At 47.2% G+C, this 55355-nt stretch carries 63 protein-coding genes, 2 tRNA genes, 1 other RNA gene and 1 other annotated feature; of the genes, 17 read left to right on the top strand and 49 right to left on the bottom strand.

Features of this window, described 5'->3' with window-relative positions; translation table 11 throughout:
• Window positions 1-25 precede the first annotated feature (25 nt).
• A complete protein-coding gene (locus tag ACM6JA_RS04740; protein ID WP_414851408.1) occupies window positions 26-1015 on the bottom strand; it encodes a hypothetical protein in 990 nt (329 codons plus the stop codon).
• A gap of 209 nt (window positions 1016-1224) precedes the next feature.
• Between ACM6JA_RS04740 and ACM6JA_RS04735 the strand changes: the two genes are divergently transcribed.
• Entirely contained in the window at window positions 1225-1752 is a 528-nt protein-coding gene (locus tag ACM6JA_RS04735; protein ID WP_414851407.1) for a hypothetical protein, read from the top strand.
• 16 nt (window positions 1753-1768) lie between these two features.
• Here the strand turns inward: ACM6JA_RS04735 and ACM6JA_RS04730 are convergent, their stop codons facing one another.
• The 10 genes from ACM6JA_RS04730 to ACM6JA_RS04685 all read right to left on the bottom strand — a co-directional run bounded on the left by ACM6JA_RS04730 (window position 1769) and on the right by ACM6JA_RS04685 (window position 10538).
• On the bottom strand, window positions 1769-2035 hold the full coding sequence (locus tag ACM6JA_RS04730) for a pro-sigmaK processing inhibitor BofA family protein (RefSeq protein ID WP_007719887.1): 267 nt from the start codon (window positions 2033-2035) through the stop codon (window positions 1769-1771).
• 12 nt (window positions 2036-2047) lie between these two features.
• Window positions 2048-2278, bottom strand: coding sequence for a DUF2508 family protein (locus tag ACM6JA_RS04725; RefSeq protein ID WP_376899361.1), 231 nt, complete (start codon window positions 2276-2278; stop codon window positions 2048-2050).
• Window positions 2279-2293: 15 nt separating this feature from the next.
• A complete protein-coding gene (locus ACM6JA_RS04720; RefSeq protein ID WP_414851406.1) occupies window positions 2294-3271 on the bottom strand; it encodes a lysostaphin resistance A-like protein in 978 nt (325 codons plus the stop codon).
• A 59-nt stretch (window positions 3272-3330) separates the two neighbouring features.
• Complete coding sequence (locus tag ACM6JA_RS04715; protein WP_414851405.1) at window positions 3331-3804, bottom strand: SRPBCC family protein; 474 nt, start codon at window positions 3802-3804, stop codon at window positions 3331-3333.
• A gap of 169 nt (window positions 3805-3973) precedes the next feature.
• Window positions 3974-4570, bottom strand: coding sequence for a recombination mediator RecR (gene recR, locus ACM6JA_RS04710; protein WP_007719874.1), 597 nt, complete (start codon window positions 4568-4570; stop codon window positions 3974-3976).
• 28 nt (window positions 4571-4598) lie between these two features.
• Window positions 4599-4910, bottom strand: a complete 312-nt coding sequence (locus ACM6JA_RS04705; RefSeq protein WP_041749751.1) for a YbaB/EbfC family nucleoid-associated protein — start codon at window positions 4908-4910, stop codon at window positions 4599-4601.
• Between the two features lie 45 nt (window positions 4911-4955).
• On the bottom strand, window positions 4956-6653 hold the full coding sequence (dnaX, locus tag ACM6JA_RS04700; protein WP_414851404.1) for a DNA polymerase III subunit gamma/tau: 1698 nt from the start codon (window positions 6651-6653) through the stop codon (window positions 4956-4958).
• Between the two features lie 140 nt (window positions 6654-6793).
• Window positions 6794-8227 (bottom strand): ATP-binding protein, encoded by a 1434-nt coding sequence (locus ACM6JA_RS04695; protein WP_414851403.1) that lies wholly within the window; start codon window positions 8225-8227, stop codon window positions 6794-6796.
• 230 nt (window positions 8228-8457) lie between these two features.
• Window positions 8458-8722: signal recognition particle sRNA large type (gene ffs / locus ACM6JA_RS04690), an RNA gene on the bottom strand.
• Window positions 8723-8777: 55 nt separating this feature from the next.
• Window positions 8778-10538, bottom strand: coding sequence for an HD domain-containing phosphohydrolase (locus ACM6JA_RS04685; protein WP_414851402.1), 1761 nt, complete (start codon window positions 10536-10538; stop codon window positions 8778-8780).
• Window positions 10539-10752: 214 nt separating this feature from the next.
• On the opposite strand from ACM6JA_RS04685, the gene ACM6JA_RS04680 reads away from it, so the two are divergent.
• Window positions 10753-11643, top strand: coding sequence for an EamA family transporter (locus ACM6JA_RS04680; RefSeq protein ID WP_414851401.1), 891 nt, complete (start codon window positions 10753-10755; stop codon window positions 11641-11643).
• Between the two features lie 123 nt (window positions 11644-11766).
• Here the strand turns inward: ACM6JA_RS04680 and ACM6JA_RS04675 are convergent, their stop codons facing one another.
• Both ACM6JA_RS04675 and ACM6JA_RS04670 read right to left on the bottom strand, forming a co-directional pair.
• Window positions 11767-12426, bottom strand: coding sequence for a DedA family protein (locus tag ACM6JA_RS04675; protein ID WP_414851400.1), 660 nt, complete (start codon window positions 12424-12426; stop codon window positions 11767-11769).
• 12 nt (window positions 12427-12438) lie between these two features.
• Window positions 12439-13038, bottom strand: a complete 600-nt coding sequence (locus ACM6JA_RS04670) for a class I SAM-dependent methyltransferase (RefSeq protein WP_414851399.1) — start codon at window positions 13036-13038, stop codon at window positions 12439-12441.
• 238 nt (window positions 13039-13276) lie between these two features.
• Here ACM6JA_RS04670 and ACM6JA_RS04665 point away from each other — a divergent pair, with 238 nt between their 5' ends.
• The gene (locus ACM6JA_RS04665) at window positions 13277-13585 is read left to right on the top strand and encodes a DUF4870 domain-containing protein (protein WP_069852527.1); all 309 of its coding nucleotides are present in this window, start codon (window positions 13277-13279) and stop codon (window positions 13583-13585) included.
• A 79-nt stretch (window positions 13586-13664) separates the two neighbouring features.
• On the opposite strand, the gene ACM6JA_RS04660 is transcribed toward ACM6JA_RS04665, so the two are convergent.
• From ACM6JA_RS04660 to ACM6JA_RS04625, 8 genes are all read right to left on the bottom strand, one after another.
• Complete coding sequence (locus tag ACM6JA_RS04660) at window positions 13665-14297, bottom strand: NAD(P)-dependent oxidoreductase (protein ID WP_414851398.1); 633 nt, start codon at window positions 14295-14297, stop codon at window positions 13665-13667.
• Window positions 14298-14486: 189 nt separating this feature from the next.
• Window positions 14487-14876 carry a rhodanese-like domain-containing protein gene (locus ACM6JA_RS04655; protein ID WP_414851397.1) on the bottom strand — a complete coding sequence of 130 codons (390 nt, stop codon included), beginning with the start codon at window positions 14874-14876 and terminating at the stop codon, window positions 14487-14489.
• Window positions 14877-14900: 24 nt separating this feature from the next.
• On the bottom strand, window positions 14901-15167 hold the full coding sequence (locus ACM6JA_RS04650; RefSeq protein ID WP_414851396.1) for a metal-sensitive transcriptional regulator: 267 nt from the start codon (window positions 15165-15167) through the stop codon (window positions 14901-14903).
• Between the two features lie 115 nt (window positions 15168-15282).
• Window positions 15283-15765, bottom strand: coding sequence for a DsrE/DsrF/DrsH-like family protein (locus ACM6JA_RS04645; RefSeq protein ID WP_414851395.1), 483 nt, complete (start codon window positions 15763-15765; stop codon window positions 15283-15285).
• A gap of 84 nt (window positions 15766-15849) precedes the next feature.
• Complete coding sequence (locus ACM6JA_RS04640; RefSeq protein ID WP_414851394.1) at window positions 15850-16638, bottom strand: sulfite exporter TauE/SafE family protein; 789 nt, start codon at window positions 16636-16638, stop codon at window positions 15850-15852.
• 340 nt (window positions 16639-16978) lie between these two features.
• Window positions 16979-17203, bottom strand: coding sequence for a sulfurtransferase TusA family protein (locus ACM6JA_RS04635; RefSeq protein ID WP_007719853.1), 225 nt, complete (start codon window positions 17201-17203; stop codon window positions 16979-16981).
• A gap of 28 nt (window positions 17204-17231) precedes the next feature.
• Window positions 17232-18383: an MBL fold metallo-hydrolase gene (locus ACM6JA_RS04630; protein WP_414851393.1), complete on the bottom strand. Its 1152-nt coding sequence runs from the start codon at window positions 18381-18383 to the stop codon at window positions 17232-17234.
• Between the two features lie 13 nt (window positions 18384-18396).
• On the bottom strand, window positions 18397-18978 hold the full coding sequence (locus ACM6JA_RS04625; RefSeq protein WP_414851392.1) for a sulfurtransferase TusA family protein: 582 nt from the start codon (window positions 18976-18978) through the stop codon (window positions 18397-18399).
• Between the two features lie 175 nt (window positions 18979-19153).
• Here ACM6JA_RS04625 and ACM6JA_RS04620 point away from each other — a divergent pair, with 175 nt between their 5' ends.
• On the top strand, window positions 19154-19582 hold the full coding sequence (locus ACM6JA_RS04620) for a DUF4275 family protein (protein WP_414851391.1): 429 nt from the start codon (window positions 19154-19156) through the stop codon (window positions 19580-19582).
• Window positions 19583-19663: 81 nt separating this feature from the next.
• Here the strand turns inward: ACM6JA_RS04620 and ACM6JA_RS04615 are convergent, their stop codons facing one another.
• From ACM6JA_RS04615 to ACM6JA_RS04605, 3 genes are all read right to left on the bottom strand, one after another.
• On the bottom strand, window positions 19664-20971 hold the full coding sequence (locus ACM6JA_RS04615) for a penicillin-binding transpeptidase domain-containing protein (protein WP_414851390.1): 1308 nt from the start codon (window positions 20969-20971) through the stop codon (window positions 19664-19666).
• Window positions 20955-21485, bottom strand: a complete 531-nt coding sequence (locus ACM6JA_RS04610; protein WP_414851389.1) for an RNA polymerase sigma factor — start codon at window positions 21483-21485, stop codon at window positions 20955-20957. Before ACM6JA_RS04610 ends, ACM6JA_RS04615 begins: the two co-directional genes overlap by 17 nt.
• 143 nt (window positions 21486-21628) lie before the next feature.
• A tRNA-Ser gene (locus tag ACM6JA_RS04605) sits at window positions 21629-21717 on the bottom strand.
• Window positions 21718-21876: 159 nt separating this feature from the next.
• Here ACM6JA_RS04605 and ACM6JA_RS04600 point away from each other — a divergent pair.
• Window positions 21877-22596, top strand: coding sequence for a pseudouridine synthase (locus tag ACM6JA_RS04600; protein ID WP_414851388.1), 720 nt, complete (start codon window positions 21877-21879; stop codon window positions 22594-22596).
• A gap of 39 nt (window positions 22597-22635) precedes the next feature.
• Here ACM6JA_RS04600 and tadA read toward each other — a convergent pair whose 3' ends face one another.
• Window positions 22636-23118: a tRNA adenosine(34) deaminase TadA gene (gene tadA, locus ACM6JA_RS04595; RefSeq protein WP_390240123.1), complete on the bottom strand. Its 483-nt coding sequence runs from the start codon at window positions 23116-23118 to the stop codon at window positions 22636-22638.
• Between the two features lie 184 nt (window positions 23119-23302).
• Here tadA and ACM6JA_RS04590 point away from each other — a divergent pair, with 184 nt between their 5' ends.
• From ACM6JA_RS04590 to nagE, 6 genes are all read left to right on the top strand, one after another.
• Entirely contained in the window at window positions 23303-23800 is a 498-nt protein-coding gene (locus ACM6JA_RS04590) for a ribonuclease H-like YkuK family protein (RefSeq protein ID WP_007719824.1), read from the top strand.
• Between the two features lie 367 nt (window positions 23801-24167).
• A complete protein-coding gene (glcT, locus tag ACM6JA_RS04585) occupies window positions 24168-25025 on the top strand; it encodes a glucose PTS transporter transcription antiterminator GlcT (RefSeq protein WP_414851387.1) in 858 nt (285 codons plus the stop codon).
• 129 nt (window positions 25026-25154) lie between these two features.
• Window positions 25155-25652 (top strand): PTS glucose transporter subunit IIA, encoded by a 498-nt coding sequence (locus ACM6JA_RS04580; RefSeq protein ID WP_409176508.1) that lies wholly within the window; start codon window positions 25155-25157, stop codon window positions 25650-25652.
• Window positions 25653-25681: 29 nt separating this feature from the next.
• The gene (locus tag ACM6JA_RS04575) at window positions 25682-25948 is read left to right on the top strand and encodes an HPr family phosphocarrier protein (RefSeq protein ID WP_012683821.1); all 267 of its coding nucleotides are present in this window, start codon (window positions 25682-25684) and stop codon (window positions 25946-25948) included.
• Window positions 25949-25979: 31 nt separating this feature from the next.
• Window positions 25980-27692 carry a phosphoenolpyruvate--protein phosphotransferase gene (gene ptsP / locus ACM6JA_RS04570; protein ID WP_414851386.1) on the top strand — a complete coding sequence of 571 codons (1713 nt, stop codon included), beginning with the start codon at window positions 25980-25982 and terminating at the stop codon, window positions 27690-27692.
• A 149-nt stretch (window positions 27693-27841) separates the two neighbouring features.
• A complete protein-coding gene (gene nagE, locus ACM6JA_RS04565; protein ID WP_414851385.1) occupies window positions 27842-29281 on the top strand; it encodes an N-acetylglucosamine-specific PTS transporter subunit IIBC in 1440 nt (479 codons plus the stop codon).
• 18 nt (window positions 29282-29299) lie between these two features.
• Here nagE and ACM6JA_RS04560 read toward each other — a convergent pair whose 3' ends face one another.
• Window positions 29300-29560 (bottom strand): hypothetical protein, encoded by a 261-nt coding sequence (locus tag ACM6JA_RS04560; RefSeq protein ID WP_414851384.1) that lies wholly within the window; start codon window positions 29558-29560, stop codon window positions 29300-29302.
• 13 nt (window positions 29561-29573) lie between these two features.
• Window positions 29574-29786, bottom strand: coding sequence for a helix-turn-helix domain-containing protein (locus ACM6JA_RS04555; RefSeq protein WP_414851383.1), 213 nt, complete (start codon window positions 29784-29786; stop codon window positions 29574-29576).
• Window positions 29787-29952: 166 nt separating this feature from the next.
• On the opposite strand from ACM6JA_RS04555, the gene ACM6JA_RS04550 reads away from it, so the two are divergent.
• Window positions 29953-30309 carry a helix-turn-helix domain-containing protein gene (locus tag ACM6JA_RS04550; RefSeq protein ID WP_414851382.1) on the top strand — a complete coding sequence of 119 codons (357 nt, stop codon included), beginning with the start codon at window positions 29953-29955 and terminating at the stop codon, window positions 30307-30309.
• A gap of 103 nt (window positions 30310-30412) precedes the next feature.
• Here ACM6JA_RS04550 and ACM6JA_RS04545 read toward each other — a convergent pair whose 3' ends face one another.
• Window positions 30413-30760 carry a winged helix-turn-helix transcriptional regulator gene (locus tag ACM6JA_RS04545; protein WP_039960453.1) on the bottom strand — a complete coding sequence of 116 codons (348 nt, stop codon included), beginning with the start codon at window positions 30758-30760 and terminating at the stop codon, window positions 30413-30415.
• 197 nt (window positions 30761-30957) lie between these two features.
• On the opposite strand from ACM6JA_RS04545, the gene ACM6JA_RS04540 reads away from it, so the two are divergent.
• Window positions 30958-31368: a DoxX family protein gene (locus tag ACM6JA_RS04540; protein WP_007719798.1), complete on the top strand. Its 411-nt coding sequence runs from the start codon at window positions 30958-30960 to the stop codon at window positions 31366-31368.
• Between the two features lie 67 nt (window positions 31369-31435).
• Here ACM6JA_RS04540 and ACM6JA_RS04535 read toward each other — a convergent pair whose 3' ends face one another.
• A complete protein-coding gene (locus ACM6JA_RS04535) occupies window positions 31436-32044 on the bottom strand; it encodes a hypothetical protein (RefSeq protein ID WP_414851381.1) in 609 nt (202 codons plus the stop codon).
• Between the two features lie 85 nt (window positions 32045-32129).
• Between ACM6JA_RS04535 and ACM6JA_RS04530 the strand changes: the two genes are divergently transcribed.
• Entirely contained in the window at window positions 32130-32306 is a 177-nt protein-coding gene (locus tag ACM6JA_RS04530; RefSeq protein WP_007719793.1) for a hypothetical protein, read from the top strand.
• 70 nt (window positions 32307-32376) lie between these two features.
• On the opposite strand, the gene ACM6JA_RS04525 is transcribed toward ACM6JA_RS04530, so the two are convergent.
• Window positions 32377-33558, bottom strand: coding sequence for a NupC/NupG family nucleoside CNT transporter (locus ACM6JA_RS04525; protein WP_414851380.1), 1182 nt, complete (start codon window positions 33556-33558; stop codon window positions 32377-32379).
• A gap of 140 nt (window positions 33559-33698) precedes the next feature.
• Window positions 33699-34106, bottom strand: a complete 408-nt coding sequence (locus ACM6JA_RS04520; RefSeq protein ID WP_414851379.1) for a RidA family protein — start codon at window positions 34104-34106, stop codon at window positions 33699-33701.
• 103 nt (window positions 34107-34209) lie between these two features.
• Between ACM6JA_RS04520 and ACM6JA_RS04515 the strand changes: the two genes are divergently transcribed.
• Window positions 34210-34788 (top strand): hypothetical protein, encoded by a 579-nt coding sequence (locus tag ACM6JA_RS04515; protein ID WP_414851378.1) that lies wholly within the window; start codon window positions 34210-34212, stop codon window positions 34786-34788.
• Window positions 34789-34838: 50 nt separating this feature from the next.
• Here ACM6JA_RS04515 and ACM6JA_RS04510 read toward each other — a convergent pair whose 3' ends face one another.
• Window positions 34839-36455, bottom strand: coding sequence for a hypothetical protein (locus ACM6JA_RS04510; RefSeq protein ID WP_414851377.1), 1617 nt, complete (start codon window positions 36453-36455; stop codon window positions 34839-34841).
• Window positions 36456-36642: 187 nt separating this feature from the next.
• Between ACM6JA_RS04510 and ACM6JA_RS04505 the strand changes: the two genes are divergently transcribed.
• The gene (locus ACM6JA_RS04505) at window positions 36643-37068 is read left to right on the top strand and encodes a hypothetical protein (RefSeq protein WP_414851376.1); all 426 of its coding nucleotides are present in this window, start codon (window positions 36643-36645) and stop codon (window positions 37066-37068) included.
• A 40-nt stretch (window positions 37069-37108) separates the two neighbouring features.
• Here the strand turns inward: ACM6JA_RS04505 and ACM6JA_RS04500 are convergent, their stop codons facing one another.
• The 17 genes from ACM6JA_RS04500 to guaB form a co-directional block, all read right to left on the bottom strand.
• The gene (locus ACM6JA_RS04500) at window positions 37109-37648 is read right to left on the bottom strand and encodes a hypothetical protein (protein WP_414851374.1); all 540 of its coding nucleotides are present in this window, start codon (window positions 37646-37648) and stop codon (window positions 37109-37111) included.
• A gap of 136 nt (window positions 37649-37784) precedes the next feature.
• Window positions 37785-37861 (bottom strand) — tRNA-Arg (locus ACM6JA_RS04495).
• Window positions 37862-37934: 73 nt separating this feature from the next.
• Window positions 37935-38963: a histidinol phosphate phosphatase domain-containing protein gene (locus ACM6JA_RS04490; RefSeq protein ID WP_414851373.1), complete on the bottom strand. Its 1029-nt coding sequence runs from the start codon at window positions 38961-38963 to the stop codon at window positions 37935-37937.
• Window positions 38957-39757: a DeoR/GlpR family DNA-binding transcription regulator gene (locus ACM6JA_RS04485; RefSeq protein ID WP_414851372.1), complete on the bottom strand. Its 801-nt coding sequence runs from the start codon at window positions 39755-39757 to the stop codon at window positions 38957-38959. Before ACM6JA_RS04485 ends, ACM6JA_RS04490 begins: the two co-directional genes overlap by 7 nt.
• The gene (locus tag ACM6JA_RS04480) at window positions 39741-40760 is read right to left on the bottom strand and encodes an ABC transporter ATP-binding protein (protein ID WP_414851371.1); all 1020 of its coding nucleotides are present in this window, start codon (window positions 40758-40760) and stop codon (window positions 39741-39743) included. Before ACM6JA_RS04480 ends, ACM6JA_RS04485 begins: the two co-directional genes overlap by 17 nt.
• Window positions 40760-41548 (bottom strand): ABC transporter permease, encoded by a 789-nt coding sequence (locus ACM6JA_RS04475; RefSeq protein ID WP_414851370.1) that lies wholly within the window; start codon window positions 41546-41548, stop codon window positions 40760-40762. Before ACM6JA_RS04475 ends, ACM6JA_RS04480 begins: the two co-directional genes overlap by 1 nt.
• Entirely contained in the window at window positions 41545-42390 is an 846-nt protein-coding gene (locus tag ACM6JA_RS04470; protein WP_007727405.1) for an ABC transporter permease, read from the bottom strand. Before ACM6JA_RS04470 ends, ACM6JA_RS04475 begins: the two co-directional genes overlap by 4 nt.
• Before the next feature lie 59 nt (window positions 42391-42449).
• Entirely contained in the window at window positions 42450-43259 is an 810-nt protein-coding gene (locus ACM6JA_RS04465; protein ID WP_414851369.1) for an alkaline phosphatase family protein, read from the bottom strand.
• A complete protein-coding gene (locus ACM6JA_RS04460) occupies window positions 43249-44346 on the bottom strand; it encodes an ABC transporter substrate-binding protein (RefSeq protein ID WP_414851368.1) in 1098 nt (365 codons plus the stop codon). Before ACM6JA_RS04460 ends, ACM6JA_RS04465 begins: the two co-directional genes overlap by 11 nt.
• A 190-nt stretch (window positions 44347-44536) precedes the next feature.
• The gene (gene aceA / locus ACM6JA_RS04455) at window positions 44537-45826 is read right to left on the bottom strand and encodes an isocitrate lyase (RefSeq protein WP_414851367.1); all 1290 of its coding nucleotides are present in this window, start codon (window positions 45824-45826) and stop codon (window positions 44537-44539) included.
• 26 nt (window positions 45827-45852) lie between these two features.
• Window positions 45853-47460 (bottom strand): malate synthase A, encoded by a 1608-nt coding sequence (gene aceB, locus ACM6JA_RS04450; RefSeq protein ID WP_414851366.1) that lies wholly within the window; start codon window positions 47458-47460, stop codon window positions 45853-45855.
• Between the two features lie 60 nt (window positions 47461-47520).
• Entirely contained in the window at window positions 47521-47688 is a 168-nt protein-coding gene (locus tag ACM6JA_RS04445) for a hypothetical protein (protein WP_414851365.1), read from the bottom strand.
• 192 nt (window positions 47689-47880) lie between these two features.
• Window positions 47881-49161 carry a serine--tRNA ligase gene (serS, locus tag ACM6JA_RS04440; RefSeq protein WP_414851364.1) on the bottom strand — a complete coding sequence of 427 codons (1281 nt, stop codon included), beginning with the start codon at window positions 49159-49161 and terminating at the stop codon, window positions 47881-47883.
• Between the two features lie 53 nt (window positions 49162-49214).
• Window positions 49215-49440: a binding site (T-box leader), on the bottom strand.
• A gap of 132 nt (window positions 49441-49572) precedes the next feature.
• Window positions 49573-50148, bottom strand: coding sequence for a pyridoxal 5'-phosphate synthase glutaminase subunit PdxT (pdxT, locus tag ACM6JA_RS04435; RefSeq protein ID WP_414851363.1), 576 nt, complete (start codon window positions 50146-50148; stop codon window positions 49573-49575).
• A 10-nt stretch (window positions 50149-50158) separates the two neighbouring features.
• The gene (gene pdxS, locus ACM6JA_RS04430; RefSeq protein WP_007727388.1) at window positions 50159-51043 is read right to left on the bottom strand and encodes a pyridoxal 5'-phosphate synthase lyase subunit PdxS; all 885 of its coding nucleotides are present in this window, start codon (window positions 51041-51043) and stop codon (window positions 50159-50161) included.
• A gap of 106 nt (window positions 51044-51149) precedes the next feature.
• The gene (locus tag ACM6JA_RS04425; RefSeq protein ID WP_414851362.1) at window positions 51150-52466 is read right to left on the bottom strand and encodes a D-alanyl-D-alanine carboxypeptidase family protein; all 1317 of its coding nucleotides are present in this window, start codon (window positions 52464-52466) and stop codon (window positions 51150-51152) included.
• Window positions 52467-52654: 188 nt separating this feature from the next.
• Window positions 52655-54115 carry an IMP dehydrogenase gene (gene guaB, locus ACM6JA_RS04420; protein ID WP_414851361.1) on the bottom strand — a complete coding sequence of 487 codons (1461 nt, stop codon included), beginning with the start codon at window positions 54113-54115 and terminating at the stop codon, window positions 52655-52657.
• A 166-nt stretch (window positions 54116-54281) separates the two neighbouring features.
• Between guaB and ACM6JA_RS04415 the strand changes: the two genes are divergently transcribed.
• Window positions 54282-55295: a YaaC family protein gene (locus ACM6JA_RS04415; protein ID WP_414851360.1), complete on the top strand. Its 1014-nt coding sequence runs from the start codon at window positions 54282-54284 to the stop codon at window positions 55293-55295.
• Window positions 55296-55355 lie beyond the last annotated feature (60 nt).

The following is a 55355-nucleotide window of genomic DNA, read 5'->3' as shown; positions in this document are numbered from 1 at the left end:
CCATTATACCCTATTATAGTCAGCATCATTCCCAAACGTTCGTGTTTTCGCCGATAGCTCGGTAGGCTTGGAAGTAGGACTGGGCTTCCTGCACAGGGAAACATGCTGCCGCATCAATGACGTAGGACTGCCTCATCGCGTTAACCAGCTCGGGTAACGGTAGTTCAGCAATGGTCGTACCCACGGCATTTCCGATCACGAGCAAATCCGCATCCTTTACAGCATCCTGCCACGAATCGTATAGCGTCCAACCCGTCATCCTTTTGTTCGGAATTGGCTTGTCCTCCCCCATGTACACCGCAACGTCTTTTTCAGCGAACCAGTCAGAAGACATATGCTCCCATAGCGAACCCTCTCCCCAAAGTATGATCCGCTGTATATTCGCTTTTTGTAGAACGAGCCTGCATTCTTTTTCGAGCCATCGAACTATGAAGGAAGAGTCTTGGCGGGAAGGGTAGAGCCAGCCCTGACCGACTCGTTTATCCAGACCAAGCGCGCGGCTAACTTGCAGCAAAGAAATTCCCCTCTCATCGCAGCTGGCACCAAGTTCGAGGTAAAACTGCTCCTTCCACGCCAAATAGCGCGGTAATTGCCGAAGCGCTTCATCCACTTCGCGCATCCCGCATACCATTGTCACGAGTGAGCAGCGAGCGAGCTGTTTACAGAGGAACCGCATCCATCTCCCATTGGGTTCCCCTCCTAGCAAAGCACGCTCGTGGGTAAATAACGCCATGCGAATGACCTCATGCTCTCCGTTGTGCTTGTATTGGGTATGTAAAGTATTCGCCCAGTCGTATGGCACGTCGCTTCCGTAAACGAGTGTGAGCCATGGCCCCGCTCCCAGCTGTTGCATCCTTTCCTGCAAAAGCTTTCCATCACTCTCTTTTGTCAGCAGAAATCCATCAGCGACTTCATCTGAGAAGTCTGTTTGGTAAACAGTCAGCTCAATCCCACACGCTCCAAGCTCATTGCCGCATCTGGCTACGACCTCCTCTGAAATGACCCATAGCCTCACGCTTTTCTTCCCTCCTCATCACGCCCTACCGAATCGCTTTCCACATCATTCCTTTTATCCTACCCATAACAAAAAGCCGTCAGTCCAGTCATGCTAGACAAACGGCTTGTATCATTCGTTGTATAAGCTTTCTCAAGATTTGCGACTGTGCGATAATGGAAACGCAGACTTTCATTCATCCAGACCGCTGTAAAAGGAAGTGACTTCTCATGAAGGAAACCGCCGCCCATACGATCTATAGCTACAAGCTGCTCTATCGTTTTCGCTGGCGATTTGTCGGCTACCTTTTTCAACTGTTGTTAATAGGCTTGTCCCTTATTTCGCACTCATTCATGCTACAAGTTCCCGCTTATACGCTGATTGTAACGTTAGCGATTCTACCCGTGATACCGATCTGTCATTTGGTCTTATTTCGACTGTATGCCCTTCTACGCAGCCATAAGCCAAAGACAACTGCTGATATGCTCGTCTCTCCGTGGTGGGGTGCAGGCTATCCACTTCCCATCCCGCTATCTGTTTATCGGGGCGGTGAGCTCACGGTAATCGTGGGAAGTATGGCGATAGCAGCCGGGGCTTATGTGTGGCTTTCGGAAGGATACGCGCTAACCTTGATCACCGGAACGCTGATCGTTGCGCTGCCACGCCTCCTCGCCTTCCTTGCTTCCTTTCGTCAGCCAAGTCGTAGCCGGGTGAAATACGAAGATCGCGGCGTTGCTTTTTTGCTTACCGATGGATGACCGAATCGATACACCTTTACATAACCCATAGCTTGATGACAATCAACGCTGCCAATCCAGGCAAACGGAGAAGTCCGACGAGCAGAGCCGTCACCGGGTTGATCGGGATGTGGAAGTTAGCCAACTCTCCAACCAGATTGGTGAAAAACAGCAATAGTGCGCCAATCACGACTTGCATGATCCCAAATCCAATCCACCTGATCGGGCCCGTGACAGATTTGCTGGCGGCAATCACCAGCAAAATTCCAACTACAATCAGTGCTATAACCCACCCTGTAGTCATCGGCTTTTCCTCCTATGCCTGTTGGCGATTCCTCTCGCGCTTTGCTTGCGCGAGTAAATACATATACCGCTTTTCGGTCACATGCAAATAATAAATGACATCATCCAAGCCGCCATCCGGTTCACTGATCTCCGCAAGATGGCGGGCATGCTGCCAGTCCATTCGGGCCTGATTGACTGCTACATCCAAGCTCGCTTCATTCCATTCCACCACGAACCGCGCTTTTTTTCTCCACCTACTCACCTGCAAGCTTCCCCCTCAGTGAAAGTAGTAAAGTACTCCTGTCATGTTGTTCACTGCATGCAACAAAACTGCTCCCCAGATCGATTGGTACCGATGTCGAACGAATCCGAGTAAAAGTCCAATGACAAAAAGCGGAGCGAACAGAGCGAGATCCATATGCAGGAGCCCAAACCAGAGACTGCTCAGGAAGATACCCATAATGGGCCCGATTCTTTGAACCAGATAAGTCTGAATCACGCCGCGAAACAAAATCTCCTCCGCAATCGGAACCAATATGCCAATGACCAGAAGCGAGGTGAGCGCCGCCAAAATATCCGTTTCTTTCGCCTGTACAATCTCTTTTTCGATCTGTTGCTCTCGCTCTGATGACAGAGACAGTCCAAACCAGTCCGCAATCGGGTTAGTCACCACCGCATCCAGTACCAGTGCAATCAAAAGAAACAGAGCAGCGAGCATCAACAGCATCCGGCCTAGTCGTACAGGTCGGCGAACGCCGATTTCCCCCAGTCTTCCACGAAACCACAACGGAATCAAAAACAGCAGGAACAGTTGGAAAATAGCTGATTCCAATATCCCTCCGATCGTACCGGTGGAAAAGAAGGTACCTTCCAGTAAAAACCCATACAACAGCAGTACGCCCGTTTGAAACACATGCAGCCAAGCTACAATATGCAGTACATCATTCCCTGAAAGCTCGTCATATTGCCATAGCCATGACGTCTTCTGCTGTCTTTCTCTTAGCAAGCTCACAATGAAACCAACGGTCGCAATGAAGCTAAATACCGCCACTGCAAATGCAAGTAATCCTAGCCATACCTCCGGTTGCCCGACAGTGGTAGCGACCCACTTCCCGTCTTCACCCTTGTGAAAACGAATCATGGATAACTCCGCAGCAAACATGAGCCAATACCCAATAAACAGCATGATCGCCCATGGAGTGGACTTTTGTCGCCGTATCCCACTCGCAAGCGACAGTCCTGGTCCTGTCAGCATCTCCTCACGCTCCTATTTCACTGTATGTCTCGTCCATTCAAAAAAGTCCGGCATTTCTATCAGGATTGCAAAGCTTTTATTTGTGCTTCTGCTATTTGCTTGAGATATTCATTGCGCGTCCGCAAAAAACGCGTCATATACGCCTCCAAGAACAACCAATCCGCGAGCTTCCCCAAAATACCCAGCGGAGATGTGTAGTCAAAAATATCGATCATCCTCGTCTGATTGTCCGTTATCGGAATGAACTCATGCGTGTGATGAAACCGTTTGAATGCGCCAGAAACCATCTCATCTACGAAATAGCGCGGCTCCTCCATCTCAGTGATTTTCACCGTCAAATTCTGCTTGATACCGAAGTGAATGGCTTCCCAGGTAACAGTCTCCCCCAGGTTTATCAGTCCGCTCGTTACTCCTCCAATCGCTCTCTCCTTCGTGCTGGCGGTCGATTCCATATGCAAATCAATGCTTCTGGCAGCATCGAAGCAGACCTGTCGCGGAGCATCTATCAAAAACTCCATACGAATAACCGACATACTGCATCCTCCTCTCGAAACGAAAAAAAGACAGGCAGACCCCGTCTTCTTTTTTTAACCTATATCGTTCGTACGTATCGAATTCCCAAGGATGATATTTAAAAAGTCGTCCTTTCAGCACCGAGAAAGTGCCGAGAACCTGAAGAAGGAGGAGCGAAGTGTAGGGGACCTACAGGTCGCGTCTGCCTTCCAATGCTTTGGTCAGCGTCACTTCATCGGCGTACTCCAAATCTCCACCGACTGGCAAGCCGTGCGCGATACGCGTCACGCGAATACCAAAAGGTTTAATCAGCCGGGAAATGTACATCGCTGTTGCTTCCCCTTCGATATTCGGATTGGTCGCCAAAATGACTTCCTTCACCTGCTCGTCACCGAGGCGCTTCAACAGGTCAGGAATGCGAATATCCTCTGGACCGATCCCATCCATAGGAGAAATCGCCCCGTGCAAAACATGATAATACCCTTCAAACTCTCTCGTCTTCTCCATCGCTACCACGTCTCGCGGCTCTTGCACCACACAGATGATCGAGCCGTCGCGACGTTTGTCTCGACAAATATGACATGGATCGAGATCGGTAATATTGTTGCAGACCGAGCAGTAATGAAGCTGACGCTTGGCATTGACCAATGCTTTTGCCAGATCAAGCACGTCGTCCTCTTTCATATTGATCACAAAAAAGGCAAGCCTCCCAGCGGTTTTGGGACCGATGCCGGGCAATTTCATAAAACCATCAATGAGCTTTGAGACCGGTTCTGGATAAAACATCGCCTACTCCTCTTTTCCTGCCCAATTTTTAGAACAGGCCTGGGATGTTCATGCCTCCAGTAAATTTGCCCATTTCCTTGCCTACCATTTCATCTGCTTTGCGGAGTGCATCGTTCACGGCAGTGAGCACCAGGTCTTGCAGCATTTCTACATCTTCAGGGTCTACTACTTCTGGCTTGATCACGATGTCTTTGATTTGCTTATGTCCATCGATTTTCACAGTGATAGCACCGCCACCAGCAGAGCCTTCCACGATTCTATCTTTCAAGCCTTCTTGCGCTTTTTGCATTTCTTCCTGCATTTTTTTCACTTGCTTCATCATTTGTTGCATTTGCTGCATGTTTTTCATTGAGGTATCCTCCCTAAATGGTTATGAGTGTATGATTTAGTCTTTGACTTCAACAAGACCTTCTCCGACGAGCTTGATGGCTTCCGCCAAAAACGGGTCCTCTTCCGGCTCATCAGAAGCGTCTTTTTGACCAACCTGCTGGTCTACACTTTGCCACTCTTCCTCCATGACAGACAAGAGCTGCAGGGGCTTGCCCAGCACCGTAGACATAACGCGCTCGATCACGCTCCGAAGCTCTGCCTCCATCGTCTTATCGCAATGGATGGCACTGTTGAAGGTTACGACAACAGCTTCATTGCCGGCAGCTACCGGTTGACCATTGACTAGCCAAGCCTGGTACTGAATCTTGATCTTTTTCAGTTCGGTCAAAATTTGACTCCACTGCCCGCGCACCTGTCTCGTCAAATTCTCATCCATGGCCTTCGCGACTTCCCTGACTCTATTCATCGGGGTTCGTGAACCACCAGAAGCCGCAGCTATGCGCCTTGGCTCGTTCTTGCGTGTTTCTTCGGTCTTTTGCTGGCCGGGAATGCTCACCTGACCTTGCATCACTTGAACCAAACGCTCTTCCAAAACGCGGATACGATTGGACATCGCGGTCAGTTCCTCGCTGTTAACGGGTGAGGCTCCCATAGATTCCGTCACATTCGCATTTGGCTGGCACATTTTGGCAAGAGTCAGTTCAACCAGCACCCTTGCATAGGTCGACCATTTTAATTGCGACAAAGCCTGATTGCAGGTCTCAATCGCGTCGTAAAGCACCGGAAACGAGTACAGCTTTGCAACCTCTGCAAACTGATCATCAATCATGGTCCGCTCGACAATCTCTTCTAGCTGCGGCGCTGTTTTCAACAACAGCATATCACGGTAATAGTAGAGGAAATCGTGCAGGAACTGCTCCGGGTCCTTCCCTTGCACCATGACTGTATCAAATTGCTCCATGACCTGTGCAACATCGTTTTCGGCAATATGTCGCGCAAGCACAGAAAAGTAAGATTGGGCAACTGTGCCCGTAATCTGCATAATATCACTAGCACGAACCTCGTCCTTGCTATAGCTAATCGCTTGGTCCAACAAGCTAAGAGCATCACGGGCTCCACCTTCAGCCATCTTCGCTACGAGCTGCAGTGCCTGCTCCTCCACCTGCACCCCTTGTGATTGGCAAATCCTTTGCAAAAGATCGACCATCACCCTCAGTGGAATTCGGTGGAAATCAAAGCGCTGGCAACGAGAGATAATCGTCGCTGGCAGCTTGTGCGGCTCTGTCGTCGCCAAAATAAAAATGACGTGGGACGGCGGCTCTTCGAGGGTTTTTAACAAAGCGTTAAATGCCTCTGTCGTCAGCATATGCACCTCATCGATGATGTACACTTTATACCTGACGTCGCTCGGGGCAAATTTCACTTTGTCGCGAATGTCGCGGATCTCTTCAACACCACGGTTGGATGCCGCGTCGATTTCCAGCACATCCGTTACAGAACCGTTGGAGATGGCTCTACACGTATCGCATTGATTGCATGGCTCGCCATCTATGGGCTGCTCGCAGTTCACTGCTTTCGCCATAATTTTGGCTGCACTTGTTTTTCCCGTACCTCGGGGACCGTTGAATAAATAGGCATGGGACAGCCTATTTTCGCGTAAAGCATTACGCAAGGTTGTCGTAACATGCTCTTGTCCGACTACGTCTTGAAAAGTCTGCGGTCGGTATACGCGGTATAGCGCGGTATAAGCCATGTTCGTGTGACACTCCCCATCTGCACAGTCCTCTTCTATATCCTATTCAGTATACACGATTGCCACCGTTCGTACAAAGTGAACGGACATGTCTCACAGAAAAACGCCCCGTTCACAATTGTGCGGGACGCATTCTACTCCTAATACGGCAGCATGATATGGAAGGTCGTCCCAAACCCTTTGGAGGAGACACGGATTTGACCGCCAATATCGTGAATGATTTTTTGGCAGACAGACAATCCGAGTCCTGTCCCTTCCTCTTTTGTCGTAAAAAACGGATCAAAAATCTTATCAATAATGTAAAGCGGGATGCCCGGACCTGAATCGTGAATATCGATACTCACTTTGTCGCCATCCTGATCGAAATGATGGGAAATCCGAAGCGACCCTTGCTCTCCCATTGCTTCTATTCCATTTTTGCAGATATTAATGAACACTTGCTTCAATAGCTCGTTATCCCCGACGACCATCGGAAGCTTACCGCGAGAGGCAAACTGGACATCAATTCCGTACAGATTCGCCTGTGACTCGACGATCGGCAAAATTTCCTCAAAAACGGTATTTAAGTCGACCATGGAATATTGAATATTACGTGGCTTGCTCAATAATAGGAATTCACTGACTAAAGAATTGATGCGGTTGATTTCGGTGAGCATGATTTCGGTGTACGTTTTTTCCCTCTCCATGCCGCTGTCACCGAATGACTTGAGGAACATTTGCAGAAATCCTTTGATCGAGGTAAGTGGATTGCGAATCTCGTGTGCTGTACCAGCAGCAATTTGCCCGATCATCGCCAAGCGTTCATTCCGCTCGAGCTTTTGGGCGAAGGATCGCAGGTTTGTTATATCTTTGAAAAGAATAAACGCCCCTACTATTTTCCCCGACTCGTCTTGGAGTGTATTTGCGTCGACAATCAGCTCATAACGTTGGTTGTCATTGGTCCAGGAAGTCGCGACATTTTGCAGCTTTACGCCTTCCAACAGTTCTTTTTTAATGAACCGATGCGGTTCGGGGATGCCGCTAAATACTTGATCGACGTGTTTATTGATGACGTCCAGTCTCTCCATACCCAACAGCTTGCACGCCGTCTGACTAGCTTCGATAATGATCGATTTCTCGTCGAGGATAAACAAGCCCATGCTTGTATCATAGGTCAGTTTGGTCAGCAATCGTTGCGACAAAAGCTGGTCGCTTTCTTTTACGAGTTGGGGAAAATGGATCATGTACAGAAGTTCTTCTGCTTGTTGTGCCATGATCATGACAGATGTGTTCCTGCATCTCCCCTGTTTATCACACCATTCCAGTTCGACCTCGCCTTTGGTTCCCACTTCTTCTTCCTTTCGTAAATATTCCTCATACAGGTGTTCCATGGAGCCTCGATGGGGAAGAAGAGAGCTGATAGGCGTATTGACAAGTTGATCGCGTGAATATCCGGTTACACGAAGCAGTTGTTCGTTGACCTCCACGATACTACCCGCTTGATTCACCAATAAAACGGCAGTAGGCAGTTGATGCATGAACCGCTGCAATCGACCGGACGAGCCCACGAGATGTAACGAAGAAAGTGCACTCATAGCTTGTCCCTCCTGGCCTATGACGTATTTTGAAAGGAAAGAAACGAAATCCTTTCCGCCTATTATGAAAATTCGTGAAAACGCTCATAAAACCTTCATTCTATCCACCTGAAAAGCATGGAAATGTTTCGCTAGTTATCGTCAAATTCCAACAAAAAATAATTGGATCGCAAAATAAAAATAGCATGCTTCCCTTCGGAAACATGCTATCTGTACATGCGTGATAAGTACCGTGCACCTATCTTCGATAATTCTTATCCGAGCGTTACTTATGGTAGCAGCTCAGAGCAGGCTACCCTGCGGCACACGCGATGATCCACTTATGGCTGCTTCCTTCCGGACCTGACCAGGTTCATGGGTTCGCGTTGCACAGGACCCGCTCCTCAACACCGCCGCCATAAGGCAGCCTCACATAAGAAAACCTAGGATAGGAATTCAACCCTGCTATTGCGGATTGCAGGTTACAGGGCACCGCAACCTCCCCGTCTAGCACGGTAGAATTAGAATACCAAAGTTAGTAGCCGATAGCAAGGAGTAAACCTATCCAGCGCTAGGAAATCTCTCTATCCTTACTAACTCTTCCCTTACAATCAGCCGATTGTGTAATCTGAATAGCTCCATCCTCAAAAGCCTTCTTAAAAATCGAAACAATGGAGGGGTCGAACTGTGTTTCTTGGCATCGCAGAATTTCTTCGTACGCCTCTATTGCGGACATGGCTTTGCGATAGGAGCGTGTAGAAGTCATGGCATCAAACGTATCTGCAACGGCAAGAATACGCCCAATCAGCGGGATTTCTTCCCCTTTGAGCTGATCAGGGTACCCTTTTCCATCCCATCGCTCATGATGATGCCTTACCCCTGGACTGATATGTGACAGGTTTTCTATTTGCTCTACAATTTCTCCACTGATGATGGTATGAGTTTTCATACATTCATACTCGTCAGGCGATAGCTTTCCTGTTTTTAAAAGGACGTGATCAGGAATGGCTACTTTTCCGATATCATGCATTAAGCCAGCATAACGTAAATCATCTCGTGAAACTACAAGCTGTTCCTGCTGCTGTAAATAATCGTAAATGATAAGGGCATAGTGCGTAACTCGTTCTGTATGTCCTGCTGTATAAGGGTCCTTCATCTCTACCGCTAAATAAAAGCTGCGAACGATTTGATCCAGGCTCTGTTGCGAATACTCCCGCTCTCGGGTAATTAACGCATGCATCTGTTCTGCCATCGTGTTGAACTTATTCTCCAGTAGCGTTATTTCTTTCATACCATGTATCGGGACGCGTATGGAAAAATCACCTTTCAACAAGGAGTCAGTGGCGGATACCAAGCTATAGATCGGCTCACCAATCCATTTTGATAAACGATGAGCCACATAACAGGCAAATAAAACAACGATAAAAAGGGTGAAACAAAAGATGAGGTTCAAACGTTGTAATCGTTCATTAATCCCCTCTCTCGGCAACCACTCAAAATAAGCACCACCGCTTTTTTCAGACACTTGACGGTATACGTAAATGTCCTTGCCTTGGATGAGCAAGGAAAAGAGTCCTTTTTCATTGGATTGTTCCCACTGCCTGCGTACCATTTCATAATGAGGAAGCGTCGAAACATGATTTCCAATCATAGCTTTATCGGTGTGAATCATAATGGTTCGGGAGGGGGAAAGGACCATCATGCCATACTCTTTTGGAACGACATAGGTACGTATCCAGTCAGTCAGTTTATCCAGATTGATTTCCACCAATAAAAGTCCCGTAGCTTTTGGATTCGAACTCTCCAGGCGCTTCTCGAGAAAAAATGATCTTGGGTGCTTCACTTGCTCCCTTTTGGTAAGAAAATCTACCCTGTTTTCTCCGGCTCCCCATTGCTCTCGTTCCATAAATTGATTATCCGCACTCCAACTCTTATCTTCGTGTAGAGAGAAAACTCTTCCATCCTCACCGAGAAAAACAATATTTCCTACTACATTTTGGTTGCGGGAGAAACGCTCGAATAGATTTTGGACTTGTTCCTCCGATGTCCATTCACGCCTGAAGCCATTCTTTTTTCCTTCGACAAAAGATGGTTCCTCTGTGATACGCATGGCTAGTCTATTCGCCAATTCATCGGTATCCTTTTGGATAGACTGAAAAAGGGACAAAAGCCGTTCATCGACGAGCCCTATATTCGCATCCATGTTCGTCTTGTATAGTTCAAACACTGCCACTTTGGCTTGATCATAAAAAAGGAAGCAAACAAGCATAGTCGGCCCTAGAATTAACAATAAAAATGTGGAAAATAATCGATCCCTCCACTTCAGGTACACAAGCCTCCCCCTTTTATCTAAGCTGTTCCCCAAAACTATTGCTACACCATTTATAGTGGGTACGATTATATAGTGTCACTTCACTATTTCCCGCTGGGATCAAACGTAAACCTTTGTTCGAACCAAAAATGGAATCTTCTTCATCCATAGACAAACGGACGCTGTCGTAATATCCTAGCTAAGAATTATTATCGTATGTGAGGAGATGCATCAGATGAGATACATCCTCCTGGTTTTTATCGGAGCATGTAGTTACGGCATACTATCAACCATCGTAAAGCTTGCCTACAAGCAAGGCTATTCGCCCGCAGAGGTAATTGGTGGGCAAATGTTTTTGGGCTTTGTGCTGACCTGGATACCCGCTCTTTTCTTCCTGCGGACCAAGCCTCCCCTTCGCCAGTTGCTATTATTGGTCGCCGTAGGTCTGACAGTCGGTTCCACGGGAATTATGTACTACAATGCCCTGCAATATATCCCTGCCTCAATCGCCATCGTTCTTTTGTTTCAGTTCACATGGATGGGCGTATTGGTCGAAGCTGTGATGACTCGCCGAACGCCTGGAAAGGAGACGATTTTTTCCCTCCTATTGCTGCTGACAGGGACCTTTCTTGCAGGAGGAATTTTTGAGAGTGGCGGATTGGCCCAATTTCATATCCTCGGTGTTGTCTTCGGTCTTCTCTCAGCCGTTTCTTTTACGTTGTTTATTTTGTTCAGCGGGAAAATCGCCATTGCTGTTAATCCGTGGATTCGAAGTTCCAGCATGGCTACTGGCTCTTTTCTGTTGGCCAGCCTGATTTACCCACCCGTTTTTCTATTTAACGGAGCATTGCTGGACGGTTTGTTTCCATACGTATTTTTGCTCGCCTTCTTCGGTATTTTGATCCCGACGGTTTTTTTCAATTATGGAATGCCCCATATAGGAGCGGGGATGGGCGCTATATTAGGAGCAGCTGAGCTACCTATGGCTGTGCTCTCCTCCTATATCATTCTGAATGAATCTGTCTCTATGCTCCAAGTGAGCGGTGTCGTGATCATTTTACTCGGAATCATCTTGCCGGAATGGCTGCGCCAGCGAAACATTCGAAGAAACAAAGCTACCTCATAATCGTTGTCCAAAGCCCATCCATTGTGCCTCTGCCGGACATACGGACGGGTTTTTTTATGATAAAAAGCAAAAAACCTCTGCTCCACGCAGAGGGTTGTTGGCTTCGTCATTATTACATTCGGATTACTCTTGTCGATCACGATCGATCATCATAGGCTTTGGCGCAGCTGCGATGCTTTTTTGTTTTCTCCAAACAGTAAATCCATAATAAGCAGCAGCAATGAGAACCAGTGCACCTAAGACAGAGAAAATCACGGTTCGATTATTCAATAAGGCCACATAGGAAGTAAGCATCTCCACCTTATTTCCCATGAAATGACCGAGCAAAAACAAGATCAGCGTCCATACAAAGCCAGTTGTATACGAAAACAGGGCGTACCGTGGAAACGTCATTTTCCCGATCCCGACCAAGTAAGGAACCACATGCCTGACGACAGGAAAGAAATAGCTGATACATAGCGCGTAGCTTCCGTAACGATCGAGAAGCGACTGCGCTTGATCTACGTACTTGTTCATTCCTTTTTTGCGACTAATCCAGTTCAGTGCCGGTGCACCTAGCCATCTCCCGAGCACATATCCCAATGACAGTCCAGACACAACACCCAAATAGGTCGCGATAAATGCAGGAATAACATGCAGAAGTCCCATCGAGGTCAGCACTCCTGCAGACAGCACGATCACCTCATCAGGAATCGGCATACCAACAATCCCTAGCCATAACATAAAGAAAAGAGCAAAATAGCCAAACTGACCCACAGACTCGGACAGCATATCGACAATCATTTAGAAATCCTCCTAGCCGACACCCTTGCCATCATCCTTCCGGCAAATGTAGACAAAGGCAGGTGGCAGATTCAATGGAACCATCTTCACCGATACTTGCTCAAATACAGAGGAAAGCTGCTTTTTCATTTGCAGCGAATATTGAAAGGCGACAAATACTCCGCCTGGTTTTAGCGCATGATATACCTGATCCATAATTTGATCACGCAGCTCTTGTGGGAAGTTGGCAAATGGCAGTCCCGACAAAATACAGTCGGCTTTGCCCAATCCCGCTTCCGAAAGAACCCGATTCAAATCTACCGCATCTTCTTGGAATCGTACATCGGGAAATAGTGGTTCCAACCTTTTGCGCATCTTGGTCTCCTTTTCAAAGGATACCAGTACGGCTTCCGGGTTTTTCTTTTGCTCGATCCACTTCGTAAAAATCCCCGTTCCTGCTCCTAATTCCACAATTGTATGTGCTTGCTCCCAGTCGATGGGCGCAACCATTTGTTTACAAAGCGCACGGGAGCTAGGGGTAATACTACCTACCTGGCCAGGTGACCGCAAAAAATTATAGAAGAACATCATCCGATCCTTCATGCTGGATGGATGATGACAATCGATCATCATGTCTATATGCTCCCTCCTCAATTCTTGCCTATCTCATTATCATATCCAAAAAACATTACGAATTATCTACCAAAAACGAAAGATTTTCTTACTACTATAACAGTAAACGAATGGAAATAAAAATTCCTCCGTCTATAGTCGGAGTAAATAATCACGCTCATGATGGTTTTTCGAGCTGTTTCCATACGTTACAATGACAGTAGATCAAGTTTTACATCTAATCAAGGAGGACTTATTTATGGATTATAAAGGTGTAAAAGTCATAACGCACGCTAGCACATTTTTTGCACCGATCCTTGTGCCCATTCTTGTCTGGCTGCTCGTACAAAATCGTGACGCCAAAAATATGGCGCTGCAAGCTTTGTTCTTCCACATCATTATGACGGTGCTCATCGCAATTTCCTGGTTCTTCACCTTCTTGTTGATTGGGATTCCGTTCCTGATTGTGTTTGGACTGATGGCGATCTACTACCCGATTAAAGGTATCATCTATTCCTTAAATGGACGCCCGTTTTCCTACCCATTCGTCGGTGGGATTGGCAGATAATCTATATACACAACAAAGACCAGCTATCCTTTAGGTAGGAAGCTGGTCTTTTTGTTAAGGAGCCTAATTCCAATCGAGATTAGGAGCCTACTGTGAAGCGTTCATTGCGATGCTTCGGATTTTCGATTTCATCGAGCAACGCCACTGCGTAGTCGGCATAGCTCACATAGCTCTGGCCGCTAGCGTTCACTAGCAGATGGTCTTTTCCGAGTTGGTACGCGCCTGTTTTCTCCCCTGATGGATCAAAAAAGGCAGATGGACTGATATAGGTCCATTGAATGCCGTTTGACTCTTCCAATACACGCAAGTACTCTCCATGCTTTTGCGCAGTTGCCAAGTAAGCCTTAGGGAAATCAGGAGTTTCTACGAGACGCAGTGTTTTGGCTTCGTCTACAAACAGACTGCCTGCACCACCTACAACGAGCAAACGTGTAGTAGGAGCACCTTTCAACGCTTCAATCAAAGCCTTCCCTGACTCTACATGCAGATGTTCCTGACCTGCTGGTGCACCAAAAGCGTTCACGACTACGTCAAAGCCGTTCAAATCTGCTGCTGTCAGGTCAAACACATCTTTCTGAATGACAGCTACGTCGGCTTGCTCGATTTTGGATGCATCACGCACAATCGCTGTCACTTGATGACCACGATCCAACGCCTCTTTCATAATCACCTTACCTGCTTTACCGCTTGCTGCTACAATTGCAATCTTCATGATGATATTCCCTCCGTTTTGTATGTTGTAGATGTAACTTATTTAGTTACAACTCTCTCGAAAATAATAGGCGTTACCGCATCGCCCTGTTGTAATCATTTTAGTTACAACGAAACAAAATGTCAACCCTGTTTTTTCATCGCATAAAAAAAGCACCCGGGTATTCACACATACACCAGGTGCTAGCTGTTACTTCTTTTTCGTCGGACCATTCCAGGTAATGAACCCGCCTTGCAGATGCGCCATCTGAGGAATGCCGTGTTTCTTTAAAATTTTTGCTGCCTGCTTACTTCGCATCCCGCTCCGGCAGTATAGCAATATATCGTTCTTGCTGGAAATTTCTTTTGCACGATGGTCGAGCTGAGACAAAGGGATGTTCACCGCTGATGGAATATGACCCGCTTTATATTCGTGCGGTTCACGTACGTCGATGAGCAGCACCCTGCTTTTTTGGTTGACCCGTTCCTTGAACTGATCTGACTTGAGATTTTCCAATCCCTTCACAGGAACGAAGCGAGAGATGACATACCAAATAATTACCGCATAAGCGATCAGCAAAAGAATCGTAGTGAAACTCATAGGAAGCTCCTCTCCAAAATCGGTTTAACGGCTCTTGACCAAAAGCTCTACGGCTTCTTTCACCAGCTTGCTCGTGTCTCCACCAACAGCCTGTTCTTCTAACAAACAGCGTTGCAGATTTTCCGCTACAATCTGGGCAATCGCCTTGTCTGAAGCGTTGCGAACAGCGGAGAGCTGCGCTACTACGTCTTTACAGTTTTTCTGCTCGTCCATCATTTTCAGCACACCGCCAACCTGTCCCTGGATTCGGCGTAAACGTCTTTTGATATCGTCACTGTAGTTGTAATCCATATGAATTCCTCCTGTTTCACGACAAGGCATACGTATCAATCTTGGAACTACCTTACATACAGGTATCTTATGCGAAATACAGGCAATGTCAAGCGAAGCGCCTACGCGAGCTGTTTTAAATAAACAGGTTTACTTTTGCCTGTGTCGCATCCCCAAAATAAGCGGCTACACCTGCATACTCCATTCCGTCGAGCAATTCCTCCTGTTTGAGACCGAGCAAGTCCATCGTCATCGTACAAGCGACCAGCTTCACTCCCTGCTCCTGAGCCAGCTCGATTAGTTGTGGAAGCGTCAGGGCATTGTGTTTTTTCATGACATGCTTGATCATTTCTGGTCCCATGCCCATCATGTTCATTTTAGACAGTCCGAGCTTCTTGGCGCCTCTTGGCATCATCCAACCGAATGCTTTTTCAAGCCATCCCTTTTCTACCTTCACGATCTCGTCCTTGCGCATGGTATTCAGCCCCCAGAAGGTGAAGAAAATCGTGACATCATGATCATAGGCCGCAGCTCCGTTCGCAATAATAAAGGCTGCAATCGCTTTATCCAAGTCACCGCTGAACAACACAATCGTCGTTTTTTCTTTTTGTTTTTCCATGTAAGAACACTCCTTTTCAATACTTATACTTGTATAGGTATAAAGATAAGCGAAAGAAGCTTTTGCAACGAAAAGCATCTTTCCTTATAGAATGTCACTCCAAATCTTGATAGCCGTTCCACTGATCAGCACAATCAGGCCATAACGCAAATATTTCACATCGCTCTTGGCGCTGACCATACTGCCCACCGGCGCCCCCAAAACACTTCCGATGACCGTATACAATACGGGCAAGAGCGGAATTTGCCCACCCGACAGCTTCCCGATCACACCACCTATTGCGGAGATGAATACAATGGCCAAAGATGAGGCAATCGTCACGCGCGTAGGTATTTTCAACACGGTCAGCATGATGGGAATGAGGATAAACGCTCCCCCTGCACCGACAATCCCGGATATGATGCCTACAGCAAACGCAGCACCAGCAGCAATGAAGCGGTTATATGTGACTTCCCCTGCTGCCGCTTCTGTTCCCCTATTTTTCACGAGCATCAAAATCACGGCGATGATCGCCAGTATCCCGTATACCAAATTGATGCTTTCATTCGACAAGTATTGGGAGAGAGCCGCACCAATCAGGCTTCCCGTCAAGATGCTTACCCCCATATCTCTGACGAGTCCTTTATGAATCAGGGGCGAGTTTTTCCCGTTTCTTTTGCGGAAAGCCAGTACGCCAGACAGCGACGCGAAAAATACTTGAAACATCGATATCACCGAAACTTCCTGGGCGGAAAACTGCGCCACACCTAGTGCCGGTGGTATAAACAGAAGCATCGGATAGCTGATGATCGCTCCGCCAATCCCGAGCAATCCGGAAAAAAAGGAGCCGACAAAACCGAGAGAGACCATGAGCAGAAGCAGTAAAACGTCCATATATCCTCCTCGCATTCCCACCTAACACATCGGAATGCTCAACCCTCTTTTCAAATGAACGATCTTCAAGTAAAATTAATTCCGAGTAAATAACTGCGAATAAGGTGATTTAAATGGTCCGCTTTTTCAAATCCATTTTTCAGCACCGGTGCCCCACCTGCCAAGAACCTTTGCGCTCACACAAAAATGCCTTATTCAGTGAAAAACAATGCCCTAATGGCCACTACAAAGAAGAAATCTATACGCACCTTGGCGTACGTATCGTTTATGAAAATCAGGAGTAAGCGAGCACTACACGAACCGTTAGCGGCTTCATCCAATAGTGATCGCTTCTGTCTCCCTACAGCTTTTTCACTAAAAATTTGTACACACCGTTCTCAACCTCATGGGAAACCAGCTCATTCCCTGTTTGCTTGACCCATGCGGTGAAATCGTTCAGAGAGCCTTTATCCGTCGAGAGTACTTCCATGGTTTGACCGGATTGCATTCCGTCCATTGCTTTTTTTGCTTTGACGATAGGCATCGGGCAAGCCAGACCTTTTGTATCTACCACAATATCCGCCATGTTTTTCATTCCTCCTGTTATCTTTTCGTTATTTATCGTGAATGGCGCAGCGATTTGGCCCTACTTCCATCTCTTGTTGTTCCTCTTCGCTCGGTTTTAATTTCCCCATGTTCACTTGGCGAATCTCTTGATACGCATTCGGCTGCGGCGGCAAATGATGCGTAACGATATGCCGGAATTCACTTTCATCCGCAATCGTTAGCCCTGGATTGTTGCGATACAAATCACCCAAACGAGCAGATACGACACCCATTGGTCCAAGCTCGGTGTAGCTGCCAAAATGAGCAGGCAACACGACTAAATGCTCGGGAAGCTCTTTATATCGATTATACAAGGTGTTGTGCAGGTCTCCCACCCAATCTTCTGCTTTCCCAGCCAAATCCGGGCGTCCGATCGAAGCGACGAACAGACTGTCTCCCGTGAGAAAATACGTATCATCAACAATCAGTGACGTACTCCCGATGGTATGTCCGGGGGAATAGATCGGCAGGATCGCGATTTTGGTCGCACCCACCTGAATTTCCTGCCCTTCCTCTAGCTTACGATAGGAATACGTAACTTCTTCCGCATCTTTTTCTGGAAGCCAATACGATGCATCGAGCCGATCTGCCAGCTTCTTTCCACCGGAAATATGGTCCGCATGCAGATGGGTATCGATGGTGTATTTGATCGTCCATTGATGCTTTGCTGCAAATGCTTCGTACACATCCGTCATCCGCAATGTATCGACGACAGCCGCCTCCCCTCCTGATACGATCATGTAAGACAAGCAGCCTTTTCCAATGCGGACAAACTGATAAATCGCACCGCCATCACGGAGATCACCCACCTTCACTGGCTCCAGATGCTCACTCCACGCCTTCATTCCTCCTTGCAGGTAAAAAACATCCGTAAAGCCCGCTTCTGCTAGCATCTCTGCGACAAAAATGGACGAGCCCTCTTTCGCACAGACGACCAACACCTTCTGTTTCTCAGGGATTTTATCAAGAACAGCCTCCACCCCATCCAGCAAATCAAAGTAAGGGATGTTCACGCTCATGACACGATGTCCTTCGATTTGCCAATTCTCATAATCGCTCGTATTGCGAACGTCGAGAATAAACAATTCCTCCTTCGCAAAGAGAAGCTGCGTTAGCTCGTGTGCTGTCATTGCCTTCACATTTGTTTGTTGTTCCATCATCTTTCTCTCCCCCTTATTGTTTTTCTGCCGGGCCATTCCAGCCGGACATACCCGGTACTACATTGGTGATTTTGGTAAAACCTTTTTCAGCCAGCAACTGACAAGCCATGTCGCTACGTTTGCCGGATCGGCAGATGATATAGAGGTCGTCATCGGGCTGTAGCTCATCCAAGCGCTGTTCTAATACTCCTAGGGGTATTGAAATGGCTACAGGAATGCGGTGAAAAGCGTATTCTGCTGGCTCCCGCACATCAATGAGTGTCAGCTTTTCGTTGACTTCAAGCTTTTTTTGTAGTTCTTCATTAGAAATGGTCCGCAAGAAGTTCGTCTCCTCCTTCACCTCATGGGTACTCGCTTTTCGCAGGAAATGCTTTAATACCTCCCCCTCCTGAATCGAGCCCAGAAATTCATGCCCGGTATTGTTTGCCCAGCTTTTCAAATCGGCCATTGAGCCTTTATCAGTCGCTTGTACTTCCATCACTTGACCCGGTAACATCTCTTCCATCGCTTTTTTTGTGCGTACGACAGGCATTGGACATGCCAAGCCTTTGCAATCTAATGTTTTATCAGCGGTAAAATTCGATTGTACAGACATGTTGTCTACCTCCTACATTTTGGTTGAAAATGTGATTGATCAACTTTATACGTATACCCCTATGGGTATTATGATATGCACCTAGTTTTTCTTTGTCAATAGGCGAGATGTTACCGACCCACTCTTTCATACGTATTTCCTTAGAGATGAACTTGTACCAACATGGAGGCGCCCAATGAAACTAGCTGATCGGATGAAGGAGAAGAACACGAAGACAACAGAGCTGTCAATTTGGGGACCGTACTTACGGGAAGAATGGGAGAAGCATTTTGCGAGCCATCTGACCGAAGAAGATAAAGAGAGGATATTTCTCAAAAATAAAGACGGCTACCAGGGGTATCTGTGGCATTTATTTAGCAATAAGCTGAGGGATTGTCTTGAACGCGAGGAAGCGGATGAAGCCTTTCAGCAGGTTGCCCATGAGTCGTACTATTTGTTTTACCAGCTTTCCAACGAAGTGTTGATCTTGGAAAATGCTTCGGCGTTTTCTGTCGCGGACTTGGAAATGGAATACGATGTGTATGTCGTGGATAAGGATTTTACGTGGACGTATGTGAAGACCCATGAAACCCAATGGTGTGGGCCTTATTTTTGTAGGAAGTAGGATGGGGAAAACAAAGAGAGGAAGCATTCGGATACCTTTAGGGGTATGCCGCTATGCTTCCTTTTTTGATGGATGGGTCGATTATCGTTGCTGGAGATACTGCAAACTGTTTTCCATGATTTCTTTGAAAGGGGGAGCAACAATTTCTTTCCCCCATAATCCTAACCAGAGGTCTGTATTCGGGTTATCGACAGCTATGTAAACCAATAGCTTTGGATCATCGCTTGGTGCAAAGCCGATAAACGAATACGTATATTTTCCTTCGATAATTTTTCCTTGCTGGTCGCGTTTCTCTGCTATTCCTGTTCGCCCAGCGACTCTATGTTCTTTTATGGAAAAGGCTGTATCTGAGCCAGGTTTGTTTTTTACTAACGCTTCTAAAACTTCTCGAACCTGTTTGGCTGTTTCTTCTGATATAACTCGACGCCCTTTGTCAACGTGGTTCATTTCCTCCTTCATCATATGTGGTTTCATTAACTCACCACCGTTGGCAATGGCTCCGACAGCAGCTACTTGTTGAATTGCAGAGGCAGAACCAGCAAGTCCATAAGCTGCCATTGCCTTATCATAAGGAGTATCCATATTGGGTATCCTTCCAGACTGTTCATTTAATTGTTCGGTGCCCGTTTTCGCTCCAAACCCGAACCGTTCAAAATATTGCTGCAATGAGTCATTGGGTATCTGTTCACTGAGCTTGGCAAAAGCTACTTGAGAAGAACGTTGGATACCTTCTGAATACGTAATCTGTCCCCAGCCCTTACCAACATTACGATCTTTTATAAACTTGTCCGGGGTAATCTCGTAGGTTCCGGACTCGTAAGTTTCGTTATCCTTATACTTCCCCTCTTCAATAGCAACCGCCAACGTCACGATCGGAAATGCGACCACAGGATCTGGTATCGCCCTTACTATGTGTGGAACCTGATCATTGGGTCGTTTCAGATTCCCCATCCCAAGGATTTCTCCGGTATTTGGATCGGTAACGATTACCGTCATATTTTCGGGCTGATAGGCTTTGCCGGTCTTATGTATCGCTTCTTCTACATACTCCTGAATTTGTGAATCGAGGGTCAGAACCATATCTGCTTGGGACGTAGTTTCCGCGGCTTGTGCCTTTTGACTCTCCCCTGTTTTCATCTGTTGTGCGCTTGGCACGGATGAGGTTACCTCCGAAGGCATCCACTGATATGCGATAAACAATAAAGCAAATGAAGCAACTGCCCCCCCGATGACCTTGGCATACTTTTTTCGCCTTTTCATTTGTACGAGCAGCTCCCTTTCTCGACGGATATAACTCGCGATTTCACGTCGCTTGTCCTCATCCATCTGAAGCGACGGAAATGATTGCAGCACTGTGCTTATCTCTTTTTCTTCAATAGATGACGTCATGTAGATTGACCTCCCTGCCGCTCTTGCCCATTTGTATTTGCAATTCTTTTATGGCCCGATGAAGCGTTGTGCTGACTTTTGCTTCACTCCAGCCCAAAATTTCTGCTGTCTCTGCTGTAGATACTCCCTCGATCAATCGCAGGATTAGAACTTCTCGATACGTGCTTTTGAGATGATTCATCGCTTCATAAACTTCCTGCAATTGTTCCTTTAACACCAATGCCTTCTCAGGTGTGCGCTCTTTGGAAGTGAGGAGTCGAAGGACGTTTTCGGGGAACCAATCCATCATTTTTTGCTTTCGCCTATAATCAATCGCTGCATGGCGCGCGATGGTCAGAAGCCATGTCTTGGGCTGTGCTCTGCCTTCATAACTTGATAAGGCTCTGAGCGCCTTCGTAAAAACTTCCTGGACTAAATCCTCGACATCTCTACGTCCGGTAAAATACGCGAGGTAATTGTAAATATCATGGCCGTATTGCTGGAACCATCGCTCTATTCGATCATCGGAATCCATTCGTACGCTCCTTTTTATGGGTTTGTACCTTATTAGACGCAAAAATGAGATTTGCTTACAGTTTTGTGATATAAAAAAATGAAGCATACTTCTGCCGCACTGGCAAAAATATGCTTCATTCTCTTCGATCCGAAAAATCTAAGCGGAGAGAGTGGGATTCGAACCCACGCACGCCTCACGACGCCTAACGCATTTCGAGTGCGTCCCCTTATGACCACTTGGGTATCTCTCCATATTTAGTTTGTCAGAAACATTATCTACTATAGCAAAATACAGTCAAAAATGCAAGACTCATTCCTCTGCATTCCCCTTGATTTGCGCGGCTCATTAGGCCAAACTAATAACAGCACACACGATTGGTATCCGATCAGAAGAAAAGCGAGGAACATATATGAAACGTGAACGTTTGGACAAGGTGCTGGCCAATATGGCAATCGGCACACGCAAGGAAGTGAAAGCATTAGTGAAACAGCGACTGATCGTCGTGGACGGCGTTGTCGCAACAGACCCTGGGATGCATGTCATTGCCGAGGAACAGGAAATTCTTGTGGATGGAGAACCGCTTAACTTTAAGCGCTGGGTATACGTTTTGCTGAACAAGCCGCCTGGAGTGGTTTCTGCTACAGAGGACAATGTTCATGAAACCGTAGTGGACTTGCTCCCATACGAGTGGGCTATCAAGGTGCATCCGGTAGGCCGACTGGATATTGATACAGAGGGTCTCTTGCTCTTGACCAATGACGGTCACCTCTCCCATAGCCTCTTGTCCCCGAAAAAGAAAGTGGACAAGGAGTACTTTGCACGCATCGATGGCCGGGTCACTCAGCACCATGTACAGGAGTTCGCCAAAGGCGTGGAATTAGAGGACTTCACTACACTGCCAGCCAAGCTGGAGATTCTCTCTCCGGGAGAAACATCAGAGATTCGTGTCACCATCATGGAAGGAAAGTTCCATCAGGTAAAGCGGATGTTTGCTGCTTTCGACCTGCAGGTCACCTATTTGCAACGGATTCGTATGGGCCCGCTTCACCTTGACCCGTCCCTTGCCCCTGGTGAGTATCGCGAACTGACTGAAGAAGAGCTGCACATGCTGCAAAACGTAAACAAATAAAAACCGCCTGCATGCAGACGGTTTGTCCAGACAGCCCGGTCATTCCTGTACCGGCTGTCTTTTTTTTCGCAATCCACGAAAGAAGTCCTTGAGCATCTGCCCGCATTCCTCTGCAAGCACACCCTCTATGACTGGCACCTGATGATTGAAGCGCGGTTCCGCGAGCAGGTTCATTAATGTCCCGGCACAGCCCGCCTTCGGATCGCGAGCGCCATACACGACCTGTTCGATGCGGCTTTGAACGATTGCACCCGCACACATTGGACACGGCTCCAATGTCACGTACAGCGTACATCCGATCAAGCGCCATCCACCCAAGCGTTCACTTGCCTCCCGTATCGCGATCAATTCCGCGTGCAAGGTAGGGTCTTTTTGTGTTTCCCGCAAGTTGTAGCCACGCCCTACGATTTCCCCGTCGCGCACGATGACCGCACCGATCGGAACCTCGCCAATCGCAGCGGCTTTCCGGGCCTCTTCCATGGCTTGTTTCATATAATAATCATGTTCATTTGTTTGTATCACGTTTCCCTAAAGCTCCTTCAAAAACAGTCTTTCGTCCCGAACAAACGGACCATTTTACCCAAAAAAGTTGATTCAAGAAGTTTTTGTCCCTACCCGTTCACATACTATCTGAGAGATTACATACATTAATGATGTAAGGAAGAAGTATGCAAATCTTTGTTAGCCTCTTTCTGGAGGGATGTGAGTGGGCTTAACCTCTGCAAATACGTTATTTGATCGCTTTCACAGTCCGACTAGAGGTCTACTGGCAAAAGAAGAAGTGTTTTCCCACATCGAACATACCATCTCATCAATAGATGGTCCATTTGAAATTATTGTGGGGGCCGACTCTCAATTAAAAAGCCGCGGGACTTTTTTTGCCCTTGTTATCACAGTGATTCGTCCCGGCCATGGGGGTACCTTCTTCTATCACAAATTTCAGGAACGCCGGTATTCATCCTTGCAACAGCGTATATTTCAGGAAGCGATGTACGCAGTCGGACTTGCCACAGAAGTACGCCAATATTTGCGGGACCACCACTTAGATACTCCCATCCGCCTGCATTTTGATATCGGTACGAATGGCCCTACCCGTAAGTTTATCCAGTCTTTGTTGAGCTTAGCAGAAACCAATCACTTTCGTGCCGAAATCAAACCGAACTCCTTCTGTGCATCTACGATTGCCGACAAGTACACCAAGTAACAAAACAGGCGGATTGCTATGAGGCGTCCGCTTGGCTTTGTTTTGCTCTTATCCTGATGGTTCAAACAATTCGGGACAGGCTCTTGCATCTCCTGCCCACCGTGTTTTTTCACGTAAACAGGGTGATTGACAATGTACGAGACGTGAGCTATTATAAGCTTTAATTGAAGCGTTTTCACAAGGCGTGTTACTGGTAATGCAGGCATGAGCCGAGAAGATCTTTTTCTTGTTAAAAAGGTTTTTTCGGCTCTTTTTTCTGATTAACGTCATGGTTCATCGGCGTTTTTCATTAAATTGGATGTGACCGCTTGCGGTAAGCAAATACGGTCATGGACCGTTTTTGTCTATCAAAAGGTGGTGGAATGGATTGTCCCGTGAAAAGGAAAAAACGTACGCAATTACGCGTGTGTTGAACCATAACGTCGTACTCGTGGAAGAACCCGGATCCGGCCAAGAAATTGTCCTGTTCGGAAAAGGAATCGGATTTGGCGCAAAACCCGGGATTACCATCCCCGCCCAAGACTTGCGTGTGGAAAAGCGCTTCAGGCTCGAAAATGAAAGCCACCAGAAGCAGTATCAGAACATCCTGAGCCAAGTAGATCCTGCTGTCGTAGGAATTGCGGAAGAAATCATCGCTCTCATTGCGATGGAGATTACGCCAGAATTGAACGAACACGTCCACGTTGCCTTGCCTGACCATATCCAGTTTGCCATCTATCGGCTCAATAACGGTATGGAGATCGTGAATCCGTTCTTGTTCGAAATCCAGACGCTGTACACGAAGGAGTACGCGCTGGCGAATCGGGCAGCGGATATGATCAAAAACGCATTCGACCTGGACATTCCAGATAGTGAAATCGGATTTCTGGCCTTGCACATTCACTCCGCGATCAGCTACGTCCCAGTAAAAAAGGCTGTCCAATTCACCAACATCATCACGGAGTTGGTAAGCCTGATTGAAGAGCGAACAGCCATTACGATTGAACGCAGTACCATTGATTACGTTCGCCTCATTACGCATTTGCGCTTTGCCGTTGAGCGCATCCGTCAACAAAAATTCATCAAGAACCCGCTTCTGGACCGAGTCAAAACCACCATGCCAGAAGCCTATCAATTGGCAACAGAGCTGGCTCAATACATCTCCACCCGTCTCGAGATCGCTGTACCAGAAGACGAGGTTGGTTACATGGCTCTGCACCTTTATCGCTTATTACAACAAAATTAAATCATAATCCTGCGTGTTACTAGCTCGACTAGGCATGAGCGGTGAGATCATACGGACATAGTAAGTATGTCGTCGTATGAATTCAACCGTCTCATGCCTTTTTTGGTTCAGACGCAAAAGGAGGATACTATGCTACGCAGTCTTTTTTCCCGGAAAAAACAACAACAAGAGGTAACCTTTCTTGCACCATTAACAGGTACCGTACTACCCCTGTCCGAAGTTCCTGATCCTGTATTCGCAGGTAAAGTCGTTGGTGATGGTGTAGCGATTTTGCCAAGTGCAGACACGCTCGTCTCCCCTGTCGATGGAAAGGTAACGCATCTTTTCCCTACCCACCATGCGATCGGGCTGTCGACTGAAAGTGGTCTTGAGATATTGATGCATATCGGAATTGATACTGTGAAATTAAACGGGAAAGGCTTTACTCCGTTTGTCTCGGTCGGCGATCAGGTGAAAGCTGGCGACAAGCTCATCCAATTCGACAAGAGTGTACTGGAAGATGCGGGTTGTCCGATCGTAACACCGATCGTTATTACAAACGGTGATCGGGTTGCTGAAAAAAATGTGGTGGCAAAAGCAACTGTGCAAGCAGGCCAAGAGCCACTTATGACTGTCGTCTTAAAATAAACGAAGCGCATGGTTGAGGGAGGTACAACATGGTTCAATTTGAAGTAACCGTCAATGTAGAGGGTGGGCTCCACGCGAGACCAGCAGCTCTACTCGTGAATTGTTCGTCGCAATCTCAGTCAAAGATTACGCTGAGCAAAGGGACAAAACACGCAGATGGCAAAAGCATTCTCGGCATCATGACGTTGGGTGTCTCCCAAGGCGACACCCTGACCGTTCAGATCGACGGAGCGGATGAACAAAACGTAGCCACTGCGATTCAGCAGCTATTGGAGCAATCCTCGTCAAACATATAGTGTAAACGACGGACAGGAAGGTGAAGGATGTATGTTAAAAGGAATCCCGGTATCCGCTGGCATTTCAATTGCCCCTGTTTTACGCCTCACACACGAAACAGCCATCACGCAGGCAGAGTCCACCACTCCAGTGGATACGACTCAGGAGTTAGGACTACTTAACAAGAGCGTAGAGCAAGCACGCGAACAACTGGAAAAGCTAAGAGAACAGACAGAGGAACAATTAGGCTCGGAAAAGGCGGCCATCCTCTCTGCTCATATTGCCTTTTTGGATGACCCGGCATTTGTCGGGGAGATGAGTGCGCTCATCGAAAATCAACAACTGGTGGCATCTGCCGCCGTCTCGCAAGTAGCCGATCAGTTCATCGCTCTCTTTGAGAGTATGGACGATGCCTACATGAAAGAGCGCGCGGATGATATTCGTGATGTAAGCCGCCGTCTGATTCGAAATATTTCGGGCGGTGACACCGTCATCTCCTACCCGGAAGAGCCTTTTATTCTGGTTGCTTGGGACGTCACTCCATCCGAGACGCTTCAGCTTCCGCTCCAGCATGTACGGGGAATTGTTACGGCAAAAGGTGGCGCTACCTCCCATGCAGCCATATTGGCACGCTCTCTCGGTATTCCCGCTGTCATGGGTGCAGGCGAGACCTTGATGGAAAAAGTAGATTCCGGAAGTTTGCTGATTATCGACGGCACATCCGGACAGTTGATTGTTTCGCCTGATGCGAATACACTGGCTGCCTATCAGGAAAAGGCCGCGCAGGAAGAGAAGGAACGCCAATTGTACGAAGCCATTAAGGAACTGCCTGCCGAAACTACCGATGGTCACCGCGTTCACCTGATGGCAAACATGGCTGTGCCAGAAGAATCTGATGCACTGATTGCATCTGGTGTAGAAGGAATCGGGTTGTTCCGCTCCGAGTTTTTGTTCATGGATCGCAGCACCCTTCCCGATGAGGGCGAACAATTTGCTGCATACAAGCACGTAGCCGCTGCTTTTGGCGACAAGCCGGTCATCATTCGCACCTTGGATGTTGGCGGCGACAAGCATTTGCCGGCACTCGCACTTCCACAGGAGGAAAACCCGTTCCTTGGTTTCCGCGCCATGCGGATCTCGTTAGCCAGACCGGAATTGTTCCTGGTGCAATTACGCGCTCTCTTGCGTGCTAGCGCATTTGGTCGCCTGCTGATCATGTTCCCGATGATTTCCCATCTGGAGCAGCTGCGTGAAGCCAAACGACTGCTGGAGCAAGCGAAAACAGAGCTGCGAGCAGAAGGGATCGCTTTTGACGAGAAGATCGCAGTAGGCATGATGATGGAAATTCCGGGTGCCTGCCTGCAAGCAGATGCGTTTGCGAAAGAGGTAGACTTTTTCAGCATCGGCACGAATGATCTCGTTCAATATACCTTGGCTGTAGACCGGATGAATGCCAATATCGCCGAGCTGTACAGCTACTACCATCCGGCCGTATTACGATTGATTTCCCAAGTCATCGAAGCTTCCCATAGGGCGGGCATTTGGACTGGGCTGTGTGGGGAAATGGCCGGAGATCCGTTAGCGACCAAGCTCTTGCTCGGATTGGGACTCGATGAGTTCAGCGGTGCCGCTTCGGTCATGCCAAAAGTCAAAGAACGTATCCGCTCCACCAGCGTAGAGGAAGCCAAACAACTTGCCGAGCACGTTCTTGCACTCTCTACTGTAGACGAGGTCGTTCAATATCTGAAAGACAAAGCCTTATAAAAGGTTTTGTCACCCGAGTACCGAAAGCGCTTCCAATATCGATCAGAATGGTCTCTCTCCGGCTTATTCTTTGTGCCCTCATCATTTTGCATTTATCCGGAGAGCGGCTTCCCTGATAAATTCATTCCATCCCAAGGAGGTTTTATCCTATGCTCGCTTTTCTGCAAAAGATTGGGAGAGCCCTCATGCTCCCGGTCGCAACGTTGCCAGCCGCAGCGATTTTGCAAAGCTTTGGTCTTCTCAAATTCGAGAAGGACCTCAATCTCGGCGCCTTTGGTGCATTCATGGACTCGTACATCGCTCCGCTTTTGGCTGCTGGCGGTGCAGCCATTTTTGACAACCTGGCTTTAATCTTTGCTGTCGGTGTTGCCATTGGCTTGGCTGGAGATGCTGTTGCTGCTTTGGCCGCTGTCATTGCCTACGTCGTATTGACGAAAGTACTTGCAGCTGTTCCTGCTGCCATGCCTTTCATCGCGGACGATTTAAAACTGAACATGGGTGTCATCGGTGGTATTATGGCGGGTGGTATTGCAGCGTTTTTCTACAACCGCTACCATTCGATCAAGCTGCCAGAATGGCTAGGCTTCTTTGGTGGAAAACGCTTCGTCCCGATCATCACTTCTCTTTCCATGGTTGTCGTCGGCTTGATTTTCGGGATCATTTGGGGGCCGATCCAGGTTGCCCTTGACTCATTGGGTTCTTGGATCGTAGGTCTCGGCGCAACAGGTTCTTTCTTGTTCGGATTCTTCAACCGATTGCTCGTTCCATTTGGTTTGCACCACGTACTCAATGCGATTGCCTGGTTCCAAATCGGTGACTTTACCGATGCGACAGGAAAAGTGGTACACGGCGACTTGCATCGTTTCTTTGCGGGAGACCCATCAGCAGGAATGTTTATGACTGGTTTCTATCCGATCATGATGTTCGCACTTCCTGGAGCGGCTTTCGCTATTATTCACTCAGCGCGCCCTGAAAAACGCAAAGTAGTTGCTTCTATGTTTATTGGTGCAGCTCTCGCTTCGTTCCTGACCGGGATTACCGAGGTAGTTGAATTTGCGTTCATGTTCGCTGCTCCACTCCTGTATTTTGTTCACGCGATATTGACGGGTGTGTCCGGGTATATCGTGACCTCTCTGGGTATCAAGCACGGCTTTGGATTCTCAGCGGGTCTGATCGACTACGGCATCAACTACCACCTCTCTACGAATGCTTGGATGATCATCCCGATTGGTCTGGCATTCGCCGTGGTCTACTACGCCCTGTTCCGTTTCCTAATCGTAAAGCTGAACCTCAAGACGCCAGGACGTGAGGATGACGAAGATATGACAGCTACAGCTAAGGGAAGGAACAATTCCATGCAGGATAAAGCGATCCAAGTGCTCACTCACATTGGTGGAAAAGAAAACATCGTTAGCGTAGACGCTTGCATCACTCGTTTGCGTCTCGTCTTGAAGGACGACAAGAAGGTCAATGACAAAGCTTTGAAGGACCTTGGTGCAGCAGGTGTTATGCGACTGGGTCAAGGAAGCGTGCAAGTTGTCTTCGGAACCCATTCGGAGCTGCTAAAAGAAGAGATCAGCAAGCTGTAAAATACAAAGAATGCCCGGTCACGGTGAAGTCCGTACCGGGCTTTTTTCTGTTTCCTGAATGGGTAACGGACGCGACCCGGCATCATTCCCATCATGTGTCGTACTATATGAGCATCGCGCGCTATTTTCCAACTCCTTTTCAAACATGACCAAGCGCTCGAGAAATCCCTCGCAAGCCGGCATACTCTGAGGCGCCATCATTTCAATTTCGTAAGCGACGGTCTTTCTCCATATTTCCAGCTGCCTTCGATTTGCCTCCCAAGCGTTCAAGCCCCCCACCCCTTTTGCTAAATCAGCAAATTAACCTAATAAAAAAATCAAGCATGTTACATCGTAGTTTTTTAGCCAACACTGGCAGATGATTAGCCTTGAAGTCATATTCTCCCTTCTCGTACTTCAAGTATGTCGAAGCATTTCGAAACCCGAGTGCTTCCGCCATTTCTTGCAAGGTCAGCTTGCACTCATTACGTCGTTGCGCGATAAACGGGAGGTTGAGTCGTTCCACCAGTTATCTCCTCCTGATTTGCAAAAATGGCAAATATTTATAGTTACATCATATCCTTTCAATTTTAGCAAAGTCAATACAGATTTTGTCATATTAGCAATCTTGTTTTTTCCGTTTTGGAAAATTGTTAGAATGGAATTGCCAAAACGATAAAGGTGGTCTCACGATGTCCATAATTGGTCAACGCATAAAATGGCTGCGCGAGCAAAAACAATGGTCACAACTTCAATTAGCTGAAAAGCTGGGCATACATAATACGGTACTTTCGCGAATTGAGTCAGGCGAAAAGAAAGGCGTCGATTTTCATCTGATTTCCAAAGTCGCAGATTTATTTGAAGTATCCACCGATTTTCTCCACGGGCGCACGGAGGAACCATCTTGGAAACGCGGTTCTGTCAGGGAAACACCGGCGACCTTTTTAGATGTCGATGGTCTGACAGAGGACGAGCTGGTTGAGGTCAAGCGCCATATTGAATTTTTAAAGTGGAAGGCTTTGCAAGAAAAGAACGAAGACCCTTCTTGAAGATTTGAAGATTAACGAATAACAGAAAAACCCCTGTCTCCAGGGGTTTTCATCGTGGCAAGCGTCAGGCATACTCTCCTGATGCTTTTTTATATAGGCTGTGTTATTCTTCGCTGTCGTTAGCCATTTCGTCTGCATTCAACTCGATCCAGCTCTGCGACCAAGACTCAATTCCTTTGAGCACTGGAGTCAGAGCTTTTCCCATCTCCGTTAAGGAATACTCTACGCGGACAGGAGCAGAATCAGTAAACACCTGCCGATGCACGAGTCCTTCCTTCTCCAAATCCTTCAAACGCTCAGAAAGTAGCCTTCCGCTTACTGGCAGGGCCCCTTCCAATCCACAGAATCGCTGTGGTCCCGACAACAACTGGTATAGGATTAGACCTGTCCATCGCTTCCCCAACAACTGCATACCTTTTTCGAACTTGGGACAGAGGGTAGACTGTTTCATAGGTATCACCTCATTCTCCCTCCAGTATACCGCTCTTTGTTCAATCCATCAAAACCAATGATGCGAATCAACCTTGAAAATTGCACTTGCCAACTGTTGGGATTTTATTGAATCACTTGACTTAGGAAATTATTATTGTATACTTACTAACGAAAAGTAACTTTGTTACGCATTTAAATTTTCGGAGGGATTCATATATGTCTAATCGTTTTGAATGGAGCGCACTTATTCTACGTGTGATTGCTGGTCTTACTTTTGCCATTCACGGAGTGGCTAAATTCCAAATGGGGCTGGAGAATGTCGCTGGTTTCTTCGGGACCATGGGACTCCCTGCATTCATTGCTTATCTCGTTGCCTTCTTGGAGGTAGTAGGTGGTATTGCCTTGATTCTCGGTCTGGGTACTCGCGTGTTCGCAGGTGCGTTGTCTGTTGTCATGCTTGGTGCGATCTTTAAAGCCAAGCTCGCTGCCGGCTTCCTGGGCGGTGAAGGTGGAGCTGGTTATGAGTTGGATCTGGCCTTGCTAGCGATGTTGGTTTCTCTTGGTATCAGCGGCAGCTCCAAGTTCGCGCTGGACGCTATCCTGTTTGGAAAAAGATCGGTTGAGTAATGCCATTGTTAACGTATAAAAGCCAGTCTGAAGGCCATTTTCGAGCCTTCTGACTGGCTTTTTCTCTTTATTCTTTCTGCGGCGATTCCTCGATCATTTTTTTATTGATGATTCTTATTTTGTCTGCTGGTGATTGCTCGTCCTTTGCACTAATAAATACGGAGTTATCTCCCGCTTCAAAAAACATGACATAATCCTGATCGGCCATGCTCTTCTCTTCACTGACAGGCGCCCCCAGATTTTTACGAATTGTGTCCAGATTCGTTTCATTTAGATGAAGACCAGCCAAATCAATTCCATATACGCGATCCTGCCCATCAAAATAAATGAGCGCACTCTCTAGCTTCTCAAAAACTTCATAGCGCCCGCCATCCCAATAATCCTGTTTCGTTACCTTGCCGTATAGCGCAGAAACCTCATCCCGCTTCATCCCGATGTGGATATCGAAGCCACTGATCTCGTTTTTGGATAACTGCTTTAAAAATTGATCGTCCAGAATAATTTGGCTCACAGTAGCGGTTTGCTTCTCTTGCTTTTGGTCGCCCCCGCTATTTCCCGCCTCTTGCTGCTGCTCGGTTACAGGCTGTTGTTTAGAATCTGTTGATACGCTCGCGTCAGGTGAACAGCCTCCCGTAATCAAGCCTGCTACTACGGTCATACACACCCATTTTCTCATCCGACTTCATCTCCTCTTGAATGGTCTCATCGCAACTTCGTCACTGGTAAGACGTATCTTTTAGTAAAAGTGAGGTGTTGTATGAATGCCACTCTGGTTACTCGTCGTACTTATTTTCGGAGGTCTCTTGCTGATTGGAGCCATCATCGATTGGATTGCCAAGCGCCGGAAGCAGAGAGTCCTCATAGAGCGTAACAACCGTGATTCCCATTCCTTTGATGAAGGATACGATCCGAGAAATAAAGACGAATATCTCAATTGATAGACGCTGCTCCCCATCATTTGGTTACGAAACCGTACCTAACAAAAAAAGACCCCGGAAAGGGTCCCCTTCACACCACAATGCTGATGATAATCCCTGACAAAATGCTGACGAGTGTTGCCCCATACAACAGCTTCAGTCCAAACCGGGCGACGACATTTCCTTGCCTTTCATTCAAGCCTTTTACCGCGCCAACTATTGTCCCGATGGAGCCAAAATTCGCAAACGAGATCAAAAACACAGAAACGATGGCGACCGTTCTTTCGCTTAACTGACCTTGAATTTTCGTAAAGTCGAGGATGGCGACAAACTCGTTCGCCACTATTTTAGTGGCCATGATACTTCCCGCTTGTACAGCTTCGTGCCAAGGAACCCCCATAAGAAAAGCGAGGGGCGCAAAGACATACCCTAACAACGCTTGGAACGAGATACCGAATACCGCACTGAATAACCCGTTCACCATCGCAATGATTGCAATAAATCCGAGCAACATCGCGGCCACGACTACGGCTACTTTAAATCCATCCAGAATGTACTCCCCGAGCATTTCAAAGAAGGCCTGTCTCTCTTCTTTTTCTTGATCGAGCAAATCATCTTCCGGCTTCACTTCATACGGCGTAATAATGGAAGCAATGATAAAACCACCAAATAAGTTAAGTACCAGCGCAGCTACTACATACTCTGGTTTGAGCATGGTCATGAAGGAACCCACGATCGACATAGACACGGTGGACATCGCAGAGGCGCACAATGTGTACAGCCTGTTTTCGGGTATAGCACCGAGCTGTTTTTTCACGGTAATAAACACTTCGGACTGCCCGACGATCGCCGAGGCAATCGCATTATACGACTCCAATTTTCCCATACCATTCACTTTGCTCAACACAAGTCCTACATAATGAATAAATAAAGGGAGGATCCTCGTATATTGCAGAATGCCTATCAGTGCGGATACGAACACAATGGGCAGTAAAACTTGTAAGAAAAATGGCGACGCACCCGGATTCGCAATGCCACCGAAAACAAAATTGATCCCCTCGTAAGCATACTCCAGGAGTACAGAAAAACTGCTGGCAATGCCTGATATTAAAATGAGTCCAATATTCGTTCGCAACAGCAGTAAGCCAAACACGATCTGAATCAGAATCATGATGAGGATAGGACGATATCGAATACGTTTTTTATTACTACTTGCCAGCCAAGCAAGCAAAAATACCGTGATCAAACCTATACCTGCGATGATATAATTCATGCAACCAACTCCAATAGCAAAAGATTTAGAGCCGATACGTACCATTGCCGATCCGCTTATCTCGCTCCATAATCTTCCCAAAAGAGCACAAAAAAACCCTCCTGAACGATGAATAATCGAACAGAAGGGGGATGAGTCAACTATATATCTGCCACAGCGATAGCCTCAATCTCAATCAACAGCTCGTCCCTAATGAGCTTGCTCACTTCAACGGCAGAGCTCGCTGGCGGAGTTTCTGTATTCACGTACTGATCTCGAATCTCACGGACAATGTGCATCTTGGAGATGTCGGTCACGAAAAAAGTCAATTTCACCACATGATCAAAACTGACTCCTGACGCTTCTAAAGCGAATTGAATATTTTCGAAAACTTGTTTCGTCTGTGCAGCTAAATCGCCTGTGCCGACCACTTGGCCTTCCTTGTTGAGAGCCACCTGACCCGATACATAAATCGTCCGTGCGTTGCGAACCTCCACCACATGGGTGTAGCCAAACGTAGGTGGCATTGTTTCAGGGTTAATGAATTTGATTCGCTTATCATTTTGCATCCGATATGCTCCCTCCGATTCACATTTGCTGGTAAACTATTCTATTATACACAAAAAATTCTGACCATTCTTCAAAGTTCTCAAAGAAAGAGAGGAACGCCTCATGATTATTACATGTGATGCTTACTGCAACATGGGCTATATTTATTTGCAGCAACCCGATAAGGAAATGATAGATTATCAAAAGGAGAAGGATAACAAGATTAGCCGTTATGTCGATCCTTCCTTGTTGCACATCCCGTTAGTCATTGATTTCAACAGGGGAAAGCTGTTGGATGACATGCGTTTTTCCACGAAAACGTACGAGAAGGCGGTTGGCGATGAGATCGATGAGGAGTACCAGAATGATCTCGATGAGCAAGGCTACATGACAGGGATTGAACTTAATTTATCCAAAGACAAGCTGGTTCACTTGTTAGATAATAAAGCTTTTGCGGTTTATCGCACAGAGTGGAAAGGTCTACCCTATCACCTGGTTACATTGGATATGGATCACAAAGTCTTTGATTCGAGCAATGTGATTTATCCTCTGAATGAGAAGCAGGATGCGTTCGTGATCATTGAAGTTACAGGAGAGTATCAAATTGGGTTAGTGAAGGCGTTACTAACAAGAAGAAATGATTTATATCCCGTCGAGTACTTGTTAGCTCCGCAGTTTATTTTAAGTGAGTATACGTTATAGATTGGAATGAAAACCCGTCTCCAGCTAAACTGAGGACGGGTTTTTACTTATCAATGGTTGTTTTTAAATTGATCAAACAGCCCGCTTCCAGAGCTTTTCGACTGTTCTTTTTTGTTTGCGGCTTCAAATTGCTGAAACAGTCCGCCGTCATACTTCTTTTTTTCTTCTACTCTTATTTCTTTCTTTTTGGGTAGGGGCTGTTGAATCGGTGTTCTTTCAGGCTTTACAGGCTCTACATTCTTTTTCTTTCTCGTACTTTTCGTATTTTTCGTAATGATCTTGTTAGGAGGTTGCTTCTTCTTCTTTCTTTTTCTAGTCATATACCAATAGGATAAAGGAAAAATACCGAGCATAATCGCACCGGCTGTAATCAAATACAGCTTCCAGATCGATTGCCTTTTCTTTTCTTCTTGTTTTTCTTTCCGCATCTTTTGGACAACCTGTTCAAAATCGCGAACCTTATATCCTTCTTCAACAGACGACAGGTTCTTTACAAACCCAACCGAACGGCTTCCATAATAGATAAAATGTCGCGGGGCATTGTTTACTGTCATCTGATATATGTATCCTGTCGGGACCCCTGAATCTTGGATTTTTTCTTCGATCTCTCCCATAAGATCAGAAGAAGTCGGATCAATCATTTGGTCATATTCCAAAACTTCATAGTTCTTAAGTTCTTTTTTTCCTACTAACTGAACATTTTCTTCATTGTTAAACAGAAAATACCTCGGAATTCTATTGATATTCTTCCGGTAGACTTTGTTTTTCGGGAAATTATGCAAGGCCATTTCGTTGCTATGCATTTTCAGTGTTTGCTCTGAAAGCAGTACCTCTTTTGCTTCTATGATGGGGAGGTTCTTCTCTAAGGCTTCATATTTAGGGAGCCAATAAATGATACCATCCGGGTCTAAAAACATGTAAATATCCTGATATTGAAAGGATGCCACATAGATTTGATTGGTTGGCAGGCTATGAAGATAAAACTCTTTTTCAAATGGTGTTGGATCGAAATTGTATGGGATGTTAAATACTGTTGCCCCATTTATCTCACTCTCATCTACCTCTTCTATCTGTCCGTTATTATGTACGGTAAAGTATAGGGGGCCATTATGAGTTGGGTCACCCCAAATGGTCGTTTGATAATATTGATTCGGTTGTAAATGGTATGGTCCAATACCGCTATCGATTTGGATTAAGAGTTCGGACCGCTTGATTCTTTCCTCTTCCGCAGCGGCTTCTTCGCTCGTCTCCTCTTCTTGGCTTGAATCTTCTTCCACGTTTTCTTCATCATCATCGTCATGCTTTTTGATTTTAACCGGCTTGGATGATTTGAAACCGCTTGACGGTTTTGAGCTTTTTATCGTGGAGCTTGAACTTTTGCTGGTTGTGCCTGAGCTTTTTCCTGAAGAGTACGAGCTTGAGCTTTTACTGGAAGAGGAAGAGCCTGTTCTCGATGACCCTGAACTTCTTCCCGAAGAATAGGAGCTGCTACTGGATGATCCTGAACTTTTGCCAGACGAATATGAGCTGGTACTAGACGAACCTGAGCTTCTGCCTGAACTACTGGAGCTAGATGAACTTGAGCCTCTAGATGACGCGGGTTCTACAGGAAGGATAACTACACTAATCATTACAGCGCTAAGAAAATAGGCAAGCAAGTTCCGCATGAAATATGACCCCTCTACGAACCAACCAATGGTTCTCTCTAGATAACAGTTAAATACTACCACCCCGCATCATGGAAATGCTACAAAATTCCTATTCTTCCTTCTTCATCCCCTTATGACTTTTTACCAATAAATCTATCCTGTATAATTTTTGGAAAATGAGACAATTGAAAGAGAGGATTTGCTAGTGACAACGGTATACGATAAAGCGAAATATCATTACGAAAACTTTGAGGAAGATCTTCCACAAAAGCAGGCATACGTACATACAGGCTTCTTCATTGGCTGGTTGATTGAAAATGATATGGTTAGCGAAGATTTTCAAAAGAGTTTCGGAAACCTCATCGCTGATTTTAAACAAAGGAAGATTACTGGCCCTGAAGTTTATGAGAAGACGGGTGGAGTATTTGCAAAAGACATGCTGACTGAAGGTGGAAACCAGTTCGCGATGTTTTACTTCGATTTCGATACGGGGGAGTATCGCTATCATTATCTAGAAGCGTTTGATTGTGAGCCAAGTGTGTATCACGTGGAAGATACTTGGGAGAATTACGATCATATCAAAGATTGGATCGACAATGAGTACGAGTACTGGTGCGAGAAAAATGAATAGGACCGCGTGAGTACGCGGTCCTTACAGTTAAGTCGGTAATCTATTTCTTCAGGATAAAATCAGACATGACTGCCTTTTCCCATTGGATTCCTTTTGGACTCACATTGGTGTAAAGCGTTATGGAGTCCGCATCTTCAACTACGGCTTTCAAATGAAAGCTCATGTCCTTGGGCTGCAAATATTCATCATACAGCTGTTGGTAGTTGGGATCGTTCTTTTCTTTTGCCGCTTTGATGTAGTCCACGGTGTCAGGGTCTTTCTCAAAGTTTTTGTATTTCACTTGATATCCGAATGTCGCTTCTACTTTTCCGTCAACTGTCTTCTCTTCATAATCTGATACGGTAAACTCGACGAGCTCATAGTAGGGAGAGAAAGCTTTTTTGCTCTCTTCTTCCATATAGCTTGCGATTTGGTTATAGCTTGTAGAGTTGTCGACCGATTGTTTCGGTTCTGTGCCAGTGTTCGTTACTTCTTTTGCAGGTGGCGCGGCTGTCTGATTTTGTACGACCGCATCTGAGCTACAACCACTGAAGAAAATCGCCAAGACCAAGCTTACGATCACTTTTTTCAAAGGAAACACCCCTTATCTCCATCGTTTTCTGCTACAAGTTATACGTTCAAGACATGTTCTTTGTCTCCGTATTTTCCAAAATAAATGATGAGGGGCGTATGCATAAAAAAGAAAAAACCTTGATACATCAAGGCTTTTCCTTCAATGGCGTCCCCGAGAGGATTCGAACCTCCGACCTACAGTTTAGGAAACCGTTGCTCTATCCTGCTGAGCTACGGGGACAAGTATGATCACCTACTTTCTTATTATATGTGTATATCCATTTTTCGGCAAATCCTATCCGTTTCAGGTCATGTCAGCAGCTCTCGTCTGGAATAGCTGATGCATAACGGATTGGCTTCATAATCCGTTGACGACCGGAAAAAGTGGCAATCTCCGTTACCCCCATTGAATGGAGGATCTCCAGATTCGCCGCCACGTATCTCCCAATATCGTCGGGAAAGTGCGCATCGGACGAGAGTGTCAGTGGAACTCCATGCGCCACCAAAACGTCGAGGAAAGCGGAACTCGGGCACATTTCCTGAACGGGATAGCGGTAGTACAGGCCCGCATTGATTTCGGTCGCTGTATCCGTTTCTTTCAAAGCAGTTGCTATTCGGTGGTAATAGGGCAAAAGCTCCGATTCCTCTGGGCGATAGGAGAACACTTTCAGATTGTCCAGATGGGCAATAAAATCAAACAAGTTGCTCCTAATCATGGATTCAACTGTGTGGAAAAAGTCCGCGTATAGCTGTTTCAGGTCATGCTGCTCAAACAGATGGCGAGTCTCGGGATTGTCAAAGCCCCATCCTTGCATAAAATGAACAGAACCGATCACATAATCCCATGAAGCACCTGCCAGCAAACTCTCCAATTCTGCTTCCCCGCCGATAAAGTAATCAGCTTCGATCCCCAGCCGCAACTCCACACCGCTTGCCGACCAGCGCTGCTTTGCTGCCTCAATGGCGACACAAAAGTCGCTGAAGCTCTCGGTGCATACTTGATCCAGCCATGTGCGCTGCAAGCGACCCAAATCGGTGTCACCCAGCTCCATATACCGTTCAAAGTAGGGACGAGCTTCACGAAAGCGGTATAAATGATCGACAATCCCCACTTCCTTCAAGCCTTTGTTTAACGCCTCTCGTAAATACAGATCGATCCATGACGGGTCATATGCCCCAAGAGACATCCGGTTATTTAATCGCGCAAGACTGTCCAGCAGCCAGGCACGGGTATGTCGAGGTTCAGATAGCGGATAAAAGTGGTCGAGGGCCACATTGGTACGGTCGAGCCAACGCAATGAAAAAGGCCCTTCTTCCAGATGAAGATGATAGTCGATCAGCATATGAAGTCTCTCCTTCCCGGATGTTCGCTTATCCAGGTAGTTTGCATGCCAGACGAAAGCCATTCATCCGGCATCGGCTGGTCACAAACAACCGCGCTGACATCCTTCCAGCCGCAAATACGAAAAAATTGCGTTTGGCCAATCTTCGATGTGTCTCCCAATACATAGACTTGCTCCGCTCGCTGTATCATCATGGTCGAGCACAGCGTTTCTTCCATGTCATAATCGGTGAAGCCATCAGCCGTAATTCCTCCACAGGAAATAAAAGCTTTATCAAAATGAAAACGAGAGAGCAGCTCGCAGGTAAACGCCCCAGCAACCGATTTTTGAGCCGGATGGGTCAGCCCCCCCAGCATAATTACCTGACCGTTGAATTGATTCGCTTCCAACAGCTCGTTTAGTAGAGAAGCGGCGGGGAGCGAGTTCGTGACAATCGTTAATTGGTTGAGGCCCTTTATAGCACGTGCCAATTCCAGTGTTGTCGTCCCGACATCGAGCGCGATGGTATCCCCATCAGACAAAAGTTCTGCCGCTATTTGCCCGATTTTCGTTTTTGCCGTCTGTTGGATCGCCTGTTTCTTTTCAAAGTGCGGCTCACGCTTCGCCAAATGATAAGGGATTGCTCCTCCGTACACTCGCTTTAACAAACGTTGCTGTTCCAAATGGTCCAGATCACGTCGTATTGTCTCCGGTGTTACTGACAGGTTTTTTGCCAGACTCATCACCTGAATTTTACCGTGGCGGTTCAATTCGTCGAGAATCACTTGCTGTCGTTCTTCAGGCAATAGTGTCATAAAGCGGAATCACATCCTTGGGACCTAAATACAATGTTTTTTTTGTGCCTATCTGCTCCTGCTCGAAGGACAGGTGAAGAGTGTCCACCAGTACAGGAACATCACCAATGTTCAGCTCGTAACGGGAGATATTGCCGAGCATGGTTACTTGAGCGATATTTCCGGTCAAACAGATGTCCTCCGCAGTCAAAGGCTGTTCGCGAAACGTCTCAGGACGGATTGCGAAACGTTCAACTGCCGGATGAGACAAATGAGGCGCGATTTGGTTAAGCTGCTCGGCAGTCAGCACGTTGTAATTGCCAATGAAGCGAGCAACAAATTCAGAACGAGGTTGCGTGTAAATCTCTTGAGGGCTGCCGTGCTGAACGATTCGTCCACCATTCATGATATAGATGCGGTCACTGACAGCCATGGCTTCTTCCTGATCGTGAGTAACCAGCACAGTCGTCATGTTTAACTCACGTTGAATTGTGCGTAGCTGCTTTTGCAAATTTTTACGAATCTGAGCATCAAGCGCACTAAGCGGCTCATCCAGCAGAAGCACTTTTGGCCGGGTGACCAGAGAACGGGCGAGTGCCACACGCTGCTGCTGGCCGCCAGACAATTCACGTGGGTAAGCCTGCTCCTTTCCCACCAATCCCACCAGCTCAATCATTTCCTGGACAGGTAGCCGAATCTCCGTTTTCGAGATTTTGTTCATTTCCAGGCCAAAGGCAATGTTTTGACTGACCGTAAGATTGGGAAAAAGCGCATACGATTGAAACACCATGCCGATCTGCCTGTTTTTTGGCGACACGTCCGTCACATCTTTGCCGTCAATGTAGATCATGCCCGTATCAGGAGCCGTCAAACCACTGAGGATGCGTAACAGCGTACTTTTGCCACAACCGCTAGGGCCAAGCAAGGTAACCAGCTCGCCTTTTTCAATCGCAAGATCGAGTTGCTGCAACACGTGTTGACCGTGAAAGGTTTTGGACACGTGTTCGATTTGGACGTAACTCATCAGGGGACCTCCTTGCGTGCGAAGCTTCGGCGCGTGAATTTTACAACCAGGCCAGTGATAATAGCCATCAGGACAAAATAAGTGACCGTAATCGCGCTGGCGACGTGTCCACTTGACGATAGCTTGGCGTATAGATACATCTGCAGGGTTTCGTATCTTCCACCCACCAGGATGTTAATCAAAACGAATTCACCAAACAAAATGGAGAACGACAAGAGCGAGGACACGAAAATTCCAGACATGATATTCGGAACGATAATCCGTACGAACGCCTGCCAGTGGCTCGCACCCAATAGCTCGGCTGCCTCCATCAACGAACGTGCCTGCATGGCAAGCAGGCTGTTGCGCGTTCCCTGATAAAGATACGGAAGCAAACCGACCAGATAGGCACCGGCTGTGATGATGACCATTGGAATTCCGTTTCCTGAATAAGTACGGATCAATCCGACCGCCATAATGACACCCGGAACGGCATAGGTCAGCATCACCAAAATCTGAACCAGCCTCTCCATCCGGGGAGCATAGACGATAATGGAGAATACAGCAGGAACAATAATGACGACGGCAACGACAGTCGTCAGAAAGCTGAGCAGAAAAGAACGCCCGAATGCCTGCAAGAATCGGGGATCGGCATACAGCTCCGCAAACCATTTTCCTGTGAGTCCTTCCGGCAAAACCGTGCTGTTCCACTCTGTTGCCAGTGAGTAAAGGATGGTAGCAGCTACTGGAAAAAACAAATACAGCATGACCAACGCAAACGCCAAGGATGGCAAACTGATCCGCTTCAAGACAAATCCCTCCGAATCTTCCGCGTCAGCCACTCGTTCACGAGTAAGGCCCCGGCAAGCGTCAGGCCGAGCAGTACTGCTAGTGCGCTACCCAGCTCGGGTCTTGCAAAAATGTCGCCAGATACTAGCGCGCCAATCCGAATGGGCACCAGATTGTAGTTGCTCCCGGTGAGCGCGTAGGCAGAAGCATAGGCACCCATTGCATTGGCAAACAGAATACTGAATGTGCCGACGATGCCTGGAAGCAGTACTGGAAACCCGATTCTCAGCCAAAATTTCCAGGGACTTGCCCCAAGCAGCTCGGCCGCTTCCATCCATTGCTTTTGAATGGCGTTGTACAGGGGATACAAAAGCATTACCGCCAGGGGTAGTTGAAAATAAATATAAACAAGCGTCAAGCCGCTCCACGAATACAGAGTAAAGGACTGTCCAAAATCAATCCCCAGTTGCTTGGCGAGCAAAACAAACAATCCACTGTTTCCCAACAGGACAATAAAGGCAAAAGCGAGCGGAATCCCCGCAAAATTGGAGGTTAGATTGGTAATGACAAGCACTCGCTGTTGCAGAGATTGCGGGAAACGGGTAATCGCATAGGTGGCGAAAACAGCAACGACGATTCCAATGAGAGCAGACAGGAACGAGATGAGCACGCTGTTCTCAAAAGCCTGCAAGTAATACGGATTTGAAAAAATCTCACGATAGTGACTGATGGTAAAACCGCCGCCCCCCTCGGCCTGAAAGCTCCCTCCGATCATGGAAAGCAATGGGACTAGGAGAAACAGAGCGATCATTGCAAAGAACGGAATCGTCGTGACCCAAAACATACTGACAAATCGTTTCATGCAAAAGCTCCTTTCTTAGAGGAAAAGACGCCCCCTTAGGGAGACGTCTTACTCAGCCCTCATACGTTCAATGGCTGCATCTCTTTCGAGGGGGAGATGCCAAGCAAATGGCAGGCAAGCGGAGCCACCTGCAATTGCGGAATTGCCTCCTCGCGAATACCCGGAGATATCAGGTTGCTGATGACAAACAAGGGGACGTCCCGGTCAGCGCTAGAAGTGCCACCATGATTTCCATCGGCTGTCATCCCGTGATCGGCTGTTACGATGATTTGATAACCCGCATCGATCCACGCAGGAAGCACATTTGCCAGTATCGAATCTGCCGCCAGAACGCGATTTCGATACTGCGCGGAATCGGCCGTATATTTATGTCCGTCATCATCGATATTCATGGAGTGGACGTAAAGAAAATCCGGATTGTATCCATTCAACAAAAAGTTGGCGTCAGCAAACAAGTGTGTATCCGGATAGTGATCTTCCCAGTAGAACATCCCGTTTTGTATCGGCTTGTCGGAGTTCAATTGGATTCGGTCGTGAAACGGATTGAATGGGGCCTTGTTATAAAGCTCGCTTACCCAGCCATAAGCCGCAGCAGCGTTGGACATCCCGTTTTTCCGCGTCAGGTGAAAGAGACTCTCCTGATGCGAAAGCCGAACCGTCTGATTGCTGGAAATTCCGTTTTTCCAAACAGGGGTGCCTGTTAAAAGAACCTCGTACAAAGGACGAGAGAGACTGGGCAATTCCGATCGTACCTGAAAGCGGGCCGCAATGCCGTACTCGACCAGGTGATGCAGGTACCCCATGTGCGAGATGGCTGTGTCAAATCTCAATCCGTCGAGCACAATCATGGCGAGCTTGCTAGCGCACATGGATTAACACCTGCTCTTGCCATAGCTGCGGCAATTTTTTGGCCGTCTCTTCCCAAGCAGTCAAATCGCCAACCGGACGTGCGTTTTTATACATATCATCGGGGAGCAGCATGGCTTTAGCGGATTCATCCAGCTTGGCGTTAGCGCGAATTGGTCGTGCATAGCCGCGAGCCAAATTGGACTGTCCAGCGTCGGAGAGAATGTATTCACGAGCCAGCATGGCAGCGTGTGGGTGCTTGGCGTACTTGTTGATAACCGTAGCGTACCCGCTGCTGACTGATGCTTCCTCCGGGATGAGGACATCAAAGCGGTTTTTATCGATTTTGTCCCGATACCCGAGCGCGTTGAAGTCCCACAAGATTGCGACTTCGACCTCACCCTTTTCTAGATTAGCAAGGCTCGGATCGCTCGTACTGAGCCGCTTGTTTTTTGCCAACTCAGCGAAAAAGTCAATGCCAGGCTGAATATTTTTCTCATCTCCCCCATTAGCATAGGCGGCGGCCAGAACGGCAAACTGCGCCTGATTCGCTTTCATGACATCGCCGATCGCGATCTTGTAGCTTCCGTTTTTCAAATCTGCCCAGGTCTTGGGGGGATTTTGCACCTTTGTTTTGTCAGTGATAAAAGCCAGTGTTCCGGTATAGCCTAGCAACCAATGTCCTTCATCATCTTTTGCCCAGTCGGGAATGTCGTTCCAGTAAGAGGTTTTGTAAGGCAGCGTCAGACCTTTTTGCTTGGCTAACGGTCCAAAAGCGATGCCTACGTCGCCGATGTCTGCAGTAGCGTCTTCTTTTTCTGCTTCAAACTTAGCCAATTCTTCTGCGCTCGACATGTCGGTATCCGTATGCTTCAAGCCGTATTCCTTCCCGAGATTGCTCCAGGTCTCCCCCCAGTTTGCCCACGTGTCCGGCATACCTACGGAGTTGACTTCTCCCTCCTGCTTCGCTTTTTCCACGATTTGATCCAGGGTCAATTGCGACGTATCCAGAGAAGTGCCTGATTTCGTCTCGGTGGCACATCCCGCAAGCAGAAAAACGGATGTCATGACAACAACGGTTCGTTTCCAGCTTAACTGGTTCCCTCTCATCTTTAAGGCCCCTTTTCGTTTTTATTTGTGTTTGCTTTCTTGGTTTTTCTAATCCAATCGTAAACAATCAAAATGAAACTGATATAAATACGTTGTTAAAAAGCTATTAAGACTCTATGAAAAATAGAAGTGAACGCAAAAAGTGGCCCTCTGAATACCAGAGAACCACCTAGTCCTGCGTTTTTCCTCTTTAATTGTGTGCGAATTGCTCCTCTTCCGTCGACCCGCTGAGTGCAGTCGTAGAGGAATTGCCGCCAGAGATGATCTGCGCAACCTCATCAAAATACCCGGTACCCACTTCACGCTGATGACGAGTGGCTGTATAGCCATGTACTTCGCTAGAAAACTCAGCCTGCTGCAATTCAGAGTAGGCAGCCATTCCGCGGTCACGATAGCCGCGCGCCAGTTCAAACATGCTGTAATTCAGGGAGTGGAAGCCAGCGAGCGTGACAAATTGGAACTTGTAGCCCATCTCGCCGATCTCTTCCTGGAAGCGAGCGATGGTCTGTTCATCCAGCTTCTTTTTCCAGTTGAAAGAAGGAGAGCAATTGTAGGCTAACAGCTTGCCTGGGTATTTGGCATGAATCGCTTCTGCAAAACGGCGTGCTTCCTCCAAATTCGGCTCAGAAGTCTCGCACCAGATCAAATCTGCATAGGGAGCATACGCCAGTCCGCGGGCAATCGCTGCATCCAATCCGCCACGTAGACGGAAGAACCCTTCTGCTGTTCGTTCACCCGACAGGAATGGTTTATCCTGCTCGTCGATGTCGCTGGTGATCAGGAAAGCGCCATTGGCATCGGTACGTGCCACGATAATTGTCGGGACTCCCATCACATCTGCCGCAAATCGGGCGGAAATCAGATTACGTACAGCCGCCTGCGTCGGAATGAGTACCTTTCCGCCCATATGGCCGCATTTTTTCTCGGAAGCCAGCTGGTCTTCAAAATGCACGCCTGCTGCACCCGCTTCAATCATACCCTTCATCAATTCGAAGACGTTCAGTGGCCCACCAAAGCCCGCTTCTGCGTCCGCTACGATCGGAGCAAACCAATTCGTCTCTGTACCGCCCTCCGATTGATCGATCTGATCAGCCCGTTGCAATGCCTGATTAATTCTTTTTACAACTTGGGGAACACTGTTTGCCGGGTAGAGGCTTTGATCAGGATACATCTGACCAGACAGATTGGCATCGGCCGCTACCTGCCAGCCACTCAAATAAATCGCTTTTAATCCTGCCTTTACCTGCTGAATCGCTTGATTCCCGGTCAAAGCCCCCAACGCTTTAATATGGTGCTCGGTATGCAAGAGGCTCCACAGACGCTCTGCCCCTAGATGAGCCAGCGTATGCTCGATTTGTACGGAACCGCGCAGACGAACGACATCTTCTGCCGTATACGGGCGTGTAATTCCTTGAAAACGCTCCCCCTGCCAGCTTTGCTCCACCTGTTGAATCGCTTCTTGCTTGTTTACTTTCGTCATTTTCATTTCCCCCACTCTTTTTATTTTTACAAATAGCGATAACCCGGTACTGTTAGGAAGTCTTCGAAATCTTCTGTCGTTACCAATTGCAAGAATAGATCACCAGCAATCGGATACTTGCTGTTGTCGTACCTCTCTTGACCGATTGCTTGCTTAATCGCCTGCAGCTCCTCACTCAGCCACTGCTTTACCAAGCCTTCCGTCACCTTTCTACCATCCTGCAAGACTCCGTGACGATGACGCATCCATTGCCAGACTTGTGCCCGCGAAATTTCTGCTGTAGCCGCATCCTCCATCAGATTGTTGATCGGGACAGCCCCAGAGCCTCTCAACCATGCCTCGATGTACTGCAAGCCTACGCTAATATTCGTACGGACACCCGCTTCTGTAATCGTGCCCTCTGGGACTGCCAGAAGATGCTTAGCAGATACGTCTACGTCTTCACGTTTGTACCAGATTTGGTTCGGCTCTCTCATCAAGCGATCGAACACTTCCATGGCTACCGGCACTAGCCCAGGGTGAGCAACCCAAGTCCCATCATGTCCATCGTACGCTTCCCGCTCTTTGTCAGCGCGCACTTTGGCGATGGCTTCTGCATTTTGTACCGGGTCATTTTTCACCGGAATTTGTGCAGCCATTCCACCAATGCAAGGCGCCATCCGTTTATGGCAAGTCTTCACGGCCAGCGTGGTGTATGCTTTCATGAACGGAACTGTCATGGTTACTTGCGCACGATCCGGTGTAATGACATCAGGCTGATTCCGCAGCTTTTTGATATAGCTGAAAATGTAATCCCAACGTCCGCAATTCAGTCCTGCACTATGCTCGCGCAGCTCGTACAGAATCTCATCCATCTCAAAAGCTGCGAGAATCGTTTCGATCAATACTGTCGCGCGAATTGTGCCGCGTGGAATATTTAATTCATCCTGCGCGAAAAGGAAGACGTCGTTCCAAAGGCGGGCCTCCAAATGGCTCTCCAGTTTCGGTAAGTAGAAATACGGTGCTGTCTGATTCGCGATAAGAGCATCTACGTTGTGGTAAAAGTAAAGTCCGAAGTCAAGCAGACTGCCGGAGATCGGTTTTTGATCGAGGAGGATGTGTTTTTCTTCAAGATGCCAGCCACGAGGACGCACGATCAGAACCGCCGTCTTTTCATTGAGGGTGTATGATTTGCCTTCCGGACTGATGTAAGAGATGTTGCGGCGTACCGCATCCTTCATGTTGATTTGGCCTTGGATGGTGTTCTCCCAGGTCGGTGAGTTCGCGTCCTCAAAATCAGCCATGAAAAGCCGAGCACCCGAGTTCAGTGCATTGATGACCATTTTCCGATCACCCGAAGGTCCCGTAATCTCCACCCGTCTGTCTTGCAAATCTTTGGGCAATGGAGCAACAGTCCAATCTCCTTTACGAATGCCCGCTGTTTCCTGTAGAAAATCGGGCAACTGACCTACATCGATTTGTAATTGACGTTCCACGCGTTTAGCCAACAATTGTTGTCGTCTGTCGCCGAACTTTTGCTCCAGCTTCATCACGAATTGAATCGCTTCTGGTGTCAGGATATCTTGATAACCAGGATGCATCTCACCGGAAATCTGCACCTCCAGCGGATATGGATTCGTTGGTACGGTAGTCAAAACAGTTCCTCCTCCTTCACTCCAAAGTTATTATGATACAGATTGATAAAATGTTTTTTATTATATAACAGTAGTGGCAAAAAAAATGTCCTTACTCCTGATTCCCGCTGCCACTACAATGGCTGCAGCATACATGCCCGTCTCCCAAGCAATTGTGGCAAGCCGCTCCGTTAGCATCACGACCAACGCCTCCACATCTTGGGCAATTTTGTTCTCCGTTACCTTCACACCGATAGCAGTCCATTCTCCATTCCTCCGTTTCTGTATTAAAACAATATTCTTAAAATTTGTTTTTATTATATAACAGAGAATAGTACAGTGCAACACGTTTTTTAAAAAATTCCACCTGTATTAGTACACAATATAAAACAGCCCTTGACCCGTTATGGATCAAGAGCTGCTTTCCAAATCTCTCACTTATTACTTCGGCGCGATTTTGTCTACTCCGCCCATGTACGGACGAAGAACTTCTGGAATCACGATTGTTCCGTCTGCCTCTTGGTAGTTTTCCAAGATCGCTGCTACTGTACGTCCAATCGCCAAACCAGAACCATTCAATGTATGCACAAATTCCGGTTTCGATTTCGTATCGCGACGGAAACGGATATTGGCACGACGCGCTTGGAAATCTTCAAAGTTCGAGCAAGACGAGATTTCACGGTATGTGCCGCCGCTCGGAATCCAAACTTCCAGGTCGAATTTCTTCGCAGCCGTAAATCCTAGATCACCTGTGCACATGCTCAGGACACGGTATGGCACTCCAAGCAATTGAAGCACCTTTTCAGCGTTTTTCACCAGTTTGTCGAGTTCGTCATAAGACTCTTCTGGTTTCACGAATTTCACCAGCTCAACTTTGTTGAATTGATGCTGACGAATCAACCCACGCGTATCACGGCCAGCAGAACCCGCTTCCGAACGGAAACATGCGCTGAAAGCAGTGTAGTAGCGAGGGAGATCCGCTCCATCCATGATTTCATCACGATGCATATTGGTGACCGGTACCTCTGCAGTTGGAATCAGGAAGTAATCTGGTCCCTCAATTTTGAATGCATCCTCTTCGAACTTAGGCAATTGACCCGTTCCCGTCATGCTCGTACGGTTGACGATATACGGTGGGATCACTTCTTCATAGCCATGTTCATTCGAGTGCAGATCCATCATGAAGTTCATCAGTGCGCGCTCCAGACGTGCGCCCAAGCCTTTATAGAAAACAAAACGGCTTCCTGTTACTTTTGCCGCCGTTTCAAAATCGAGAATGCCTGCTTGGCTAGCCAGCTCCCAGTGAGGCTTAATCTCGAAGTCAAATGCACGTGGCTCTCCCCATGTCCAGGCAATCACGTTATCGTCTTCTGTCGTACCGATCGGCGTGCTTTCGTGCGGCAGGTTCGGGAGGCTCAGCAAAATGAACTCCAGCTGCTCATCCAGTTGACGCAGCTCTTCATCCAAAGCCTTGATGCGCTCATTTACTTCTTTCATTTCAGCGATCAGATGGTCTGCATTTTCCTTATTGCGTTTCATAACCGCTACTTGCTCGGATACCGTGTTACGCTTATTTTTCAGCGCTTCTGCTTCTTGGATGATTTGGCGACGCTTTTCATCTACTTCCACGAATTGATCCAACGCAGAAATATCTTCATTGCGGTGAGCCAAACGGCGTTTTACTTCTTCCAAATCCTGGCGTAATACTTTTACGTCCAACATGTGTGAATCCCTCCGAATCGTATTGAAAAAAAACAAAAAACACCCGTCCCCTGGTAAGGGACGAGTGTTGTATACCCGCGTTGCCACCCTCGTTGACACATGCAGCAATCCTTCATGCATATGCCCACTCTTCCGTCATAACGGGACGGTTCCGGACAAAGTTGTTGTTCCTTTGCCACTCCGAGATGGATTCCTTCACATAACCGGATCGGTTCGCACCTACCACCGACTCTCTAGGCCTGGCTCTTGTGAAGTACTTGTTCTCATCATCGCATTCTTATTCATGAATACTATTATTGTTAACTGTACTACAGGATCTATACGTATGTAAAGAGTAGCCCGCCTCGATCTTTTCAGAAAAAAAGAAGATCGGCGCCTTTTTTACGGCCGATCTTCCAGTATGACAGCTAGCTAGCTTCTGTATTCCTTGACCATGTCGAGGAAGTATTTGTGCAGTCTTGTATCTTCAGTCAATTCTGGGTGAAAGGCTGCTGCCAAATAGTGACCGCTCCGGGCGACAACAATCTTGTCTTCGTGCTTGGCCAAGATTTGACCGTTCTCTCCCACTTCCATGATATACGGTGCTCTGATGAACACTGCCGGGTAATCTGCCGCCACACCCGCAACAGGCATCAAGGCTTCAAAGCTCTCCTTTTGGCGACCAAAAGCATTCCGCTCGACTTTGATCTCCATCAACCCTAAATGGCAATCGTCTTGTCCTTGAATCTGTTTTGCCAGAAGGATCGCTCCTGCGCAAGTTCCGAAGATCGGCTTGTTCGCCTTACCGAACTCTTGAACCGCCTCCATGAATCCGTACTTGTGCATCAGCTTGCTAATCGTGGTGCTTTCTCCGCCGGGAATGATCAGCCCGTCGAGGTCATCCAGTTCTTCTACTTTTTTGACCGGGACAGCTGTGGCACCAACCTCTTCTAGCATTCGCACATGTTCTGCTACAGCTCCTTGTAGAGCGAGTACGCCGATTTTCATGCTACTCACCTTACCAGCCGCGTTCTTGCATGCGATCAGCTTCACGAATCTTGGAGATTTCGATTCCTGGCATTGCCGTCCCCAAGCCTTTGGATACGCGAGCAATCAGTTCGTAATCCGTGTAGTGGGTGGTCGCTTCCACAATCGCGCGAGCAAACTTCTCTGGATTCTCTGATTTAAAGATACCAGAGCCTACAAACACGCCATCGGAGCCCAATTGCATCATCAGGGCAGCATCTGCTGGTGTTGCTACTCCACCTGCTGCGAAGTTTACGACTGGCAGCTTACCTGTTTTGTGTACCTCTTCAAGCAGTTCGTATGGGGCACCCAGGTTTTTGGCTTCCGCCATCAGTTCATCGTAGGACATGGCTTGCACTTTGCGGATTTGGGACATCATCGTGCGCATATGACGAACAGCCTCTACAATGTTTCCGGTTCCTGGCTCACCTTTTGTGCGGATCATGGATGCACCTTCCCCGATACGACGGAGAGCTTCACCCAGATCACGGGCGCCACATACAAACGGTACCGTGAACTCTTTTTTATTGATATGGTACAAGTCATCTGCTGGAGTGAGTACTTCACTCTCATCGAGATAATCTACACCCAGAGACTCAAGAACACGCGCTTCAACAAAATGACCGATACGAGCTTTTGCCATAACAGGGATCGAAACAGAATTCAGTACTTCCTCCACAATGCTAAGGTCCGCCATACGCGCAACTCCACCAGCTGCACGAATGTCAGACGGTACACGCTCCAAAGCCATTACAGCAACAGCACCCGCTGCTTCTGCAATTTTCGCTTGTTCAGCATTTACGACGTCCATAATAACGCCGCCTTTTTGCATTTCAGCCATACCTCTTTTAACGCGGGATGTTCCTACTTGTACCATTACAAATACCCCCTACATCATGAGTCAGAACCGAAACTGTTATGTGGTGTTATGGTTCCTGTTACCGTCATTGTAAACGATAGATGTAGGGGAAAACAATAGTTATTTAATTTCCTGTTCCACTGCTAAACAAATTGCTGAAAAACTCTATGATGCTACGGAAGAACAGACGAATCCAGCTGGCTTCCTCTACTGCCTGCCCTGCTACGATATCCACGCCTGCTTTTGCTGCGTCTTCAGGCTGCAAGTAATCCGTTTCCTTCGTACCTTCTTCTTTCAAGACGATCTTACCGACAACTTGTCCTTGCGTAATCGGTGCGGTTAGTTCCTGGAAGGTAACCGTTGGTGTGAATTTTGCTTCAGTACCAGTTTTGGTGATCATATTTACTTCGCTGCCTGTAACAACTGGTACAGTTACCTCTACACCGTTTTTCACAGGAGCTGTTTCAAATCCTTTGACTGGTACATTCTTGTCCATTTGTTTTGTGAGTTTGAAATTGCCAAAACCGTAGTCCATGAGTTTTCTCGTCTCAGCAAAACGTTTTGTCTCGGTGCTTGTTTTCATCACAACGCTAATCAAACGCATGTTGTCGCGAACAGCCGTACCTGTAAAACAATAACCTGCTGCATTTGTATGCCCCGTTTTTAATCCGTCTACACCTGGATAATAGCTAATCAGACTAGGCAGCATCCAGTTATAGTTTTTCTTGGTCCACTCATTTGGTGTACCTGTACGGAAGGTGAAGATTGGTTTTTTGGAGGTCTCCAACGCATCCGGGAAATCGTGAATCAGAGCACGTGCGAGGATCGCGGAGTCACGAGCAGACATCAGGTTTTCTGTTTGTTCGGTCTGAACAGAGTAAGGGCCTAATTCATTGGCTGGCAAACCAGTAGAAGTGACGAACGAAGTATTTTTCATACCAAGCTCTGCTGCCTTTTTGTTCATCAGTTCAACAAAGGCTGGCTCACTGCCTGCGATCTTCTCAGCCAAAAGTACAGTAGCGTCATTGGCCGATACAATTGCCATCGCTTCGTACAATTGTTTAACCGTAAAGGATTCGCCTAAATTCAAATACACACCAGACGAATCAGAAATTTTAGCGATATAAAACGCATATTCACTTACAGGGACGACATCATCCCATTTGATTTTCTTTTGCTTGATGGCATCATTAACCAGATATTCGGTCATCATTTTACTCATACTCGCAGGTGGAAGTGCTACGTCAGGATCTTTACTATAGAGAACCTTTCCCGTTGATGCCTCAACAAGAATGGCAGACTTCGCTTCCAGTTGTAAATTCGCTTGAGATGCTACAGGGGCAGCTTCCACCTTTGAAACCATTCCTCCCATTGCTGTAGCAAAAACAGCGACCGAAAGGAACAGACCTGTCAATCGCTTTGTCCATGTCTTTCGCTTCATGTAATCTCTCACTCTCCTATTTCTGTCGATTTCATTCTTTTATGAAACAAGCACACAATTGTAAGTGTACCATAGGTTGCAGGGTGGCTTGAAGCGAGATTCCTCCTATTTCCACATGTTAGCAGCTAGTAAAAATCCCCTCTCTTTTTAAAAGAAAGGGGATGTAGGTCTTACGTACTGTTTTTTGCTTAAGAAATCGAGTAGTTAGGCGATTCTTTTGTAATTTGTACATCGTGTGGGTGGCTTTCACGCAAGCCAGCGCCGGTAATGCGGACGAACTGGGAGTTTTGAATCAAATCTTCGATGGTCTTCGCCCCGCAGTATCCCATACCTGCACGCAGTCCACCAATCAACTGATAAGTAACATCCGCCAATGGGCCTTTGTAAGGAACACGGCCTTCGATCCCTTCCGGAACGAGCTTTTGTGCGTTCTCTTGGAAGTAACGGTCCTTACTGCCGGCTTTCATCGCGCCAATCGATCCCATTCCACGATATACCTTGAAACGACGACCTTGGAAAATCTCGAATTCGCCCGGGCTTTCTTCTGTACCGGCGAACAGACTGCCGATCATGATCACAGAAGCACCTGCACCAATTGCTTTTGGCAAATCACCGGAGTATTTAATGCCGCCGTCGGCAATAATTGGAATATTATACTCTCGCGCTACTTGTGCACAATCGTGGATCGCTGTAATTTGAGGAACACCGATACCTGCTACGACACGAGTTGTACAAATGGAGCCAGGACCGATTCCAACCTTCACCACAGATGCTCCAGCTTCGATCAGATCGCGAGTAGCTTGTCCAGTTGCAACGTTTCCTGCGACGATTGTGAGCGTTGGGTATTCTTTGCGAACTGCTTTTACCGTTTCAAGTACGCCTTTGGAATGCCCATGAGCGGTATCGATCACCAATACGTCCACGCCAGCTTGTACCAGTGCAGCTGTGCGCTCAAACGTGTCAGCAGATACCCCAACAGCAGCACCACACAGCAAGCGGCCTTGTTTATCTTTTGCTGCATGCGGGTATTGGATAGCCTTTTCAATATCTTTAATCGTAATGAGTCCACGCAGGGTGTTGTTCTCATCCACCAACGGGAGCTTTTCGATCTTATGTTGTTGTAAAATCGCTTCCGCTTGGTGCAATGTAGTACCGACAGGAGCCGTGACCAGGTTTTCCTTGGTCATAACCTCTTTTATCTTGATGGAGAAGTCATGTACAAAGCGCAGATCGCGGTTGGTGAGAATTCCGATCAGCTTTTGATTGTCATCGACAATCGGAACACCGGAGATACGATATTTACCCATGAGAGCATTCGCTTCTTCGACGGTATGCTCTTGGGACAAAGAGAACGGATTGGTAATAACGCCACTTTCAGAGCGTTTTACACGATCTACTTCGCTTGCTTGTTGCTCGATGGACATGTTTTTATGGACAATCCCGATACCACCTTGGCGAGCCATGGCGATTGCAAGTCCAGACTCCGTTACGGTGTCCATACCAGCACTGATCAGAGGAATATTCAGCTTCACATTCTCACTCAATTGTACTCGTAGATCAACATCCCTTGGCAAAACTTCAGATTTTGCTGGAATGAGCAATACATCGTCAAACGTTAAGCCCTCTTTAACAAATTTGTCTTCCCGCACAGTTGAAAGCTCCTCTCGGCGAATGGTTTAAGACAGTTTAACAAACGGCTTAATTTACTGTCAAGAAATGAGTATATCGTTCGGTTATAGATTCAATTAGACAGATAAATCAAAAAACGATTAAGGAAACTTAACCATATTACGAAAATTAGTAAAGGTGGGTATCATGGATAACGCTTGGAAAACACTACGCTATTTTGAGACAGAACCAACTGCACGTAAATATTTGGCTTCCTGCTATCATGACATGGGTGTTGAGCATGCGGAGCGACTAGCTTTTCAACAAAGCTCGCGTTTCCTGTTTCTCTGGAGACAAGCCAGACATTTTTATTCCACTTCCGCTGTTTCCGACTTGTCCATCCAGCCATTGCTGCTGTTTTATGGCTGCTCTCACTTGTTAAAGGCGATGTTATTGACTCGTGATCCGTATTATCCCCAAAACAGTCGTGTTCTTCAACATGGTGTCACGACACGAAAGCTTAAACGAAACGCCTATATGCTAATGGAAGACGAAGTTCGTCCACAAAAGGAAGGGTTTTTTGCGCAATTAGCTCACGCGTTCCAGCTTGCGCCGTTACAAGACCGCTATTCAGTCCATGACTTATTTTCATCCATCCCCAGCGTCAGCGATAGTTACGGAATTGCTACGGATAAACCGCGTAACTGGTTAACGCTAAAGATTGAGCATATAAGTCAGGATGATTTGGTTCGCATTACCTTTCCTGAAAAAACGGACGGGCCATTGTCCTATTCAACAGAGACCTTCATCCAGTACATTCGCAGGCTGGCTCCATCTATTTGTAACTTGGAAAAACTCACCTCGGTAAATAATAAAAACATAAAGGAACTGACCCTTCCTCAGTGTGCCCTGTCTGAACTGGATCAACACCCGTTATTTCGTTTGCATCAGAACGTCCTCTTCTTTTGGAATGGTTCTGCTTCTTCTCTTCCTCTTCCCGAATGGGCCAGTCATTACTTGCTGCTTTATTTACTCAGCATGCTTTGCCGCTATGAAACGGAATGGTGGGGAGAGCTAACGATGTCTCACGGACTTGTTGAGCGATATTTGGTCGAACATTTTTTGGACAATCACATGGATACCTTTCCCTCGGTTATTCGAAGGCATCTTCACCGAAATCACCGAATGCCCCTTCCCTCTCTGCCCTCGGATCTGTATTAGTTTCCCTGCTACCGCTTTATCTACACGAAAAAACCTTCCTGCTATCATCAGCAAGAAGGT

Source organism: Brevibacillus sp. IT-7CA2, from assembly GCF_949767855.1.
Classification (GTDB): Bacteria; Bacillota; Bacilli; order Brevibacillales; family Brevibacillaceae; genus Brevibacillus.
This window is presented reverse-complemented; position numbering and strand designations above follow the sequence as displayed.

Excerpts from the sequence above, each read along its gene's own strand:
- ACM6JA_RS04735 (WP_414851407.1), top strand. The coding sequence starts at position 1,225 with ATGAAGGAAACCGCCGCCCATACGATCTATAGCTACAAGCTGCTCTAT.
- ACM6JA_RS04730 (WP_007719887.1), bottom strand. The coding sequence starts at position 2,035 with ATGACTACAGGGTGGGTTATAGCACTGATTGTAGTTGGAATTTTGCTG.
- ACM6JA_RS04720 (WP_414851406.1), bottom strand. The coding sequence starts at position 3,271 with ATGCTGACAGGACCAGGACTGTCGCTTGCGAGTGGGATACGGCGACAA.
- ACM6JA_RS04715 (WP_414851405.1), bottom strand. The coding sequence starts at position 3,804 with ATGTCGGTTATTCGTATGGAGTTTTTGATAGATGCTCCGCGACAGGTC.
- recR (WP_007719874.1), bottom strand. The coding sequence starts at position 4,570 with ATGTTTTATCCAGAACCGGTCTCAAAGCTCATTGATGGTTTTATGAAA.
- ACM6JA_RS04705 (WP_041749751.1), bottom strand. The coding sequence starts at position 4,910 with ATGCAGCAAATGCAACAAATGATGAAGCAAGTGAAAAAAATGCAGGAA.
- dnaX (WP_414851404.1), bottom strand. The coding sequence starts at position 6,653 with ATGGCTTATACCGCGCTATACCGCGTATACCGACCGCAGACTTTTCAA.
- ACM6JA_RS04695 (WP_414851403.1), bottom strand. The coding sequence starts at position 8,227 with ATGAGTGCACTTTCTTCGTTACATCTCGTGGGCTCGTCCGGTCGATTG.
- ACM6JA_RS04680 (WP_414851401.1), top strand. The coding sequence starts at position 10,753 with ATGAGATACATCCTCCTGGTTTTTATCGGAGCATGTAGTTACGGCATA.
- ACM6JA_RS04675 (WP_414851400.1), bottom strand. The coding sequence starts at position 12,426 with ATGATTGTCGATATGCTGTCCGAGTCTGTGGGTCAGTTTGGCTATTTT.
- ACM6JA_RS04670 (WP_414851399.1), bottom strand. The coding sequence starts at position 13,038 with ATGATGATCGATTGTCATCATCCATCCAGCATGAAGGATCGGATGATG.
- ACM6JA_RS04665 (WP_069852527.1), top strand. The coding sequence starts at position 13,277 with ATGGATTATAAAGGTGTAAAAGTCATAACGCACGCTAGCACATTTTTT.
- ACM6JA_RS04660 (WP_414851398.1), bottom strand. The coding sequence starts at position 14,297 with ATGAAGATTGCAATTGTAGCAGCAAGCGGTAAAGCAGGTAAGGTGATT.
- ACM6JA_RS04655 (WP_414851397.1), bottom strand. The coding sequence starts at position 14,876 with ATGAGTTTCACTACGATTCTTTTGCTGATCGCTTATGCGGTAATTATT.
- ACM6JA_RS04650 (WP_414851396.1), bottom strand. The coding sequence starts at position 15,167 with ATGGATTACAACTACAGTGACGATATCAAAAGACGTTTACGCCGAATC.
- ACM6JA_RS04645 (WP_414851395.1), bottom strand. The coding sequence starts at position 15,765 with ATGGAAAAACAAAAAGAAAAAACGACGATTGTGTTGTTCAGCGGTGAC.
- ACM6JA_RS04640 (WP_414851394.1), bottom strand. The coding sequence starts at position 16,638 with ATGGACGTTTTACTGCTTCTGCTCATGGTCTCTCTCGGTTTTGTCGGC.
- ACM6JA_RS04635 (WP_007719853.1), bottom strand. The coding sequence starts at position 17,203 with ATGGCGGATATTGTGGTAGATACAAAAGGTCTGGCTTGCCCGATGCCT.
- ACM6JA_RS04630 (WP_414851393.1), bottom strand. The coding sequence starts at position 18,383 with ATGATGGAACAACAAACAAATGTGAAGGCAATGACAGCACACGAGCTA.
- ACM6JA_RS04625 (WP_414851392.1), bottom strand. The coding sequence starts at position 18,978 with ATGTCTGTACAATCGAATTTTACCGCTGATAAAACATTAGATTGCAAA.
- ACM6JA_RS04620 (WP_414851391.1), top strand. The coding sequence starts at position 19,154 with ATGAAACTAGCTGATCGGATGAAGGAGAAGAACACGAAGACAACAGAG.
- ACM6JA_RS04615 (WP_414851390.1), bottom strand. The coding sequence starts at position 20,971 with ATGACGTCATCTATTGAAGAAAAAGAGATAAGCACAGTGCTGCAATCA.
- ACM6JA_RS04610 (WP_414851389.1), bottom strand. The coding sequence starts at position 21,485 with ATGGATTCCGATGATCGAATAGAGCGATGGTTCCAGCAATACGGCCAT.
- ACM6JA_RS04600 (WP_414851388.1), top strand. The coding sequence starts at position 21,877 with ATGAAACGTGAACGTTTGGACAAGGTGCTGGCCAATATGGCAATCGGC.
- ACM6JA_RS04580 (WP_409176508.1), top strand. The coding sequence starts at position 25,155 with ATGCTACGCAGTCTTTTTTCCCGGAAAAAACAACAACAAGAGGTAACC.
- ACM6JA_RS04575 (WP_012683821.1), top strand. The coding sequence starts at position 25,682 with ATGGTTCAATTTGAAGTAACCGTCAATGTAGAGGGTGGGCTCCACGCG.
- ptsP (WP_414851386.1), top strand. The coding sequence starts at position 25,980 with ATGTTAAAAGGAATCCCGGTATCCGCTGGCATTTCAATTGCCCCTGTT.
- nagE (WP_414851385.1), top strand. The coding sequence starts at position 27,842 with ATGCTCGCTTTTCTGCAAAAGATTGGGAGAGCCCTCATGCTCCCGGTC.
- ACM6JA_RS04550 (WP_414851382.1), top strand. The coding sequence starts at position 29,953 with ATGTCCATAATTGGTCAACGCATAAAATGGCTGCGCGAGCAAAAACAA.
- ACM6JA_RS04545 (WP_039960453.1), bottom strand. The coding sequence starts at position 30,760 with ATGAAACAGTCTACCCTCTGTCCCAAGTTCGAAAAAGGTATGCAGTTG.
- ACM6JA_RS04540 (WP_007719798.1), top strand. The coding sequence starts at position 30,958 with ATGTCTAATCGTTTTGAATGGAGCGCACTTATTCTACGTGTGATTGCT.
- ACM6JA_RS04535 (WP_414851381.1), bottom strand. The coding sequence starts at position 32,044 with ATGAGAAAATGGGTGTGTATGACCGTAGTAGCAGGCTTGATTACGGGA.
- ACM6JA_RS04530 (WP_007719793.1), top strand. The coding sequence starts at position 32,130 with ATGCCACTCTGGTTACTCGTCGTACTTATTTTCGGAGGTCTCTTGCTG.
- ACM6JA_RS04525 (WP_414851380.1), bottom strand. The coding sequence starts at position 33,558 with ATGAATTATATCATCGCAGGTATAGGTTTGATCACGGTATTTTTGCTT.
- ACM6JA_RS04520 (WP_414851379.1), bottom strand. The coding sequence starts at position 34,106 with ATGCAAAATGATAAGCGAATCAAATTCATTAACCCTGAAACAATGCCA.
- ACM6JA_RS04515 (WP_414851378.1), top strand. The coding sequence starts at position 34,210 with ATGATTATTACATGTGATGCTTACTGCAACATGGGCTATATTTATTTG.
- ACM6JA_RS04510 (WP_414851377.1), bottom strand. The coding sequence starts at position 36,455 with ATGCGGAACTTGCTTGCCTATTTTCTTAGCGCTGTAATGATTAGTGTA.
- ACM6JA_RS04490 (WP_414851373.1), bottom strand. The coding sequence starts at position 38,963 with ATGCTGATCGACTATCATCTTCATCTGGAAGAAGGGCCTTTTTCATTG.
- ACM6JA_RS04485 (WP_414851372.1), bottom strand. The coding sequence starts at position 39,757 with ATGACACTATTGCCTGAAGAACGACAGCAAGTGATTCTCGACGAATTG.
- ACM6JA_RS04480 (WP_414851371.1), bottom strand. The coding sequence starts at position 40,760 with ATGAGTTACGTCCAAATCGAACACGTGTCCAAAACCTTTCACGGTCAA.
- ACM6JA_RS04470 (WP_007727405.1), bottom strand. The coding sequence starts at position 42,390 with ATGAAACGATTTGTCAGTATGTTTTGGGTCACGACGATTCCGTTCTTT.
- ACM6JA_RS04465 (WP_414851369.1), bottom strand. The coding sequence starts at position 43,259 with ATGTGCGCTAGCAAGCTCGCCATGATTGTGCTCGACGGATTGAGATTT.
- ACM6JA_RS04460 (WP_414851368.1), bottom strand. The coding sequence starts at position 44,346 with ATGAGAGGGAACCAGTTAAGCTGGAAACGAACCGTTGTTGTCATGACA.
- aceA (WP_414851367.1), bottom strand. The coding sequence starts at position 45,826 with ATGACGAAAGTAAACAAGCAAGAAGCGATTCAACAGGTGGAGCAAAGC.
- serS (WP_414851364.1), bottom strand. The coding sequence starts at position 49,161 with ATGTTGGACGTAAAAGTATTACGCCAGGATTTGGAAGAAGTAAAACGC.
- pdxT (WP_414851363.1), bottom strand. The coding sequence starts at position 50,148 with ATGAAAATCGGCGTACTCGCTCTACAAGGAGCTGTAGCAGAACATGTG.
- pdxS (WP_007727388.1), bottom strand. The coding sequence starts at position 51,043 with ATGGTACAAGTAGGAACATCCCGCGTTAAAAGAGGTATGGCTGAAATG.
- ACM6JA_RS04425 (WP_414851362.1), bottom strand. The coding sequence starts at position 52,466 with ATGAAGCGAAAGACATGGACAAAGCGATTGACAGGTCTGTTCCTTTCG.
- ACM6JA_RS04415 (WP_414851360.1), top strand. The coding sequence starts at position 54,282 with ATGGATAACGCTTGGAAAACACTACGCTATTTTGAGACAGAACCAACT.